Raw genomic sequence first — 57,671 nt, forward strand, 5'->3', positions numbered from 1 at the left:
AACACAAAAAAAGTGGGATAAAAGCAGATTAATCATCTACTTTTGTCCCACCCTCGTTTTTTTGTCGGAATCAACTAGTTTTTTTCTCTAGAAGGTATGTCATATCATTGGCCTCGTCATAAAAATCATAGGGCATAAGCTCACGACAATTGATGATTAAATGATAGCCATATTGATCACGTAACACCAAACGTTCAGTGGTTAGTTCTAACAATTCAGCAGGAAAAAGATGATCATCAATTTTGACAGATAAATCCGCAGAAATGTCTAAAGAATGTTGAACTTTATGATGTTGATCAATAAACCACCAAGAACCTTGGTAATGTTGCTGCAAGGTCAATTGATTAGCACTTTTTTTATTTTTTCTTAAGAGCAACGAACTGGCGACGCCAGCGACGACCGACAGGCCCAGAAAGACAGACCAGTGTTTTTTAGCCATAAAATCCCCACCTTTTTGTAAGCGATAGATACCCTGTAAACGACTAGTGACTCAACAAGAATCATGCCTAGGACGTCTCTATTACCTTTGTTCCCTTATCATACTCCATCTATAATCGTTTGACTATCCATCTTAGGGCCTACTTAAGGAAAATTTAGTGTATAATTAAAGAGATGATCTGTTTTATTTTAACTGACTAAGAAAAAGTCACAAGACAATTCTAAGAGAAACGGAATCAAAAAGTGTAAGGAGGTGTCTGATGATAGTAGAATACCCTAAAGTTGAGGTAGCTAAACTAATTGAACGTAAAAATCGATTTATTGCTCACTGTTATTTGCCAGAAAAAGGGGAGGTCGTGGTTCATGTTAAAAATACTGGACGTTGTCGCGAACTTTTTTACCCAGGTGTCGAAGTTGCTTTGAGTTATCAGGCCTCTGCCACGAGAAAAACGGACTATGATTTGATTGCAGTAAAAAAAGGGGCAAAGTGGATTAACATTGATAGCCAAGTGCCAAATCTCTTGACCTATGAAGGCATTAGAAATGGTCAAATCAGTTTACCTGGCTTAACCGGTGAGATTGCGACCATCAGAAGAGAAGTGACTTTTAATCACTCCCGATTTGATGTATATTTAGAGACAGATCAAGATGAAAAAGTCATCGTAGAAGTTAAAGGCCTGACCTTGGAAAATCAGCAAATTGGGGCTTTTCCAGATGCTCCAACCGAGCGCGGCTTGAAACACGTTCGTGAGCTAATTGAATTAGGGCAAGCAGGCTATCGCGTTTATCTATTATTCATCGTTCAAATGGCAGACACTCAGGTTGCCACCATTCACAACGAAATGCAGCCGGCATTAGCCACAACCATTGCTGAGGGCCAAAGAACGGGCTTGGAAGTTCTGGCTTATACATGCCAAGTCACACCCAATACGATTGAAATTAAAGAACCCATTCCTTTTGATTTAACGGCGCCCTTTATTAACCCAAACGATGACAGTGCGGCGACATAACTGTCACTTGCGACTAAGAAATACAATCAACCATATGGAGGTAATAACATGCTTAAATTAGGAATTATCGGGACAAACTGGATCACCAATCAATTTGTAGATGCGGCGATCGCCTCAAAGGACTATGAATTAACCGCCATCTATTCAAGAAACGAAGCATCTGCTTTAACCTTTGGTGCCCCTTATGGCGTGACCAAGGTTAAGACAGAGTTAAGTGAATTTGTCAGCTTGCCTGAGCTTGACGTGATTTACATTGCGTCACCTAATAGCTTGCATTTCCAACAAGCCAAACTGGCTATCGAACAGGGCAAACACGTGATAGTTGAAAAACCAGCCGTGTCCACCTCCGCCGAGTTGGCAGAAGTTGTCGCTCTAGCTAAAGAAAAAAACTGTTTTTACTTTGAAGCGGCCCGCAATATTCATGAAGCCAGTTTCAAAAAAGTCACAGAGATATTGCCGCAAGCCCAAGATATTATTGGCGCGAATTTTAGTTTTATGAAATATTCTTCCCGTTATGATTTAGTATTAGCAGGGGAAGAACCCAATATCTTTTCAACGGCCTTTTCAGGTGGCGCTTTGATGGATTTAGGCGTTTATGTGGTCTATGCAGCCGTCGCCTGGTTTGGTAAACCAGAAAGTGTCCACTACTTTGCCCGTAAAGTACCGACAGGCGTTGACGGCATTGGCACAATGGTTTTACGCTACGAAAATTTTGATGTCAATTTAATGACCGGGAAAATCGGCAATAGCTTCTTACCATCAGAAATCTACAGCTTGGACGAAACCATTGTCTTAAATGCAGTCAACAGTATTGAATCAATTAAGGTTTATGACCGCCATCAAGGGGCCTTCAAAGAGGTGGAAGCAGCTCCAGAAGAAGTGCCAATGATCGCGGAAGCACGTGATTTTGCAGCCGTAATCAATCATCCTACAGATGAAAGCTGGCAACACGCCTACCAAGAATGGTTAGCGATCGCTCAGGATGTGCACCTCATCATGGAAGAACTGCGCAAACAGGCAGATATTGTTTTTCCAGCCGACAACTAAGGAAGGAAAACGACAAGGTGGTTGGACATGTTGGCCAACCACCTTTAGCCTGTTGAAGACCATTGATATTAGACTAGAATAAATACCCCTTTTTGTGCTAAGATGCATATGATAGACGTAAAAAAATTGGAGATTAAACGATATGGAATTTGTTACGAACTTGCCACAACCATGGCAAACTTATTGGAATGAACTTGGCTATGAGGCACCTTCTGTGATTCAAGCTAAATGCTACGATGCCTTAATGGCTAAACAAAACTTAGTAGGGGTTTCACCGACAGGCTCTGGTAAAACAGTGGCGTATCTTTTGCCCCTATTGCAAAGGGTTAGAGCTGGTGAAGGCAATCAGTTACTGATTTTATTACCTTCTCAAGAACTAGCCGTCCAAGTGGCAACTGTTGCAAAAAACTGGGCTGACTTAGTTGGCATCAAAGTCCAATCACTGATTGGTGGAGCAAATGTAAAACGCCAAGTGGACAAGTTAAAAGAAAAGCCAGAAGTATTGGTGGGAACCCCTGGGCGAGTTCATGAATTGATTAAAACCAAGAAAGTCAAAGCCCACTTGTTACAAACAATTGTCTTGGATGAAGTTGATCAGCTAATCGAAGTTAGTGAATTAAACGCCACAAAACATATTTTAAAAGCTGTTAGTAACGACAGTCAGTTAGTCTGTGTCTCGGCCACGGCTGTTGATATCCAAGAACGATTGGAAAGCAAGTGGTCAGATGCCATGGTTGTTGTCGATGTGACAGCAGAAGATCAGTCGGCAGGCCAAGTCACTCATAACTTTATCCGTGTGGCTCCTCGGAAACGATTGGAAATGTTGAAAAAATTAGCCTTTGTCAATGGGTTTAAAGCGATTGTCTTCTTTAACGAATTACAGGAAATGGGATCAGTAGCCGATAAGTTGGCTTATCAAGGCGTTCCCAATGTGACCTTGGCTTCGGATCAAAATAAAATGGAACGCAAACTAGCTTTAAGTGCCTTTGCAGAAGGGAAGGTCTCCTTACTGCTAACCACTGATATTGCTGCTCGAGGCTTGGATTTTATCGCCTTACCATTTGTGTTGCATTATGATGTGCCATATTCAGTGGAAAGTTACACACATCGTTCAGGACGGACTGGGCGTATGGGCAAAGATGGAACTGTTCTAGCCTTTGCTGGTGAATACGAATTAAAAGATTTGAAAAAAGTGTCTAAAGGTCATGACCTGACAGAACTGGCGGTCCACAGTGCCAAATTAGTGCCAGCCACAGCAGTGGATAAAAAAGCTGACAAACCTAAGAAGGTTGAGCAAATTGAACAGGCGACCGCAAAATCCGTCGATTTAGGTATAAAAAGACCAGAAGTCAAAAAAGGCAAAGAACCACGTAAACATAAGAAAAAAGATCAAAAAAATAAAGGGGCTCGCAGAAAAACCAAACAAGAGCCCAGCTAGAATGGCACAATGAGTCTGTACGAGAAATGTTGGAGGGAAACGATGTCTAATAGAAAAGAGCAAATCATTCATTTGTTAAACGATCGTCCAGAAGGACTGACTGCCATGGAAGTAGCAGAAACCATGGATTTGGATCGAACAAATGTCAGCCGCTATTTAAACGATTTAGCAAAAGAAGGCCGTGTTAAGCGGTCTGATGGCCGACCGGTTATCTTTACAATAGCTAGCGCCTCGATGACCGAAGAAGCCTCCTTTGATGTAACCTTTGATAATTTAGTCGGAGCCAATGAGTCCTTAAAGGTGGTGATCCAGCAAGCCAAGGCGGCGATGCTGTATCCTCCTCGGGGACTGCATTCGATTGTTTTTGGGCAGACCGGAACAGGTAAATCCCTATTCGCAGAGTGTATGTATCGTTTTGCGATTACCTCTGGCACTCTCCCTCAGGATGCCCCCTTTATTTCCTTTAACTGTGCCGATTACGCTCAAAACCCCCAGTTGCTCTTTGGGCACATTTTCGGAGTGAAAAAAGGAGCGTATACGGGCGCCGATGAGGATCAAGAAGGCTTGATGGCGAAAGCCGATGGGGGGATTCTCTTTTTAGATGAGATCCACCGTTTGCCACCAGAAGGGCAAGAAATGCTCTTTACCTTTATCGATAAAGGCATTTACCGTCCATTAGGGGAAAGCAGCAAAACCCACAAGGCATCGGTTCAAATTATTGGGGCGACCACTGAATCGTCAGAAGGCTTTTTAAGCACCTTTAATCGACGAATTCCCATGTCGATTACCTTGCCACCTTTAACAGAGCGCACCATCGATGAGCGTTATGAAATTGTGACACTTTTTATTAAGCAAGAAGCCAATCGCCTAAATCAGCGGATCATCGTTGAACGAGATGCGATTCTGGCCTTTATGCTCTATCATGCAGAAGGCAATATCGGTCAAGTCAAGCGAGATTTAAAACTCGTATGTGCCAAGGCATTTTTACACTACCGCACCTATCAGGAAGAGTATTTGACAATCAATCAAAAGGAACTGCCACTACAAGTTCAAAAGGGCCTCTTAAAGATTAAAGAGTTGCCAGATCGTGTGGACCGCTTTATTGACAAAAGTAGCCAGTACCTAACCTTTGATCCCGGCACCAGTGAAGTGGTTTGGTCGCTGGATCCAGCCCGAGACATGGAAGTATACAATGCCATTGAAGAAAAAGTGTCCAATTTGTCGCCGAAAGAATTAAAAAATACCACCCTTGAAGCGTTAATTGCCACCGACGTCAGCAAGTATTTTGAGGCCTATGTGGACGAGTTATCTCGCAATGACATTCATCGGGAATTGATTGCAGACGATGTTTGGTATTTAACTGACCGCTTGTACGACATTGCCGAAGAACGATTAGGACGCAAGTACAATGAAAAGGCCCGCTTCACCTTTGCTCTACACCTCCAAGGTACCTTGGAGCGGATCAGGGAAGAAAGAAGCATCATTCATCCTAATCTGAACGAAATTCGCATCAACTACAAAAAAGAATTCCAAGTGGCCATTGATTTATCAGCCATCATCGAAGAAGAATACAATATTGAAATCCCCTTTGATGAAATTGGGTTTATTACCATGTTCTTATCACTGGATATTAGTGAACCGATTACCCGTCACGAAAGCAAGGTGACGGTGGTGGTGCTGATGCACGGGAAGTCAACAGCGTCCAGCATGTTAGAAGCGGTTCAAGAATTGCTGGGAACCGATACAGGTCAGGCCTTTAATATGCCTTTAACCATGGAAGTTCAGCACATGTATGAACAACTAAAAAACTTTGTTTTGGCCAACCGCCACGAGATGGCAAGTGGCATGTTGCTGTTGACCGATATGGGCTCATTGAATACCTTTGGTAATATGATTTATGAGGAAACTGGCATACGGACTAAGGCGATTTCCATGGGCAGCACCATGACGGTCTTGGAAGCCGTACGGATGGCCAGTATTGGTCGGACCTTGGAAGACATTTATCAAAACATTCAAATGTCCTTTGAAAGTATTATTCGCAATCAATTCCGTCCGCAGCGTGTGCTTGAAAAAGCGGTGATCGTCACCTGCTTTACGGGTGAAGGAGTAGCGGCCAAATTATATGAACGGATTTTGCCCGTGATTAATACGAAGGAAATTGAAATTATTCAAATGCAGTTTCTGGAGAAAGAAGCCTTTAAGAAACACATTGACGAATTGATGGAGACCTATGAAATTAAAGCGATTGTGGGAACGGTAGACGTTGAATATCAAAACATCCCCTTTTTCTCAGCCTTCGACATCTTTAATAATGAAAAATTAAACGTCTTTAAACGAATTGCCGCTGATGAAGTTCCTTTGGAGCAAATGGTAACTTCACTGGAAGGAACCATAAAAAGTGTTGAGTCTGTGGCGGACCTATTAGCCCTCCTCCAAAAAATCGTCCATCAGATACAAGCTGATATGCAAATTATTGTGGAACCAGGCATAGATGCTGGGGTCTTGATTCATTTGGCTTTCCTAGTTGAAGCCTTAAAAACAGGGCAGGAAGCTCGCAAGTTTAGTGATTTAGATAACTTTAAAGCTAAAAATCGAATTGAGATTACAGCAGTGCGCTCTAATCTGATGCAACTGGAGAAGTTGTACAACATTACACTGCCTGAAAGTGAAATTGCTTACTTAGCGCAGATGATGATTGAAAATCGGATAGATAAGAACTTTATTGATACACACTAACTTTAGTGTGTATGTCAATCAAAGGCCGTGTACAGTTTTAAATAGTCTGACAATTGATGGGAAAAGAGCCTAATAGCAGTGAGTTTAACCGTGCCGAAAAGTTGGCACGGTTTTTGCTTATATAAACGTGTAATCAAAAAATAACCTATAGGTTTGTTTGATAACTCAATCACTGACTTTCCACTGGCTGATGCAATCAATCAGAGAAAAAATGAGACGAGGATCAGACACCTATAAGAAAATGGAGTGTATATAGAATGGCTAAAAAAACAATTATGTTAGTATGTTCAGCAGGGATGAGTACAAGTCTATTAGTAACAAAAATGCAAAAAGCAGCAGAAGCTCAAGGAATCGAGGCAGATATCTTTGCCGTATCAGCATCAGATGCTGATTCAAACTTAGCGGATAAAAGCGTTGATGTGTTATTATTAGGCCCACAAGTCCGCTTCATGAAAGGTCAATTCGAACAAAAATTAGCGCCAATGGGGATTCCATTAGACGTGATTGACATGAAAGACTATGGCATGATGAATGGCGAAAATGTCTTAAAAGTTGCATTAAACTTAATCGGATAAACACTAATAACAATCGTAGAATGAGGAGTATTTAAAACAATGGATGAAGCAAATTTAGAATCAATCATGGGATTAATCGTCAACGCAGGTAATGCTAAAAGTGATGCAATGGAAGCTATTCAAGCAGCTAAAGCAGGAAACTTTGAAGAAGCAGCCGACAAAATCAAAAGTGCTGAGGCTTCATTAGTAGAAGCTCATCACTCACAAACGGGTTTGTTGACGAAAGAAGCTCAAGGTGAACATATGACAGTCACACTCTTGACGGTTCACAGTCAAGATCACTTAATGACGGCTATTGCCTTTACAGATTTGGCAAAAGAAATCATTGAATTGCACCAAAAAATCGCTGATTAATCAGTAATCTTAAAATATACAAGAAAGACGGTGACCTTCATCGTCTTTCTTTAATTTGTCAAAGTGTTTATTAATTAAGGTCGTTTCACGAACAAGAAGTTGCATGAGTTAATTACCACCAAACAGTGGCAATAATCTTGTGCGTTATCAGTCTTAAGTGTGTAAGTGTCAAAAAGACCTGAATTAACCCTGTCAAGACAGGTGAAATGAACAGTGTGTAACATTATAACGTTATGTGTAAAATTGTGAGTAATTGGTCTGTACCATTACAAAAGCTGTTATATCAATGATTCAACAGCTTTAAAAAGTTGGCACGATAATTGCTTATATAAAAGGTGTAACCAAACAAACAAGGAAAATTTCACAGACTATGGTTAGATCTGTAAGGTTCAGCAGTCGTTCCATAGAAGTGAGGTATCCATAAGAAAGAGGAGAATAACAGATGGCTAAAAAAACAATCATGTTAGTATGTTCTGCAGGAATGAGCACCAGTCTTTTAGTAACAAAAATGGAAAAAGCAGCTGAGGCACAAGGAATCGAAGCAGACATCTTTGCTGTATCAGCATCAGACGCTGATTCAAACTTAGCAGATAAAAATGTGGACGTCTTATTATTAGGCCCACAAGTTCGCTTTATGAAAGGCCAGTTCGAACAAAAACTAGCGCCAATGGGCATTCCATTAGACGTCATTGACATGAAAGACTATGGCATGATGAACGGTGAGAACGTCTTAAAAGTTGCACTAAACTTAATCGGGTAATCACCCACGACACTTGTTAGATAGGAGTATTTACAGATGGATGAAGCAAACTTAGAATCAATCATGGGATTAATCGTTAACGCAGGCAATGCTAAAAGTGACGCAATGGAGGCTATTCAGGCAGCTAAAGCAGGTAACTTTGAAGAGGCAGCAGCCAAAATTAAAAGTGCCGAAGCGTCATTAGTAGAAGCGCATCACTCACAAACGGGTTTGTTAACAAAAGAAGCACAAGGTGAGCACATGACCGTCACACTTTTGACTGTCCACAGTCAAGATCACTTGATGACAGCGATCGCTTTTACTGATTTAGCGAAAGAAATCATTGAGTTGCATCAAAAAATCGCTGATTAAGCGGCAATGGTTGAGGTTGTTTAACCATGGGGGAGAGGCGTTGTTAGAAACCGCGCCTTTGGTATAACATAATGAAGCAAGTTTTTTGAACGGAGCTTGCCATTAGTTTGGCTTTAAGAGGGAGACTTCTTTAGCATATATTTCAATTTATAGGAGGAAATGGAATGAATGCACTAACAGCATGGCTGGAACGGTATATACTGCCGATTGCAGCAAAAATTGGGGGACAGAAACACTTAGTTGCCTTGCGTGATGCCTTTATTGGTACTATGCCAGCAACAATGGCCGGCTCGATTGCGGTAATGATCAACGCTATTATTAGAGATCTACCAAAAGAATTTATTGACGGGTATGACGGAACAACGATTCCAGTCATCAAAGAAATTATTAGTATCAACGGTTTCGTCTGGAACGGAACCATTGCCATCGCTGGTTTAATCTTCGCTTTCTCATGGGGATATAACTTAGCTAAAGCTTACAACGTGAACGTTTTAGCCGGTGGTATCGTTTCACTAGCAGCACTTATTCAAGGAATTTCATTTGGACCAAGCAACTCTGCTGATTTAGGCATGAAAATACCTGAAAAAATTGCAACTGCCATCACTGGTTCAGAAATAGGCGCAACTGTGACACCAGACGGTCAACTAAGCGTTGGCTTATGGGGGTGGTTAAACCTTAATCACTTAAACGGAAATGCCTTCTTTACTGCCATGATTATTGGCGCAGTATCTGTTATTATCTTTGCTAAATTAATGCAAAAAAATGTGACAATCAAATTACCAGATTCAGTACCACCAGCAGTATCTAGTGCCTTTGCAGCGATTATCCCTGCAACAGTGGCGCTTTATGTTGTGGCAATCTTTAACTTTGGTTTTGGTGAATTAACAGGTCAACTATTTATTGACTGGATTCAAGAAACCATTGCTAAACCATTAATGGGCTTCACACAAGGGTTAGGCGCTATTTTAGTCATTCAATTAGCGATTCAAATTTTCTGGTTCTTCGGAATCCATGGTACTAACGTTATGGCTCCTGTCCTTGAAGGGATCTTCGGACAAGGGCAATTAATCAATATTGATATCTATCAAAAAGGGTATCAAGGATTAGAAGGCCGTGCAGCGGTATTAGAAGCCATCAAAGACGGCAAAGCATTTATGTGGGTACGTGGTTCATTTGATATCTTCTCAATGTTTGGTGGATCAGGTGGTACCATTACGCTAATTCTGGCAATCCTGCTATTCTCTAAACGGGCAGATTACTTAACAATTGGTAAATTGTCATTAGGACCTGGGATCTTTAACATTAACGAACCAATCATGTTTGGTTTGCCAATCGTCTTAAATGCGATTATGTTTATTCCATTCATCTTGGCACCAATCGTTGCAACAACTATTGGTTACTTAGCAACATCATGGGGCTGGGTCGCACCAGTTACACAGTCAGTGACATGGGTAGTTCCTCCAGGTTTACTAGCATTCTTAGCAACAGGAGCTGACTGGAGAGCGCCAATCGTCTCATTAGTCTGTATGGCAGCAACATTCATTATCTGGGTACCATTCGTTATCGCATCTAACAAGATGGATCCATCTTTAGGTGAAAACGAAAACTAGAGTGGTTTCAGCATGATGTAACGAGATAAAGAAATATGGTATAATTTAGAGGAGTTGCCGACGCTTCCTAGAGGTGGAAGCAGCTCCTTTTTATCAATAATTAATAGGAAGAGGGAACGAACAATGATCGAATTAAATGCACCAATTTCACAGGATAAAATGATAGAATTGTTAGATGGCGTGGAAAAAGATGGCGTCACGTTTACATACAAAGAAAAAAAAGGCATTAAACTTTATTTTGACGTCAATACTGAAGACGTTGACGGTGCGGCTCGCATTGCAAAAAACACGATTAAAGCAGAACCTTGGGGCTCAGTATTATACTTCCAAGCAAATGGCGTAAAATAGCAGACAACAGATTGGATGGATTAAGATGACTAAAGGTGGTTTGTTTTTATGTAGTATTGGCTTATTAATTATTCTGTATAGTGCCAATCAAAATACAGGACAATATAATGTGTTGAATATGGTAACAGGGATCGCCTTCTTGATTTCAGGCGGCATCGCCTATTCAACTGGCGCAAAAAAAGAAAAAGCTTTGAAAAATAAAAACGACAAGAAAAAGTAGCAGTGCTCTTTTTCTAGAGAGGTGAAGGAAATGCAGATTGTTAAAAAATTAGATGTGCCAGCAACGTTTTTATATGATAAAATCATCGACTCAGTGTTGTTCGACATCCGCAAGCAAACAGGAAAAAGCGTGACAAAAAAACAATTAAATAACTTTGAGTACGTGAAAGAATTCTCTAAAAACAGTAAGGCTAAAATCAAAATTGAGAAACATATTGAAAATCAATCTTATCATTTTAGAACTTCTACGACCCGCAATGATTATCTGGTCCAATATGATATTCAACCAATTGACGATCGAAGCTGTGAAGTGACCTATATGGAAGAGATGAAATCATTTGGTACAATGCAAAAATTAAACGACATGATTGTGGGAACCCTTTTAGGTTTCCTTAAGAAACGTCAATTTAAAAAGATGCTTGAGATGATTGAATCGTCTTACTAACCTTAAAATTGCCCCATTGAGGGCTTTTTTTGTGGGCAAAATTAGGAGTCTCTCAGTTAACTAGGTGTGAAAATTGATTTAGATGAAGAAAAAGCCATTTTGAAAACGAAACCTTAACTATTTCTTAATGTATCTTTTGTTAAAAAAGATTGTTTTATATTTCTTTAATGTAACAATTAGGTTACAGGGTTATAGAGAAATAATAATTGAGGAGTGAAAGTAATGAAAAAAATAGTTGTGTTAGGAATGTTCGTAGGCTTATTGTCACCGGTGGTAGCTAGGGCCGATGAGACGGAAGTGTCAACTAAAATGACAGAAAGTAGTTCAGCTGTCACCAGTAGTGAAAGTAGTTCCAGTCAACAAGGAACTACTGAATCAACCAGTACACTTATTTTAAGTGAGAAACTAGCTGAAGATAAAAAAGTTGAGGCCGCAAAGAAAGAGCCAGATGAAACTAAGGCAGAACCAACCTTAGTTGATTTAACTAAAATGGTTGTTGTATTTAAAAAAGGAGCACCTATAACGGAAGCTGAGTTTTATCAAGTAGCAAAAGAAGCTCCCGTGATGAAACAAGACGGGGTCAAGTCATTTACTTTTGTAGAAGGGCAAACCGTTTCGACTGCGACTATTGGAGAGTACCTAGATAGTGTGAAATTATTAGGCACAACGACTACTGGCGAAGTAAGAGTTTATGCTATGAGTTATATTGTTGAAAATAACATCGCCACCTTAACGCTTTCAAACATTAGCTATGATGAAAAATCAGGAGTTATTAACGGTAAAACGATACCAGGTGCTTATTTAACAATAACTGATGATTTAACAAAAGAAAGAATTAAGATGGATGGAACTGCTGATCAAAATGGCTATTTTGAGTTAAAAGGAACCTTTGAACCAGGTAGCATCTGGTACATTCAAGCAATTGATGCGAATGATCTCCATGGGAATTTTAGTGAGGTAGTGACCTTTGTTATTCCGACAAAGGAAAAGCCGACAGCCTCTTCTTCGTCTTCAGAAGAGAAAAAGAGTGCTACGCCTACAGGAAATTCTAAAAATAATTCCAAAAAATTGCCACAGACAGGGACAACCACTCACTCCTCATTGATCTTAATGGGTAGCGCATTGTTAGCATTAGTTGGATTCGGATTTATTAAAGTGAAAATGGCTAAGAACCATTAATTGAGATTAGAATGAATGATAAGATGAGTACGTGTGAAAGAGCGGCTCATCTTTTATTTGACATTATTAAAGTGAGACGTATAATAAAAGGGTAGCAAGATTATTTTGAGGTAAGCAAATCAATTATAAGACTGAGGTGTGCTTTTTGAGCATTGTGACAGTATCTATCTAGATTAATTTAATAGCCGATAAACCACTGTTTATTTGGCGTGTCTATAGATACTCATACATTCTCAAAATAATTCAAACACACTTGCCTAATGTAGTGATAGATGAATAAGAGTGATGAGCTGGGAGAAATTCTAGCTTTTTTGTGACCTTAGGATACATCTTTTGAGTTAAAGACAGGTACAATTAAATTAATTTAGGTAGTCCTTTCATCAAGAAATTAACGAAGGGATGGAATGGCTCGTAGTATTGATACTGCTAAGCCAAAAATAATGAAATTAATAAATATGATAAAAAAACAAACCAATTTAAAAGAATCAGCTGAGGTTATTAACCAGTTACTAGTTGAGGTATTTTTAACTAAAGGAATATCGACAAAAGAGCTTGCTAGTAAATTAAATCTGCCAATTCCCGTAGTCGCAGCTCTCTCAAAAGAGTGGATAAAGCTTGGCCTGATGATTAGTCAGGGGGGAAAGCAACTCTCAAGAAAAGGCCGCATCTATGTTGAGCAACAACTTGGCTGGTCAGGTGTTAATTTGAACTATTACATTAAATTAAGCCAGTTAAAAGTGGAGCGAGAACTACTTTGTCAAGAGTTGATAGCTGAATTATCAAGTGGTATTCAAAATCGACCAACAGTCACTGTCGAATACGATCAAGCCTTCGCTACCATCGAAACCAGTGTAGCAAGAGCCTGTTTATTGTTGGACAATCATCAACTTATAAATAAACAGATTTTATTTCTAGGTGATGACGATTTGACTTCTTTAGCAGTGGGGTTATTAATGAAAAAAATCAGCAAATCCACAACGCCACCAACCCCTATCATTGTTTATGACATGTCCCAAGAAATCATCCAGTGCCTGGAAGAGTCAGCAGTTAATTTGGACTTGAACATAATCTGCCATCAAATCGATTTTCGTGAAGGCCATCCAGATTTATTCTCAAATCAGTTCGATGTGGTATTTACGGATCCACCGTATACAATGTCTGGGCTTAAGCTGTTTTTGTCCAGAGCTATTGCAGGTAGTAAAGCGGATAACGGAAGAATTTATCTCTCCTTTGGGAAGAAAGAACCAGAGTTACAATTAGCCGTCCAACAATTAATTAGCAATCAAAATCTGATAATGAGTGATAGCAAAAAGAATTTTAATCAGTATCACGGCGCAGCTATTCTTGGGGGTAAAAGTGACTTATATACCCTTAAAACAACGCCTGCCACTTATCCAATAATTTCTGCTGAAAGTCCTTATGACCAATTGATTTACACTGGAGAATTGAAAGCCAAAGCATCGGTGTACCAATGTGACAGTTGTCTTGAACATTATCAGATGAAAGAGCAGCCAACAATTTTGACGATTGAAAAGTTGAAAAACAGTGGATGTTATAAGTGTGGAAATAATAAGTTTACAAGACTGACGCCTAAAATAGTTAATTTTCCAAAAAATAACCAAAGTTTAGGTAATCATTACTTACTGGAGTTAAACAATTGTCCTAGTAGCCTTTTATCGTCTGTTAGCGACGTTGAAGAGGTAATGTTGAAGATTGTCCAAGACTGCCATTTAACTGCCGTTAACCACTGTTTTCATCAGTTTCAACCCTATGGTGTCAGTGGGGTGGTGATTTTGGCTGAATCACACTTCACCATTCATACCTGGCCAGAACTCAATTATGCAGCGGTGGATTTGTTTGTTTGTCAGGAATTGGAATCTGAGACTGAGTTTGTGAAGATGTTAGGGCGAATGTTTGAGGCAAGCGAGTTGGAATATCAGAAGTTTGAAAGAGGTAATTTTTTTTGATAGCGGATTTCTATATGAGTTAATATGTTTTTTTAAATTAAAGTGGGAAAAATTTATTTAAGTTTAAATCTACTTAACAAGAAAATGCTAGATGGAAATTGAAAATTCTCGAAATATATCCTTATACTATATTTTAGTTATCTCAACTACACCAAGACATACAATTGGTGTGGTTGTTTAATTTGAATTAGAGTATTGCTTAGTGTCAGTTAATCGTAAATTTAGATAACCAAAGTATTGCTAAAAAAGGTAGCGAAGCTTAATATTGTTTAAGTATATCTAGACATTTACTCACTTTCATGAGAAAATAGTTCATGTTATGTTCCTGTAGCTCAGTCGGATAGAGCGATTGCCTCCTAAGCGATAGGCCGCTGGTTCGAATCCAGTCAGGAACATCAAGAGTCTGAGATAAACTCTTAAATAAGTTAAATACCGCCAAATCAGGGAAAAATATATCCCTGATTTGGCGGTATTACTATTTCTTTATTCTGATTACTAAGCCCAGTCACCATTTCTAAACAACGGAACACGAGTTCCATCAGCACGAATGCCATCAATGTCCATCTTATCAGAGCCGATCATAAAGTCCACATGAGTGGTACTTAAATTCAATCCGGCTTCTTCTAACTCCTCTTGAGACATCTCAGTCCCACCTTTTAAACTAAAAGCATAAGCAGATCCTAATGCCAAGTGATTTGAGGCATTTTCGTCAAACAAGGTGTTATAGAAAGTAATACCTGATTGAGAAATAGGAGAAGGATCTGGTACTAAAGCGACCTCACCTAAACTCTTGGCACCTTCATCGGTTTCCAATAATTTTTTCAACACATCTTCACCTTGCTCAGCAGTAAGGTCTACCACCTTGCCATCTTTAAAGGTAAAGTGCATGCCTGTAATCGTTGTACCAGCATAACTCAAAGGCTTAGTACTTGAGACTGTGCCATCGATACGACGTCTGTCGGGTGCGGTGAAGACCTCTTCAGTTGGCATGTTCGCCATAAACTTCTCACCGCGAGAATTATAGCTACCAGCACCTTCCCACAAGTGGTTGTGAGGTAGCCCGATGATTAAATCAGTTCCAGGGGCAGTGTAGTGCAAGGCGTCGAACTGTTCTGCGTTTAATTCCTCGGCTTTAGAATTTAACGTTTTATCATGTGCTTCCCAAGCAGCGACAGGATCTTCACTGTAAATACGAGTAGTCTTAAAGATTTCATCCCAAAGAGCGTCCAGTTGAGCTTCCGCTGAATCCAGCTCAGGAAATACTTTTGCTGCCCAGGCAGCACCAGCTGCCGCTACCACGGTCCAGCTCATTTTATTGGCTTGACTAGCCTGACGTAAATTAGACAAGGCTTTACCACTTGCAGATTGGAAAGCTGCTACGCGATTGGAATCAGTGCCAGCTAAGGCGTCAGGATCTTGAGAGACAACGCTGATGCGACTTGCTCTTTTTTCAACCCAAGAATCAGCTTCATCAATTTTATATTGAGGAATGGTTGACATTAGCTCGTCATCGGCATGTAAAAAGAATTCTTTTTGTACGACGTCATCTTTCCATTGGACGCTGACATTAGCAGCCCCCAGCTGATAAGCTTCCTTTACAATTAAACGAGCTAATTCAGCTTGTTCCACATCAATTTGAAGGACAACGGTGTGTCCCTTTTGTACATTGACACCTGTTGCTGCAATTAATTTGGCGTATTTTTGTAAATTTTCGTTGAAATTTGGTAATGTCATCTATCTTCCTCCTAAATTAAATTCTTTTATAGTGATGGCACAAGTAATGGTTAAAACCATGAGAAAAGCTGCTAAAAATCAGCTGAAAAAGCCTGTCTCATATGGAATTGGCCAACATACATATGATAACATAAAGGGCAAATAGGAACAATTTATCCAATGCACATCTTTCAGCTGTTACAGTTAAGGTTCTATTTCGATAAATTAACAGGCGGCGTTTTCAGTTCCTAAAAATAACAAGATATTATAACTGTCTTTTTTTATTGTACGATTCATGATACAATAAAAACAGATAAAGTGAACAGTGATTTTTGAGGGGATTGGCAGAAAATACACTTAGAAGAAATTGAGTGATGTGAGCGATAGTTAATGTAAAAGAGAGGCAGGAAGAAAAATGGCTAGAAGAAAAACGATTACCAAGGATCAGATCTTAACCGCGGCATATGACATTGTGGCAACAGAAGGCTTTTCACGATTCACGGCACGAAACATTGCCAGTAAAATGAAGTGCTCGACCCAACCGATATATTTGGAGTTCAAAAACATGGATGATTTGAAAGAAGAGCTGTTTGAGAAAATTGAAATTTATTTAAGAGACGTCGTGTTTGCTCGAGTTGTCACAGGTGACCCTTTACTAGATATGAACTTAAACTACGTCCGTTTTGCGACAGATGAGAAAGTTCTTTATCGTTCACTCTATTTGGAAGGACATTCTGGAGAAGACATGCTGAATCAATTCAGCCATGATTTGTTTATGGAGAACATTAACAAGGACCCTGAACTGAGCTTATTGGACGAGGAAATGAAAACTGCTATCTTTTCAGGTACATGGATTGTGGCGACAGGTATAGCTTCATTGAAATCAGGGGGCCTGATTAATCCGACGGATGATAATATCAAAGCGTTGCTTAATGATGTGATTACCAGTGTTATAAAAAATGAAAAAAATCAAATCTTAACAAAACCCGTTAAGGGAAAATAGCATAAAAACAACCCGTTATGGCATCCATAACGGGTTGTTTTTATGCTTTAGTTGCGATAATCTTTGCGAATTCTTCTAGTTTTACAATATCTTCTTCTTCAGCAGCCAGATCAACTTTGACGCAATCAGCACCTTTAGTGGCACCAGCTTTCACAAAAGCTGCCTCAAAATCATCGACAGATTTACAGAAAAACTCATAGAATGTATCCCCAGATCCAACTACGCCGAAAATCTTACCAGATAAGTCCAATTCCTGTAACTCTTCATAAAAATCAACAATATCGTCAGGTAATTCCCCATCATCGTAAGTGTAAGTTGCCACAATACAGATATCTGCTTCTAAGAAATCTGCTGCATCAACTTGCGTACACTCTTCTTGTTCAACTTCTAACTCTAAATTCTCTAACGCCTCAGCCACAATATCAGCGATTTCTTCAGTATTACCAGTTAAACTAGCATACACAATTTTAGCGAGAGCCATATCTATCACCCTTTCAATCAGTCTACTGCTAAATTATACCAGAATCGGCTATAAATGAAAGTATCTCTTACCTAAATGTCAAAATTTATTTTGTGAAATAATCGATTTCCATACCTTAGAGTGAAACAGAGATATTTGGCGGATTTGGCTCAATATGATAGAATGTAACTTGCTAACAACTTCTTTTTCAAGAAGTTGTCCATCAGGATTAATCGAAGCATATAGAAAGAGGAGAGCCCCTATGCTTATGACTTTAGTCATTAGCGATAGTGGACATCGGACCCTAATAGAAAGAGGAGAGCATTAAATGATTACACTTAAATCAGCAAGAGAAATAGAAATGATGGAGGAGTCAGGTGCTTTATTAGCCCGTGTCCATCATGCCTTAAGAGACTTTATCAAACCTGGTATCACCAGTTGGGATGTAGAAGAATTCGTTCATGACTTCATTAAAAAAAATGGTGGAGTTGCTGCCCAAATTGGGTTTGAAGGATATAAATATGCCACTTGCTGCAGTATCAATGATGAGATTTGCCATGGTTTCCCTCGTAAAGAAAAACTAAAAGATGGTGATTTAATCAAGGTGGACATGTGTATCGACTTAAATGGCGCCATGTCAGATTCCTGTTGGTCATACGTTGTAGGCCAATCAACACCGGAAATTGATAAATTGATGGACGTGACTAAAAAAGCCTTGTATATCGGCATTGAACAAGCCCAAGTTGGCAATCGCATTGGTGATATCGGTCATGCCATTCAAACTTATGTAGAAGGGGAGAACCTAAGTGTGGTCCGAGACTTTATCGGTCATGGCATTGGACCAACGATACATGAAGCGCCAGCGATTCCGCATTATGGTGAAGCAGGAAAAGGGCTGCGCTTAAAAGAAGGCATGGTAATCACCATTGAACCCATGGTTAACACTGGCACATGGCGCATGAAGATGGATGACAATAACTGGACGGCCCGTACTTTGGACGGAGGCTTAAGCTGTCAATATGAGCATACCTTAGCCATTACCAAAGAAGGACCAAAGATTTTAACCTCACAAGGGGATCAATAAACGCGATATGAAATAAAAGAGCTACTTTACACGTAAAGTAGCTCTTTGACTGGGGGAAAGCGATGGAGCCACTAGAGAAAATCAAAAATGACAAACTAAAAAAGTTTATACAGACTGTTATGGGACGAGTGTCTGGGGCTGAAATCGGTCCTTCTTCATCGACAATCGCCTACTACTTGTTGCTATCCATTTTTCCGCTGATCATTGCTGTAGGAAACATTCTGCCTTTTTTACAGATCAATCCGGAAACCGTCTTACCCTATATTGAAACCATGTTGCCGGCAAGTATTTATGAGATGTTGGAAGGTACCATTCGTTCGCTCTTAGAGAACTCCAATGGAGGCTTGTTGTCTATTTCTGCTGTAGCCACTCTCTGGGCCGCTAGCAAGAGTATTAACGCCTTACAGAACGCCTTGAATAAAGTCTATGGTGTAAAAAATCGGGTTAATGCCTTATTGACTCGCTTATTCAGTTTTGTGGCGATATTCCTCTTTTTAATGGCAGTGATGATTTTGGCTATCTTATTCACACTGGGACAATCAATTCTAGATTATATTTTACCGATTTTGAATTTGCCTAACAGCATTGCTGGAGTCTTTGGCACCTTGAAATGGCCAGTGACGATGATTTCGCTCTTTCTAGTCATGAGCATTATCTATTACTTTTTACCAAATGCTAAAGTTCGAATTCGCTCGATTTTACCTGGCGCAGCTTTTTCAACGATTGGTTGGATGGCCTTAACCCAATTTTTCGGACTGTATACTAAATATTTCTCCAAAGGTTTTTCCAGTTATGGCTTGATCGGTGGATTTATCGTCTTTATGTTGTGGCTTAATTTTGCTGCCACAGTCATCATTATTGGTGGCGTGATTAATGCGGTTATCGAAGAGTACTTTAATGGTGAAATCCAAATGAAACAACGCCGGATACCAAAGAGGTTAACCCAATTGATTCATCAAAAAGAGGATACACATTATCCAAAAAAATAGAATGAAATTAAGAAGCGGCTACTTTCCATCTGAATAGGAAGTAGCCGCTTTTTAAAGAATTATTCAAATGGATTTAATCATCGTCATTATTGGATGACCTTGTGATATCTTCGTTATTTTTCTTTTTTCCAAACCAACGGCCGAATAAGTTGAGCATAAATTGTTTTTTTGGACCAACTAAGCCGATTAATTCAACGAATAATTCGATACCGAATAGTAATAAAATTACTAACAATAATCCGCCAAGCGTACCAGCATAAGTAATTAAAATAGCTGTAAATGAAAAGAGCATAGCTAAACCATAAATTGTTAAAACGGCTCCACGATGGGTAAAGCCGAGGGATAATAAACGATGGTGAAGATGCATCTTATCGGCGGATGAAATTTTTTGTTTATTGATATACCGTCTAATAATAGCGAAAACAGTGTCAGTGATTGGTACACCGAGAATGACCAACGGAGTAATCAGAGAAACAATTGTGACATTTTTTAAATCTTGTAACGACATGATGGCGATCATAAACCCTAAGAATAAGGCTCCAGTATCACCTAAAAAAATTTTAGCAGGTTGAAAATTATATGGAAAGAAACCAGCGATACTAGCAATTAAAATAAAAATAGTCAGTGTTACATGGAAGTTAGAACTTGGAATAAAGAAATTCGCAATAATTCCCATAGTCGTTAAAGCGATAAGGGATACGCCAGAAGCCAAGCCATCCAGACCGTCAATTAAATTCACCGCATTGGTGAGAGCTAAAATCCAAAGCAGTGTTGCTGGAAAGCTAAGGACGCCTAGTTGAATGTTTCCAAAAAAAGGAAGTGTGAAAGATTCCATACTTATATCAGCAAAAAAATAAGCAATGCAAGCAGCTATTATGATTCCAATTAACTTTCCTTTTGGCGATAATTCTTTTGTATCATCAATTATCCCTGTAATGATAATGACAGATGCTGCAATAATAATCGGTATAATGTAATCATTTGGAATGAAATTATTAAAAATGAAGAGGGATGATATAACAAATGAGAGAAAAATAGCTAGGCCACCAATAGTGGGCATAACAGTTGTATTAATACGTCTAGCGTCAGGTTTGTCTGTAGCGCCAATTTTGAAGGCAAAGAGCCTAACAATTGGTGTGATTGCTAGCGATAAAAAGAATGTCACAAAGAGTTTGATAATAATACCTAATACAGGATTCATAAATTTAGCCCTACTTTCAATTGGGTCGATGTCATCATTATACAAATTGTTGAGCCAAAATACAATCAAATTGAGAGTCCTTTGAGAAAGGCACTGAATATTTAAGCGACTTGATTGTTTAAATTATTGTTAAAGGGTATGGTCTTTTGTTATAATATGTAGTAAAATAAATAAGATTTTTACATATAGAATTTGTGTAGATATAGATAGAAGCCAATCTGTGTTTCGTGAATGCGAAAGGAAGCAAATTAAGAATGAGCAAGAAAAAAACGAGATATAAAAAAGATAGAGAGAGCAAAAAAGATAAAGATGGCTTGGGTAGTCGAACGAGTCGTAATAAAAGAAGTATTTGGCCAAATGCATTTAAAATTTCATTAATCATTTTACTAGTTGGTGTGTTGGCAGCAGTTGCTTATGGTGCAAAATTGCTGACACAAGCAGAGGATCTGATGGAACAAACATATAAGCCTCGTAAAAGTGGAACAGATAGCAACGAAACCGTTGAGCCGAATAAAACTCCTTTTTCGATTTTAGTTATGGGAGTGGATGATAATGACGAACGGGCTTTAGGGTCTAATCGCACTGACACAATGATTGTAGTAACTATGAATCCTGAAAAAGGCAAAGTCAGCATGGTGAGTATTCCTAGGGATACCTTTACTTACATTGACTCTAAAGACTTTGTTGGATATACCAAAATTAATGCTGCTTATACTTATGACAAAGAGGATGGGGCGATCAATGCGGTAGAAACTTTACTGGATATTCCAATCGATTTTTATGTGACTGTTGATTTTCAAGCATTTGAGAAAATTGTAGATGCCCTTGGCGGAGTAAAAGTGGATGTGCCAGTTGCAATCAGTGAAGCCAATGCTCAATTAACTAAAATGGTGGAACTTGATCCTGGTGAGCAAACACTTACAGGAGAAGAAGCTTTAGCTTTTGCAAGAACAAGAAAAATAGATAATGACATTAAACGTGGCGAAAGACAGCAAATGGTAGTTCAGGCAGTTTTGAAAAAGGCGATGGCTGTCGGTTCCATTGGCAAGTATTCTGATGTCATGAATTCGCTGACTAATCACCTTTGGACTGATATGAACAGAGACACCATGATGAAAGTTGCTCAATCTGGTTTAACCAATGATTTTTCTTTCGAATCTTTTACTTTTTCTTGGATGAGCTTTACCTATTCCTATACAGGAGAAAGTATGGTAGGACTTCACGAAGATAGTTTGGAATACATAAAACATAAACTACTAGTATCACTTGGGAAAGAAGATGAAGATTACCGTGATGAAAAAGGCTTTGTATTTGAAAGTGACGGAGTGGTAAGTGATGAAACCTATCCACCATATGGCGACGGCGCAATCGATGATTAGCTGAGCGAGCTTAAAAAAAATAGTGTTTTAAAGATTGGCATAAAAGTGAGGGGAGCTTATTCTTAGATAGGTGCCCGTCACTTTTTTGAACGTTGTATATTTTTTAAGATTTACTAAAAAAATTGAATTAAGTGTGGGTTAACGGTATAGTGAAGTAGTATATTAAAACTAGGAGATTAAAGATGAATAGGTTAGAGAGCGGCTTGTTGACAATATTATTTTTTGAATTATTTGCTGGTGGTGGGGGAAGACAAATTGAATTTGGGCCCATTTCAATCAGACAATTATTATTTGTTTTGTTATTAGTTAGTTATAGTTATCGTTTAATCAGCAATAGAGAAACGAGAGTAGAATTAAAAGAATTGCTAATTAATAAAAATCTAGTGGCTATCTTTAGTATAAGTTTATTGATTTGGATTGGGGTTAGTGCGTGTATTGGGTTGATTAATGGTCATCAACTGGGGGAAATTATCAAAGATTCACTAAGAGTTTCTTATATCATTTTGATTTTTCCCTTTTGGACTTATATCCGCAAGGAACGTTTTTCAATTGAAAAAGTGATAAGTGTCTTAAAAATAGCCACAGTAGTGGTCTCTATTGGAACCATTATTATAGGCTTGTGTGGCAAGTATTTTTTTGTAAATGATTTTAAAGCTTTTTATCAATTTATCAATGAGCTTTTGCCGGCAGATTTGTTTTTCAGACCAAGCAGAGGCGTTTTTTATAAATCTCATTTTATCGTTTTATTTGGATTAATCTTGTCTTCTAATAATTTCATCTCAAATCGAGTTAAGAAAATCGATATAGCGATTTTAGTCCTGGCGTCAGTTTCTATTATTTATTCTGAAACTCGTGGACTTTACATCGGATATTTACTAGCTTTATTGGCAATTTTAGTCATCAATGGATTCATCTATTACTTTGCTAAAGCAAAAGGTAAGAAAGTGAGCCGTAAGAACAAAAAGTTGATTGTACCGGTTATTTTTTATCTATGTGCCTTTACAATTGTTCCAACACTTTACACCTCATCAACTCAATCAAGGTTTAATGATAGCGTGGATCAAAGCAATATCTTTGAATCAAGTAAAAAAGGGCTTAAAAAACCAACTGGGGGTTCCAAGCAAGTTAATGATGTTAGCGTCAATATGAGAGTCTATCTATTTGAAGAGTCTGCTAAAATCATTAAAAAGAGCAGTGCTAATGCTATTATAGGGAATGGCTACGGGTCAGTTATTGGAAGTCGGACAGATGGTATCGAGATGACTTTCTTAGACATACTAGTCGAACAAGGGTTAATAGGTGTTCTTTTATGGTTAGGCTTTAGCATGTTACCAGCTTTTTATTACCTTGCATATATATTCCGACACAGTGAGTTAGATAGCACATCAGTTGCATTATTAGCCTGTGTTTTAACAATGATAGCTATTACCAACATAAATCCTTTTTTAAATAGTCCTATTGGATTAGGATTCCTTTTACCAGTGATTATTAGCGCTAAACGTTTAGAAATTGAGAAAGAAAGGGTTGCATTATATCAAAACAATAGCCATTAGTATCGTAACCTATAACAGTCAAGATGTCTTCGAAACTTTAGATAATATTGTTGAGGTATTAATTCCTCAAGGTAATATAGAGGTTTATTTATTCGATAATCATTCTTCAGAAGAGTATCGAGTTAAATTGAAAGCATACCAGTCCCTCATTAAGATTCATTTTTATCATGAGAATATGGGATTTGGTTACGGACATAATTACAATTTAAGCCTTAGTCAGGAAGATTATTTTATCGTCTATAACCCAGACATTTTAATTTCCGCCACCAACTTAGTTGTGATGTATGAATTTATGGAACAAAATTTGGAAATCGCTATGAGCGTACCAAAAGTCTTAAATGTTGATGGTTCCACACAACATCTGATTAGACGAAAATTAGATGTCTTCGATTATCTTTTAAGATTTATTCCAATAGATGGGGTTAGGAAGTTATTTGATAAAAGGTTGGCGACATATGAGTGTCGTGATTTGACAGAGGATAGACAACCAATATTATTTGGTTCTGGTTGCTTTATGTTTTTTAGGACTTCAAAGCTAAGAAAAATTAAAGGTTTTGACGAACAATTTTTTATGTATTTTGAAGATAATGATATTTGTCAAAGACTAAGAGCTGAAAATGAAACAATTTATTACTTGCCAGATGCTCAAGTTACTCATTTTTACGCAAAGGGTGCTCATAAAAGCAAACGGTTGTTCAAAATATTTTTAAAATCGATGATTCAATATTTTAATAAATGGGGCTGGACTTTTTTTTAGGAGAGTAAATCATGAAAAATCAAATTACCGCTATAGTAGTGGTCTATCAGAAGAAATTGAATGCTGTTCCCTCTTTGGTTATATTAGAAGAGGCTTTGAACCAGGGAATACTCAGTGAATTGATTATTTATGATAATAGTTATGATGAACAGAAGTCGCATATGATTAGCCCGTTGATTCATTATGTCCATAATAGACAGAATGTTGGCTTAGCTATGGCTTATAATTATGCACTAGCAAGAGCTAATCAAAAAGATGCTAATTTATTGTTACTACTTGATCAGGATACGGAAGTTCCGATGTCTTATTTGTCAAGCTTAACTCAAGTTGACGTCACTTATCATTTGGCTGCTTGCTTGCCTTTGATATATTCGGGGGGGAATCAAATTTCTCCAGTTTATGTGGACAATTATATTGGTAAAGAAAGCAAAAATGTTCCAGTAGGCTTAACAACAACACCTTTGATGGCGATTAACTCTGGAGCGGCAATCTCGGTCAGCGCTTTGAAGGAAATAGGTGGATTTAATGAAGAATTTCCATTGGACTATTTGGATCACTGGTTATTTTGGCGATTAAGCCAGCTCAATAAAGAGTTTTTAGTAATGGATGAGACCTTAGCTCATGATTTATCGGTTCTGGATTATAGTCAAGTTTCTACGCAACGTTACGAAAGTATTATTCGAAGTGAAACTTTGTATTTTACTAAATACAATATCGATAATTTAGTACCTCACCGTCGTCATTTGAAGAAAAGATTAGCTAAACAGTTTTTAACAGTAAAAAATAGAGAGATTTACAAACGAACTTTAGTCGAGATTAAGCGATTAAAGAAAGGAGAATAGTTTAAAGATGATAACTGTCTGTATGGCCACCTATAATGGCGAAAAGTTTATTGAAAAACAATTAAGCTCAATTTTATCACAATTAGAAGTGACAGATGAAGTTATCATAGTTGATGACTGTTCAAGCGATCAGACTGTTTCGTTGATTAAAAAAATGAATATCGCCTCACCGATTAAGGTAACAATTGATGTTAATCAGCAAAATCAAGGCCCTATTGGTAGTTTTCAGAAAGCTATCTCCAAAGCTAAAGGTGATTATATATTCTTGTCTGATCAAGATGATCAATGGCTACCAAACAAAGTCGAGATGGTCATGAAAGCTTTTAAAGAAACTAAAGCGGATCTGGTCGTCCATGATTCTCTGGTAGTAGATGGTAAGGGAAATCGGCTGAACGACTCTTGGAATGAATATAACGCTAATCAATTTTCAGAAACGATAATAAAAAATATCAAAAAAAATGGATATACGGGTTGTATGATGGCTTTTACCTCAACTTTAGCTCGCAAAGCACTGCCATTTCCAGAAAAAATAGAGATGCATGATCAGTGGCTTGCTTTAGTTGCGATAGTTACTCATAGTAAGATAGTATTAATCAAAGAACCACTGATGAACTACGTTAGACATGGTGGCAATGTGACGGGAATGAAGCAAAGAAAAATAACTACGATGATTTTAGGTCGGCTGAGAATGCTGAAATACATCATGACATATAGAAAAAGGAGTCGTTAAGCGTGAAAGGAATTATTTTAGCAGGGGGCAGCGGTACTCGTTTATACCCATTAACAAAAGCAACTTCAAAACAATTGATGCCAATTTATGATAAGCCGATGATTTATTACCCAATGTCAACTCTGATGTTAGCTGGTATTAAGGAGGTTTTAATCATTTCAACACCAGAAGATACACCGAGGTTTGAGCATCTTTTCGGTGATGGTCAAGATATTGGCATGAGAATTGAGTATAAGGTCCAACCTAAACCAGACGGCTTAGCTCAAGCTTTTCTCATAGGGGAAGACTTTATTGGAGATGATTCGGTTTGCTTGATTTTAGGAGATAACATTTATTATGGTGGTGGTTTATCCAAAATATTGCAAAGAGCAGCTAATCGCAGTGAAGGAGCAACTGTTTTCGGTTATCATGTTAATGATCCTGAACGTTTTGGTGTGGTGGAATTTGATGATGATATGCGCGCCGTTTCTATTGAAGAAAAACCTGAGGTACCTAAAAGTAATTATGCGGTGACAGGTCTTTATTTCTATGATAACCGAGTTATCGAAATTGCTCGAAATATCAAACCTTCTCATAGAGGAGAACTTGAAATTACCGATGTTAATAAAGCTTATTTAGAGCAAGGTCAATTAAATGTCGAATTATTGGGGCGTGGCTTTGCCTGGCTAGACACAGGCACTCATGAATCACTGTTAGAAGCATCGACCTTTATCGAAACAATTGAAAAACGACAAAATCTTAAAGTGGCCTGTTTGGAAGAAATTGCGTTTCGCATGAATTATATTAATAAGGAACAATTAATAAAATTGGCTCAACCATTGAAGAAAAATGAATATGGCCAATATTTATTGCGTTTGGCAGAGCAAAATTAGAAGTGAAAGAGGCATTGAAATGAATATAATTGAAACTAGTTTATTAGATGTAAAAATTATTGAAACAGACGTGTTCGGTGATCATCGTGGCTTTTTTACTGAAGTCTATACAAAAGATAAATTTATGACAGCCGGGATTACTCATGAATTTATTCAGGACAACCACTCACTATCTGTTGAACCTGGAATTATTCGTGGCATGCACTACCAATTGAATCCGAAAGCTCAAACAAAAATTGTTAGAGCCACAACCGGAGCGATTTATGATGTTTTAGTTGATATGAGAAAAGGTTCACCAACTTATGGTAAGTGGGAGGGATTTATCTTAAGTGAATATAACCATCGCCAATTGTTAGTGCCGGCTGGTTTTGCCCACGGTTTTTGTACAATTACAGGAAATGTTAATGTGGAATACAAAGTAGATCAACTTTATTCTCCAGAACATGATAGAGGAATCGCCTTTGATGATCCTGATCTAGCAATTAATTGGCCTGTAACGAGTCCTATTCTATCAGAAAAAGATACTAAGCATCCCCGCTTGAAAGAAGCGGAAAATAATTTCGTTTGGGAGGGAAAATAAATGAATTTACTTGTAACGGGTGGTGCTGGATTTATTGGCAGTAATTATGTCCATTATGTCTTGAAAAACCATCCTGACTATAACGTAGTTAATTTAGATTTATTAACATATGCAGGGAATATCCATAATTTAGACGATATTAGTAATAATCCCAACCATCTATTTGTGGAAGGGAATATTACCAATCGTGAATTAGTCCGACTCCTGATTAAAGAACACAATATTTCAGCAATTGTTAACTTTGCAGCAGAATCTCACGTTGATCGCAGTATCCTAAACCCTGAAATTTTTGTTGAAACCAATGTACAAGGGACGTTGAATTTACTTAATGTAGCTAAAGAATTGGAAGTAACAAAGTATTTACAAGTTTCTACAGATGAGGTATATGGTTCACTGGGTGCCGAAGGATATTTTACAGAAGAGACCCCATTGGCACCCAATAGCCCCTATTCAGCAAGTAAGGCGAGTGCCGATTTACTTGTTAGATCGTATTACGAAACCTATGGAATGGACGTTAATATCACACGTTGTTCCAATAATTACGGTCCATATCACTTCCCTGAAAAATTAATCCCTTTAATGATTACCAATGGGATGGATGGAAACAATTTGCCGATTTATGGTACAGGGGAAAACATTCGTGACTGGTTACATGTTCAAGATCACTGTCAAGCTATTGACCTAGTCTTGCACAAGGGAATTAAAGGTGAAGTGTATAACGTAGGTGGCCACAATGAACGAACGAATAATCAAATTGTTGATATTATTATTGAAAAATTACAATTATCTCCAGAACTTAAAACATATGTGGAAGATCGGTTAGGCCATGATTTACGTTATGCTATTGACCCGACGAAACTAGAAACAGAGCTGGGGTGGAAGCCAAACTATACCTTTGAAACAGGGATAATCGAAACTATTGATTGGTACTTAGCCAATGAGTCATGGTGGAGACCTTTAAAAGAACGAGCAAAACTTGGTTAGAGCAATCACTTGTTTATGTTTTGAGATAAGAGGAAAGTAAATGAAATCAATTAGAAATAGTAAATTTGTTGTGAACTTTTTTTCTCTAGCCAGCGTTCAGCTGTTAAATTACGTATTGCCATTGATCACAATGCCTTATCTGGTTTTGGTTTTAGGCATCGAAAATTATGGTTTAGTGGGCTTTGCTCAAGCTGTCATGCAATATTTTATTTTAGTTACGGACTATGGATTTAATATTACAGCAACTCAACAAATTTCAGTAAATCGTGATAAACCTGGAAGAATCGAAAAAATTTATTCCACAGTGCTGATTTGTAAACTTATTTTATTAGCCCTTTGTTTGGTTATATTATTAGGAATGATAGTGCTGATACCAAAACTTAGAGAAAATCCGGGACTATACTTATTAATGTTTGGCATTGTAGTCGGAAATGTTTTTTTACCGATTTGGTTTTTTCAAGGTATTGAAGAGATGAAAAATATTGGCCTGTTAAACTTTGTTTCAAAATTAATTTTTACGATAGGCTTATTCATATTTGTTAAAAATCAACAAGATATCCAGAAAGTTGCTTTACTTAATTCGTTTGGCTACATTGTAGTGGGAATGGTCGCCGTATTGATTGTTCGCTTTAAATATCAAATTAAGTTTCAGCGTATTGCCTTTAATGAAATTATTGAGCAGTTCAAGTCTTCGTGGCATCTCTTTATTTCAAATATTGCCACGAGTGTCTATACAACCACTAATATTTTTGTATTAGGTATTTTAGTCGGGGATCGGGCCACAGGTTATTTTAATCTGGCTAATACTTTGATAAGAGCATGCGCCAGTATTGCGACACCGATTACTCAGACCTTTTATCCTAGAGTGGCTAGCCTTGCGACGACATCAAAAGAGGAGTCACTAAAAATTATTCGAAAGATTTGGATGGTAGTCACGGCGTTATTTTCTGTTGGGTGCTTAATTTTATTATTTGGAACAGGACCAATTCTAACCTTGTTTTTTGGAAATAAGTTTGATCATTCGCTGCTCTTAATCCAAATTATGTCTTTTTTACCACTTATGGTTGCCTGGGGCAATGTTTATGGTATATTAACAATGACCACATTTGGTTATCAAAAACAGTTATCTAAGATATACTTGATTGCAGGCTGTATTAGCTTAGTTTCAATTATTGTGTTAACCTCACTTTTTCAAGCAGTTGGAACAGCAATTAACGCTATGATAATAGAAACATTAGTGACCGTACTGTTGATAGCATTCGTGAATAAAAAAGGAATCAGTATCAGTAAGGGAACTATAAAAACATTGGAGTGACAGATGAATGACAATTTTAATAACGGGGAAAAATGGTCAACTAGGAACGGAATTAGGCCAATTTTTAGAGCAAAAAGAAATTGACTATCTTGGTACTGATAGCAAAGAGTTAGATATTTGCAATCAAAAGCAAGTAATCGATTATTTTAATCAAGTACGTCCTACAATCGTCTTTCACTGTGCAGCATATACTGCGGTAGATGCTGCCGAAGACGAAAGTAAGGAGTTGAATGCGAAAGTCAATGTTGAAGGAACACGTCATGTGGCCGAAGCAGCAGAAAGTGTTGGAGCTATATTAGTTTATATCAGCACAGATTATGTATTTGATGGGGGCAAGTCTGAAGGAGAGTATTACCCAGAAGATGAAACCAACCCGATCAACCAATATGGTATGGCTAAATTAGCTGGTGAACAGATTGTAGCGGGAACTTGTACAAAGTATTATATTATTAGAACTTCCTGGGTTTATGGCAAGTACGGTAATAATTTTGTATTTACGATGCAAAAATTAGCGAAAAATCGGGATGTCTTAACGGTGGTCAGTGATCAAATAGGCAGACCAACATGGACTCGAACTTTAGCCGAATTCATGTTGCATCTAGTAGTAGAAAAAGCCGAGTACGGGACATACCAATTATCAAATGATGAGTCATGTAGTTGGTATGAGTTTGCTCAGGAGATATTAAAGAATCAGTCAGTTAAGATAAATCCGATTAGCTCGGATAACTATCCACAAAAAGCTAATAGACCCAAACGATCTATTATGAATTTAGACAAAGCGAAAGCGACAGGCTTTGTTATTCCGACATGGAAAGAAGCCTTGGAGGTTTTTTTGAATGAATCAGATTAAAAAACTGCAAACGACGGATATAATAGGAATGCTATTTTTAGTAGGTCTATACTTGCCGGCAACAGTTGGCCATTGGATGAGGAATGAAATGATTTATGTCAGTTTTTTAATTCTTGTCCTACTCATTTTACTAATTAAGCAATCAGCTATCTCAACCTTTAATAAAATCAGCTTTTTTGTTATAAATGGTCTGCTAATGGGGTACACACTATTAGGTAATTATCCTATGAATCCATATGGAATGTTGATTTACTATGCATTAATGTTTGTAGCCTTGATGTTAATCTTTTCTTTGGATTTTAGTGGGATTACTTTTGAATTTAGCTCTCTTAATCGTATTTTAAAAGTTGCAAGTATCATTACTATTATTATGGGGCTTTCGATTATTATTAATTTTGAGCCTGTTGTTAATCTAATTAAAGGTGGATACGATTATTTTTATGGCGGTTTAGTTGGAACGATGATCAATGAAGGTAAACCAGTTAACACTTTTGGCACACATTCCATTGCTGGTTTTTATCTGTTTATCTTTTTTCTAATGAATATTTTAGCGTTTATTAAAGTACGTCATTATGACAATCTACTATATGCACTGGTACTACTCTATTTTTTAGTTGAAGTAAAATCCACTACATCTTATGTTTATCTAGTCTTAGGAATAGGTGTTATATTACTAATGGTTTTTATGTATGATAAAAAGTATTTTTTTATTTTGCTAGGCGGTGTAACTATTGCTTTTTTAGTGTTTGGATTGAAATCCGATATTGTTACGACGCTCAAGCAGAATTTATTTGCCAAGCAAAGTTCTAATGGTGTAGGAATCCGTTATGGTAAAAATGGGACGATTACCGTTCAAATTGCTAGAATACTAGAAAAACCATATAAAGGACTTGGATATATTTCAATTTGGGGAACCTATTATATAGACTGTGGAATTACCCATTTTGCTCAACGTGTAACAGTATTGGGTATGATTTTGATTTATTCTAATTTTTTTGTTTTTATAAAGCGACATCTAGGTAAATTATTTGGAGCATCACTCTTTTTACTATTTATGTCATTTGAAGTTGGTTTTTCTAATTTACTCTATTTTAGAACCCTTTTCATGTTACCCTTTATTATATCTTTTTTTAAATCAATAGATCTAAATAATTATTTCGTTAGGAGTAAAAAATGAACAATTTGCCGGACTTAAAAGACGTCGTAATCTATGTCAAAGATAATAAGAAGAATTTTATTAGTGCGGCGGTAATTGCCTTAGCTCTTTTTGGAATGTTCTTTGCCATTTCAGTAAACTTTGGTCATTCAACCCTTGATCCTAAAGAGGATTACAAGTACCAGTTTGAGTTTATTGTAGAAAATAAGGAAGGGAATATTAGTAATAACCCTCAGACTATAAAGTATGTCCTAGATCACTACATTCTTAATCAAAATCTTAAGACTGATCAATTGGACTCACATGCGTTGATTGAAAATTATGATATTACTTACAATAATCAGGTAGGTGTTATGACTTTAAAAACTACAGGGGAGCGTAAAGTAAATCAATTGTTTTATGATATTTTTAAGAATTCTAAATCTGAATATTTTGCTGATCGATCAATTTACTTACTTTCAACCCACCCAGAGAAATATGATCCGGAGGCGGAGTTACTTCTCGTTGAGCAGGGGATATCACTTAAAATTATTTTACTTTACATCGTAGGGACAATAGTGACAACGATTCTCGTAGGTTTTCTGTTATCTTGGATGAAAGATTCTAAATCTCAATTAATTAGAAATCGATTTTCTTTATTTACTGATGTACCTGTGATGAATCTAGAAAAACTTTATCTCCAAAATAATGATCAGCGACAAGAGTTATTGAGAACGGCTGTTAAAGGGATGAATGAGGGTAGAAAATTAGTCATTGCAATGGATCCCGAAGTACTTACAACGCTTGGAACTAGCGATAATTTTGACATCATCAATAACTTACTAAGTGAAGATAATTTGAATTCTAATTACCAAGAAGTTATTTTAATTTGCCGCAAAAATAATACTACAAAAGTATGGTATAATACTCAACTAGAGTTATTAAAAAATCTTAACGTCACTGTGAAGTGTATCTATTTTTAGAAGTAAGGATGAGGAGAAGTTATGTTTGTTTATTTTGGTATCTTTTTTCTAATAGTACTCATGTCAATAGCGGAGATTTTTACAAAAAGTAACAAGTTTTTCTATGCAGCGGGAGTAATAATGATATTATTCTCAGGTCTACGCTTTGAAATGGGGTATGATTACAATTCATATAGAGTTTTTTTTGAGAAAATAACCAGCTTTTCAGATATATTTAATGGAGGAATTGATGCTGAGCCAGGTTACCTATTTTTCAATTTCTTATTTTCAGTGTTTGGTTTGACTTTTTATCATTTTCTCTTTTTCTTTTCTGTAATATCCGTTAGTCTATTAATGATATTTTTAAATAAGAGTATCCCTTATCCAACTATGGGGTTAGTGTATTACTACGCCAGGTTTTTCATTGTTAGAGATATGGGGCAAATCAGGTCGTCGATTGCGTGTATTATTTGTTTGTTTGCGATACCTTTCATTAAAGGAAAGAGATGGGTTCCGTTTTTAATTATTGTTGGGATTGCTTCATTATTCCATATTGTGTCTTTAGCGATGATTTTGGTGTATCTGTTCTATCATATGTTTTCAGAAATAACCGTAAAAAGTGGGCTTGTTTGGATGGCTGTTTGCCAACTAGGCAGTGTGATTTTATCTATACCCAGTCTTTACATTTGGCTTATTCCAGGAAGATATGCAACATATTTTACTTCAACAGCCTACACATCAGGTAGCGGTCTGTTGAATCCAATTTTATGGATGCAAATGGCAATATTTATTGGTGCCTCATACACTTTTTTATCAAAAAAAAATATCAATTATACTAATCAAGAAGTCGTACTAAAAGAATATTTTTTATCGAGCCTGATATTAATTCTTTTTGGAAGTCTAGGTACAGTTGGAGGAAGAATAAGTACTGTATTTGCTACAACTGAGATTCTTGTGGTTCCATTAATGTTTCAACATTTGTTGAAAAATAAGTACATTTCATTAATTGCATTTTATCTATTTTCATTAGTAGTACTTATCTTGATATTTGTTGTTTCCGGGGCTTATAATGGATATGTACCCTATGATACAGTTTTTTAATTAAGAAATGGAGAGTTTTTAATGAATCAAAAAAAACAAGATTGGACGAAATTAAAGAAAATAGCAACGGGATTAGTGGATGTTTTTTTACTGAACCTCTCCATTGGATTATCCTATTTACTTAAATTTGGCAATCAAATTCCCGACTATAACTTTAATCCCTATCGAGAAATTGCGTTATATTTATCCTTAATCTTTATTATTATTAACATTCTTTTTGGGGTGTACGTCTATTACAATAAAACAATAGGTGATACGATTGTTATTACATTAATCATTCAGTTTCTCTTTACGATTGTCTTAATGGCTTTGACATTCTTTGCTAGAGGCTTAGCTTTACCGCGTTCAGTGGTGCTGTATTCTTTTGTAATCAGTACTATTATTTTGTCTGTATGGCGGTGGTTATCCTATAAATTGTATCAAAGAGTTAGTGGGTCTAAATCTGTAATTGTTGTTGGTGATGAAAAGAGTGTCATAGACGCTTATAAAAATATTTCTGAAGCTAAGAATAAACGTCACAGAATTACGACAGCTATTACATCAGATTATTTAACTAATTTAAAAAAAGAGATTGATAAAGCCGATATAGTTTATGTTGCAAGCGATCTTGCTGGGGATGACAACCATGTGTTTGATTTAATTATAAGAGAAGAAAAAAAACTCTTTTTAAAAGCTGATTTCAAAAATTTACTTCTAATTAATCCAAATATCATGAATATTGATGATGAAAGTATGATAGAAGTATCAGACTTTAAAATTCCTGCTGAGGATGATCTGATTAAGCGAACCTTTGATATTGTTGTTTCCTTAATTCTGCTTATCCTTTCCCTACCGATTACGCTGATTACAGGATTACTTGTGAAGCTTACGTCACGAGGGCCAGTATTTTACAGTCAAATTAGAATTACTAAAGATCAAAAGGAATTTAAAATTTTAAAATTCCGAACAATGGAAAATTTGGCTGAAAAAAAATCAGGTCCTGTATTGGCTACCTCTAATGATAGTCGGGTAACAGGTATTGGGAAATATTTACGTGCATTAAGATTGGATGAGATTCCTCAATTACTAAATGTCCTCAAGGGAGATATGTCAATCGTTGGCCCTCGACCAGAGCGTCCATTCTTTGTAGATCAATTTAATAGTGAGAACGCTAGTTATTATTTACGTCATAAAGTAAGAGCGGGTATTACTGGTTATGCTCAAGTCTATGGAAAGTACGCAAGTGATTTTAATAATAAATTAAAGTTTGATTTGATATATATTAAAAATTATTCTTTAGTAATGGATGTTAAAATTATGTTCCAAACCATTAAAATATTATTTGATAAAGTGTCATCTAGTGGGGTTGAAGAGCAGTTTGAATCAATGACTTTGGATGATTTAAAAAAAGAGAAGATTCGAGTGTATAACTAAACGTATATAAGTGGATATGTGAGGGATAGAAATGAAACAACCTTTTTTTAGTATTATCGTGCCAGTGTACAACGCAGAATCAAGTATCGCAACTCTTATCTCTGAAATTAAGGAGATAAGTGGTGTAGATTTTGAGTGTATATTAATTAATGATGGATCTGTTGATAATACAGAAGCAATTATTTTAGAAAGTATCAAAACAGATCAAAGGTTCTCAACAAAAACCATACCAAATAATGGCCCAGGAAATGCTAGAAATGAAGGTTTGTCATTGGCAAACGGCGAATATTTTATATTTATTGATGCGGATGATAAGTTTTCTAGTACTTCCTTGGTAGATTATTGTCATCTTATTCAAGACAATAGGGATGTTGATTTAATCATTTCATCATTTGTTATTCATACCATGCAAAAGGGAAGTGTCATCAACAAAAAGGATTATATTATTGAAGATAAAAAGTATCAGAGTCACAATGAGTTTATTGAAGGCGTCTATGGTTTAATGAATCGACAGTTGTTATATGTTTGCTGGAACAAGTGTTATCGATTAGATATAGTCAGAGATTACGGAATATCGTTTAACTCTTATAACAGTTGTGAAGACCGCTTATTTAATATTGCCTATTACCATCATTGTTCCCGCGTGATAACTACAAGAAAGGTAACGTATCATTATTATTTTGACGGTGCTGAGGGGATTACAAATAAATACCATGATAATAAGTTTGAAACGTTCAAAGAGTTTTATTTAAAAACTAATGATTTAACTAGTAATTTGAACAAAGACGGGACAGCTTCTCTTTACTTAAAAGGTGTAACGTCAGTTGTTTTTTCTATTCATAGTGAAAAAAAATTATCTAATAAAGAAAAAAGAAAACTAATAAAAACTATTTCGAAAGATGCGACAGTTATTGAGGCAAAAAAAATTAGCCGCACAGAATCGACCACTAAAAAAGTTACAAAATTTATATTTAGGTGCCCATATCCTCTTTTATATGGCGCCACATATGTTGGAAGTCTTGTTGAGCGAAAACTTCCAGGCGTTATAGCGTTGTTAAAAAGAAAGTATTAGTTAGGGGCAATATAAGATGGCGATAAAAAGAATATTACATTTTCAAGGCCGAATGGGGAAGGGTGGAGCAGAAACCTTTATGATGAATGTCTATCGCGCTATAGACCGGCAGGAGTTTCAGTTTGATTTTGTGATTTATGATGACTATCAGGATGTTCGTGATTATCATCAAGAAATTGAGGCCTTAGGAGGAAGACTATTTGTGGTTACGAATCCTAAAAAAAACATCCTAAAATATATTAAGGAAGTAAATAGACTTTTAAAAATGGAAAACATTGATATCGTCCATAATCAAGTCTATTTTGGTGGTGGAATTAATTTAGGGTTAGCTAAGCGCCATGGCATTGAAAAAAGGATTGCTCATAGCCATGCAACTACTGATGGTAAAGGTGAAAATGTTGTTTTAAAAGGCCTTAGAAGTTTTTTTAAATATTTACTATTAAAAAATGGAACTGAATTTGTTGCTTGCAGTACAGAGGCTGGAAAAAGCCTCTTTGGGGATAGTCAGCCTTTTGAAGTCATCTACAATGGTATTGATTTAAAGTTATTTCAAAAAGCAAGCCGAGAAAAATCAGTTAATCGACGCAACCTAAATTTGAAAGAGGATGAATTTGTTCTAGGAACAATCGGTAGAATTGAAAAACAGAAAAATCATGAGTTGCTAATCAAAATTTTTTTTCAACTCTTAAAGATACAACCGAATTCGAGATTGGTGTTGATTGGAGATGGTTCATTAAGAGAAGAGGTTCTAGCCAAAGCTTCAGAACTTGCAATTAGTGATAAAATCCTTTATTTAGGAGAGCGGAATGATATTCCTGAGCTTCTGTCAGTTATGGATGTTTTTGTTTTAACATCCCTCTATGAAGGACTACCTACAGTGGCGGTTGAAGCGCAAGCAACGCAACTTAAACTGGTTTTAACAAATACAATCTCTCGTGAAACAAAGTTAACGGATAATGTTACCTTTTTACCATTAGAAACAAAGCCGGATGTATGGGCTACAACTATTCTTGAGTTACCACGAGACAATCAAGTAACAGAGCAATTATTAGCATATGATTATGTAATAACGGCCGATAAAATGGTGAAAATTTATAAAAGATAACCCATTGTTATTATGACAGCTATCAAGTATGATTTAGAGTTTTAGTTAGGAGGAACAAATGAGAGTAGCTTTTACAGCATGGACACCTTTGCATATTATTAACATCCTTAATGTTCAACAAAATTTCTATCAAGATGCTCTTTGTGATTTGTTTGTTTACAATGAGTTTCAAAACGCTGAAGTCATTTACCAAAGGATCAAAGAAGAGAATATTTTTGAGCATGTATACTTAGTTCAAAATGGTAATAATACCTCGAAGTTCAGAAAAATCTATGAGGTTTTGCTAAATAACTTCACTAATTACTTATCAGAACCAATAACAAACATTCATTATGACATCTTTTTTATTCAAGGAGATAATTATTTCTCTAAGCTACTATTTGCACAAGCTAAACACCAAAACTCGAATTTAGAGTTGAATTATCTTGAAGATGGGATGGGAATTTATATAAACCCTCAAGTACTAGATAAGGATAGTAGAGGTCATCGGTATTATAGTAAGTTAAATAGGAGTAGCATCTACTTGAATGAATTTAAACATTATTTTGTTTATGAACCAGAGCTAGTAGAATTGGAAGCGTCTTTTAAACGATTGCCAAAGCTGACTTTGAATAATCCTGTAACAGTTCTTATTAGCCGAATTTTTGATTTATCCGATAATGATAGGCAGTTGAAAGATTCAGTTGTTTTTATCGAGCAGCCATTCGAACATGAGCTACTGAATATTGATCAAGAATTGATTTTAAAATTTTTTGAAAAATATCAGAAATCGAGATCAATCAAAGTAAAACTCCATCCAAGAACTTTTGGAGAACGGTTTAATAAACAATATGAAATTCTTGAGACAAACTTGCCATGGGAGTTGTATTTAATAGAAACGGACGTGATCAACTGTTTGATAGTAACAGTAATTTCTACAGTAGCGTTTACGCCATTCTTGATTTTTGGTAATGATCAGAAAACAGTTTTTCTTTCCGATGTATTATTGTCACAAAGAAAAGAGTTGCAGTTAAATCACAAAACTTGTAAAACGCTAGAGAAATCCTCCAATTTAGTGCGACGCTTTAATCGATTGTCAAATGGTATTATTTCATTACCTGCTAATATTGAAGAACTTGGGAAAATCATCAGTAGGACTTAAATTAAGAGATAGAAGAGGTATGGCATGAAAGATATGTTAAAAAAATTCAATGGAAGTGCCCTAATAAAAAGCGGAATATGGTATACAGCAGCAAATTTTTTACTTAAAGGGGTAAATTTTTTCACAATTCCAATTTTTACAAAAATGATGTCGGTGGATCAGTATGGAACGGTAGATAACTTCACATCATGGGTATCAATTTTTACAGTAATTGTAGGTTTGAATCTAAGTGCAGCTGTAAATAATGCTACCTTTGAATATAAAGATGATATCAAACGTTTTCTATCATCAGTTGTTTTTCTAGGGACCCTATTCTTTTTCATGTTACTAGGTATCTCAAATCTAGCCTATTCGTATCTAGGTTTATTTTCCAATTTAAATAATTGGATGTTAAACTTTGTAATCATTCAAAGTTATTCCCAATTCATTATTTCTTTTCTATCAGCATACTATATCATTAATTCATATTATAAGCGGAATATCTTCTTACTATTTCTAAGTACAATGCTAAATATTGGTATATCTCTCTTATTTATGGTGACGGTTTATGAAAACAAACCTGCTGACGGGAGAATTATTGGTAGCACTCTTGGATTACTTGCACTAGCATTGGTCATATTGATTAAGTTATTAGTTGAAGGTAAACAACTGTACAATAAAGAATACTGGAAGTTTTCGCTGAAAATTGCATTACCAGTTATTCCTCATTCTTTAGGGAACATGCTGCTGTCGCGTTTTGATAGAATTATTATTAAAGAATTTTACGGAGCGTATTATGTGGGATTGTACGGGTACATTTATAATATAAGTTCGATCATTAATGTCTTATGGAGCTCAGCTAATAATGCCTGGGTACCTTGGTTTTTTAATAAAATGAGTGAAAAAAAATATACGGAAATTTTTAAAGTGTCTAAGTTATTTACTTATTTTTTTACTTTAATGACAATAGGAGTTATGACTGTTACTACCGATTTGGCCAGGATAATGGCTCCGGCTTCATATCTTGAAGCCATTCCGTTGTTGATTCCAATATCGATGTCTTACTATTTCATGTTCTTGTATGGTTTTCCAGTAAATGCTGAGTTTTATTTGAAAAAAACATCAATCATAGGCTTAGGTACTGTTTTAAGTGCAGGGATAAATATTGCTTTGAATTATTTGTTAATACCTCGTTATGGATACATGGCGGCAGGAGCGACTAATTTAGTCACATACATATTGCTTTATGTTTTCCATCAAATTATTGTTTTAAAAATCTTTAAAGAAAAGATATTCCCCTTAAAAACGTTTATTCAATATTCTTCTATTTTGGGAGTATTTGGGATTTGTTTATTCTTGACATTGGATAATTGGTTATTGAAATATGCTATTATGAGCATTTTTTGTTTAGGGCTGTTATTTAAGCTCTATAAAGAAGGTAAGGAATATTTAGCTTAAATAAATCAAATTTTGTATAAGCTTGTTAAAAAGTTCTTAGTTTTAGAGTTTCTGGAAAGGGGGGCTGATAGTGAAAAAAAAAATAGCGTATAGTACTTGGTTAATGATTCAAACAGGCTTATTTGTTTTATTATTCTGTGTAGTTAACATAGTGAAAAATGGATTTCCCCACAACCTTATATATATTTTTTTAGGAGCGTATCTTTTAATATCCTTCATTATTATGTGCCTTTGGTTATTGAATAGTCAAAAGAATGGTTAAGGTTAGTCAAAAAGTTCTTTCCAAAACGGCATGGAAAAGAACTTTTTGATTTATATAGCTCCATAATAAAGTAAAAAGTCTAGTTTATTATATTATTTTTGCTATAATATACCTATTGCATTAGAGAGAGAGGTTCGAAAAAAGTGAAAAAGTTAAAATATGGATTAAAAATAACGCTAGTTAGTATCTTACTTTTGAGTAATAGCCTACCCGGTTCAATAGCAGCTCTTGCAGAAGAAAATACTAAGAGTAGTAATATAGCAACAGATGGTAAGGTGGCTGAAAGTATGACAGAATCAGTTGAAGGCGAATTTAGTTCATCGAGCAGTATTGATTCTAGTAGTGAGAGATCTGAAAATGAGGAAGTAAATCGACTGTTAACAAATCCTTTTGCAGATAACCCTTATTTTCCTGAAGAACCGACGGAACAGGACATTAAAGATGCCTCTATTTTACCAGGTGAAATTCCGCTAGCTGAGTTGCAACAACAATTAAGAGGGTTTGCATCGAGCTATAGTTACTCAAACTACCTTAGTTCAAATAATAATCAGATAATAAAATACCCTCACGCCAATATTGTTACGAATTATAAACCGCAATTTCCTAAATTTGGTTATGCTGAAGGGGTTGGTAAACCTCGGGGAATAGTAATTCACGAAACAGCTAATCCCAATTCAACCATTTGGAATGAAATTAATTATATGACTAATAATTATAAAAATGCTTTTGTTCAAGCTTTTGCGGATGCCAATAATATTATTGAAATTCATCCAACCGATTATGCGGCTTGGGGGGCAGGACCTAATGCGAATCCTTATTTCGTTCATATTGAATTAGTAGAGCATAGTAACAAAACAGATTTTTATAAATCAGTTAATAATCAAGCATACTACGCAGCTCATATACTTAAACGGTACAATTTATTACCAGGAAGAGCCGCTGGTGGAAAAGGAAATCCTCAAGGGTCTGTTTGGGGGCATTTTGAAGTGTCCAGCCTCCTTGGGGGGACTAATCATTCCGATCCTGTAGGCTATTTTCAGAAGTATGGATACAGTTTCAATGAGTTTTATGAACTAGTTCAATACCACTACAATACATTAAATTATACGATTATCACCGAAGAAAAAGAGGTTAACTCACAAGGGTTAGTGATTCAATCAGAGGATATTTTTTCAAAGCCTCGAACAACAATTGAAGCAATAAAAACGAGCTCAACAGTCAATAGCCTTAATAAATATGTTTCTGTTACAAAAGAGGCAACAACAAGTGATGGTAAGAAGCATTACTATAGTAAAGAGTTAGGCGGATGGGTGTCTACTAGTAGTATTAATTTGTATGATGCTGTCGAATATTCTAAAACGGTTAACTATAAAGGATCTATTAAAGCAACTAGTGAAGCAGGTATTCACGGTATCTATGATGGCATTTATAATTCTGGACCAGGAATAAGTAATGTAGGAGTTAATACGCTTTATGAGAATCAGGATATTACTATTATAGGAGAAGCTAAAACAAATAGGGCTATCTGGTACCAATTTACAAATACCAATGGAGTTGTAGGTTGGATGGACAGTAAGGCTTTTGTAAAATACGACAATATTCTCTATGAAAAAACTGTTAACATTAGTGGTATGGTTAATACAGAGCAGATAGTTGGTAATCAAGCAATTTATGACGGTATTTACAATACGAAACCATTAATTAATATCGTTGGACAAGGGAAACAATTTGCTGAACAGTCAGTTACAGTAACTAAGGAAGCCAAGACAGATCAAGGTGTGTGGTATTATTTTGAATACAACGGACGTGAAGTAGGCTGGATTGAGAGTAAAGCAATAGTGCCAGTAGATAAAATTGAGTACGATAAGGCTGTGGATTATACCTTAAAGATTAAACCACTTGATCAAGCGAAAAATCATGGGATTTACCCTAAAATCTATAACACGGCCGTCAACAATATTGGTTTTAGTGCGGCACCTTATGCTAGTAAAGGCGTAAAAGTTGCCAGAGAGGCAAAGACGAGCCGAGCTACTTGGTATCAGTTTTTTGTTGATGGAAAACTGATTGGTTGGTTAGATAGTCGAGCCTTTGAGACCTATGATATAATTACTGACCAAAAAGATATGAACATGTTAGCAAAAATAGTTCCTTTGGCTCAGGCAAAAAACCATGGTGTCTATAACGAGATTTATAACACCAGCCCAAATGCTATAGGAACTACAGCGACAGCTTATGCTGCTAAGGGGATAACAATAGTAAAACAAGCAAGAACAACTCGTGCACTATGGTATCAGTTCGCTCTTGATGGAAAGATAATTGGCTGGATGGATAGTCGAGCGTTTGTCATGTACGATACCATTACAAATGAAAACACACAAAATCTCTGGGCGCAAGTCTTATCGAATGATCAAGTAAAAAACCATGGAGTATTTAAAGAAATTTACAATACAGGTCCAAATGCAATTGGACTCTCAGCAGGAACACCATATGCCAGTAAAGTAGTAAAAATAATCAAGGAAGCAAGAACAAAATCAGCTCTGTGGTATCAATTTACAGTGGAAGGTAAATTGATTGGTTGGATGGATAGTCGTGCTTTTAGTTTATATGATGTGATTACCGATCAAAAGACGCTCAATGTATGGGCTAAAATTTTACCAAATGAGAAGGTTAAAGGGCACGGAGTCTTTAGTGAAATCTATCGAACCAGTCCTACTGCAGTCGGACTGTCTTCAGGTACGCCCTATGCTGGAAAGGGTGTCAAAATAATTCAAGAGGCAAAAACCAGTCGCGCTCATTGGTATCAATTTTCACTTGATGGCAATATAATCGGTTGGATGGATAGTCGTGCTTTTACAGCATATGATAGTATAGTTTACAAAAAAGATGTGATGTACCAAAAGGAAATTAAGCAAGGAATAACACATGGCGTGTATAATGGTATTTATAATACTGATCCTAGTGTTGTGAACATTGGAACCAATATTCCCTATTTTAAGAAAAAAGTTGTCGTAATTGCTGAAGCCAAAACTGCTAGGGCTGTGTGGTATCAATTTGCTGTCGAGGGCAAAACGATTGGCTGGATGGACAGTCAGGCGTTTACCGATATCAACGATGTTAATTCAACGTTTGTGTACGAAAGTGCGATCTCAGCTCAAAAAGCTATAAAGGGTGGAGATTTATTTGCTTCAGTTATGATAGCTCAAGCAATTCTTGAATCTAATTATGGCAAAAGTGAGTTAGGTACGGCGCCAAATCATAATTTATTTGGTATTAAAGGAAAATATAACGGAGCATATGTCATGAAGGATACCCTCGAATTTGATGTACAGGCAAATAAATGGGTGACAGTCAAAGCTGAATTTAAGAAGTACCCTAGCAAACAAGAATCTTTTGAAGATAATGGTGATAAGCTACTAAACGGAGTTTCCTGGGATAAAAACTATTATCGTGGTACTTGGAAATCGGTTGCTAAAAACTACCAAAATGCAACGAAATTTTTAACTGGTAAATATGCAACTGACCCGACTTATCATGATAAATTAAACAGAATTATTACAGAGTGGAATCTCACACAGTATGATTAAGTCGTAAAAGAGGAGATAAATAACCTGCCCTTACTATTTACTTATAGTTGGAGCAGGTTATTTAAGCATTTGTTGAAAGAAACTTTCATTTTTATCTTGGGGATAAAATATGATATAATACAAGACGTTAATACAAAAAAAGTGTGGTGATACTTATTAGTGCTTTAGTTTCAATTATTATTCCGGTAAACAATGCTGAACAAACAATTCAGAGGGCAATCGCCTCATGCTTAAATCAAAGTTACGAGGAAATTGAAGTTATTATCATTGACAATCGGTCTACTGACCAAACAGCTCAAATTATAAAAAGTAATACAGACCCTCGGATAGTTTATGTTTACTCTGAAAAAAAAGGACGCTCATTAGCGCGAAATATGGGGTTGGACAGAGCAAAAGGTCATTATATCCAATTCTTAGACGCAGATGATGAGTTAAGTAAAACAAAGGTGGAAGTAGGCGTAACATACCTAGAGGAGAAATTGGAAATGCAAGCTCATGTATCAGGGGTTAACTACATAAAAGATACACAAGAAGTGGCAAAAATATGGCCCAAACTATACTATAGAGATGAATTGCTTGCTCACAACATTTTTCCAATACATGCGGTTTTGTTTCGTAAAAACAAGCATAAAAAAGTAACCTTTAATGTGGGAATAGAGTACTGTGAAGATTGGCTTTTTTGGGTCCAAGAGCTATATGGAAAAAGAATATATTTTGATGAGTCATATATAGGCGCGACGGTTCATATTCATGATACTAATACCATGGGACAACGAGAACGAATGAACGAATACCAGCTCTACGTGCAGCAGAAAATCAAAGAGGAATATCCAATAAAAAGCAAACGATTGTACATTAATGAAATAAAATTATTAGTTATTCATTATTTTACTCAAGAAAAAGAACAAGTTACTATAGATATTCTTGAGAAAAATAGTGCTAAGCAGTATCGTTTAATATCCGCTTTGTTATTATTGCCTTTAGTCAGGCAATTTGCAAGAAAAAAAGCACAGGCATTGGCTGATAAAAATTTATATTAGTGTGAAGGGATTGTTCAACTTATGAAGCAACAACGCGTTGCCATTATTGTCTTAAATTACAATAATGCTGAAGATACAATTGAATGTCTTAGCAGTATCAGTCGTTTGACATATGAAAACTTTCATACAATCGTTGTGGACAACCATTCGACAGATGATTCTATAAGAGTTCTTCAAAGGGAAGTCCCCTCTATTGACTTGATGCTGTCTATGGTTAATGGCGGTTATGCCTATGGTAATAATCTGGCAATTAAAAAGGCTCAAGAAGAAAAATATGATTATGTCTGTATTTTAAATAATGATGTCATTGTTGAGCCTGATTTTCTGAATCAGCTAGTAGCATACGGGGATGAACATCCTGAAGCAGGGGTCATCGGGCCTAGAATTTGTGAATACGAAGACGATCGGTTGATTGAGTCAGCAGGTTCGACTGTCAATATGAACTTAGGTAAGGTAACCAGACTGTTTCACAAAGAAAAGGAAGAAACTGTTAATGGAAAGATCATTCCTTGTGACTATATTGGTGGAGCCTGTATGCTAGTGCGTATGGAAGCAATCAATAAGGTTGGGGATATTCCTGAAGATTATTTTTTATTTTATGAAGAAAATGAATGGTGCTTAAAAATAAAGCAAGCTGGATTTGATGTGGTGTGTGTGGCAGATGCGAAAGTTATCCATAAAGGTTCGGCTTCTATCAATAAAGTTTCTGGCTTATCAGAGTACTTTATGTACCGAAATCTGGTGGTATTTATTAGAAGGAACGGGACAGCTCTGAATAAAATGATTTTTTATCCCTACATAGTATTATTCTCACTAAAGAGTGGGATAACTAAAAAAAATGGCTGGCGTTTTGGACATTACTTTTGGGACGGAATGGTTAACAAGAATAAGTATCAGGATTTGAAAGGATAGGTAGCAAGATGGATAAAATTTTAATAACAGGTGGTGCGGGGTTTATTGGCTCAAGCCTAGCCAATAAACTGTACCAAACAAATAAATTAGTGATTATTGACGATTTATCCATGGGCAATCAGGATAATTTGCCAGAAAGTGAGAATATTGAATTTATCGTAGGTTGCGTGACGGATCATAACTTAATGAAACGGGTCTTGTCAGAAAATCAATTTACTTATATTTATCATTTCGCGGCTATCGCCAGTGTAGCTGATTCAGTAGCGAGGCCACTAGAAACCCATCGAATAAACTTTGATAGCGTCTTTAACTTATTAGAACTGTCTAAGCAATACCAACAGGGGTTAAAACGACTAGTATTTGCGTCTTCAGCTGCTGTATACGGTGATGAACCAACGCTTCCTAAAAAAGAAGAGTCGGTTATTAAACCCTTAACACCTTACGCCATAGATAAGTTTGCCGCTGAAAAATATGTACTTGCATACAGTCAGTTGTATAATGTGCCCACAAGTGCAGTCCGATTTTTTAATGTGTACGGCCCTAAACAAAATCCGAATTCACCATACTCAGGAGTTATTTCGATCATCCTAGATCGTTTGAAACGCAAACAAGCTGGTGAAGAGATAAGCTTCACCATGTTTGGAAATGGTGAACAGTCACGCGATTTTGTCTATGTGGAAGATGTGATGAATGCCTTAGAGTTAGTTGCGAAGTCTGATAAATCATTGGGTGAGGTATACAATGTTGCCACAGGCACTGAGACAACCTTGAACGAACTGGTTCGCCTCTTGTCAGAATCCCTGGAAATTCAATTGCCAATCGACTATCAAGAAAGTCGCGAAGGGGATATCGAACATTCATTGGCAGATATAAGCAAGATTAAGGAGTTAGGCTTTAACCCAGAATATTCTGTTGGAGCAGGCTTAAACGATTGCATTAAAAAAGGCTTTAGTTAATGGTCGGATAACAATTACAACTATTCATTTAAACGAAGTGTCCAAACTTAGTTGATGAATAGTTTTTTTGGCTTGTTTTTAGCCATAATCGGAAGCGTAAGCGCGAAAAAGACGGAATATTTAAAATTATTCGTTAAATGAACAGTCGGTATGTTATAATGTTAAAGGATAATTGTTGTCATAAAAATGCTTACACCAACTGTTTTCTTGTTAAATTACTTGATAACCCTTGAATTTGAGTGAAGACTCTATATAATAGAAGAAGTGAAGAACCAAAAAAATGAGTTGAGCAGGTGAAAAGATTGGGTAAAATCAAAGTAATGACAGTTTTTGGTACTCGACCAGAGGCAATCAAGATGGCACCACTTATTAAAGAAATTGAAGCTCAAGCTGAGAAATTTGAAAGTGTTGTGGTCGTAACGGCCCAACATCGAGAAATGTTGGATCAAGTGTTAAAAACATTCAGAATCGAACCAGATTATGATCTAAATATAATGAAAGACAAACAAAGTCTGGCAGAAATTACAACGAATATCCTCCTTCAGTTGGAAAAGGTTATTGTGGAAAGCAAGCCAGATATTATTTTAGTACACGGTGATACGACGACTACATTTGCCGCAAGCCTTTCCGCTTTTTATCATCAAGTCAAAATTGGCCATGTAGAAGCGGGCTTACGTACATGGAATAAGTATTCACCTTATCCAGAAGAAATGAATCGTCAAATGACAGATGTCTTGAGTGATCTCTACTTTGCTCCCACGGAACAAAGCAGAGACAACCTGTTAAAAGAAAACATTAATCCGGCGAAAATTACTATTACGGGAAATACTGTCATAGACGCACTCAGTTATACAATTAAAGAAGGTTATATACACGGGTCCTTACCCGAAATTAATCCGAATCATAAGATGATTTTGTTGACCATGCACCGACGAGAAAATCAAGGCGAACCAATGCGCGAAGTCTTTCAAGCAGTCAAGCAAGTGGTGGATGAAAAAGGGGATATTGAGATTGTCTACCCTGTTCACTTAAACCCTGTTGTTCAAGATTTAGCTAACATCTATTTAGGTGGGCATAAACGGATTCATTTGATTAACCCGTTAGAAGTAGAGGATTTTCATAATTTAGCCAATCAAAGCTACTTTATCATGAGTGACTCGGGCGGAGTCCAAGAAGAAGCCCCATCATTAGGTAAACCTGTGCTTGTTCTGAGAGACACGACAGAACGGCCAGAAGGTGTTAAAGCAGGGACGTTGAAACTGATTGGTACAAAGTACGAGGACGTCTATACGGGCATGCTAGAGCTTTTAGAGGATGACAAAGAATATCAACGCATGGCAGATGCTAAGAACCCTTATGGTGATGGCCAAGCAAGTAAGTATATTCTAGAGGCTATTGAAAAATCATTCGCTGACTATAATAGCCAGTAACCTCAAATATTGAACCTAGAGTGGTTAGTTAATATGATATAATGATTGTTATATATAAAGTGTGAGAATAATATTTTTGGAGGATACAATGGAAGAAACAATAAGTTTACAAGAAATATTTGGTATTATAAAAAAACGATTTGCTTTGATCGTTACTTCAATGTTTATCGGTCTAGGCGTGTCAGCTGTCCTAACATTTATGGTAATGACACCGAAGTTTAGCTCATCGACACAGTTAATTGTCAAACTGCCTCGTGCGGCGGAAGGAACTAATAGTAATGTTAATGACGTTAACTTTAATTTGTATATGATTACGACTTACAAAGATTTCATTACAACATCTAATACCTTAGCAGAGTCAACACAGGAAATTGTGGCGCGAGATACTAATTTTAAGGGGACAGCAGGTGATATCCAAAGCATGCTGCAAGTCACCCAAGAACAAAACTCGCAAATGTTTTCGATTAAAGCGACCTATACAGATCCAAAGATTGCCCAAGCTGTCGCCAATACAGCCGCTCAAGTATTCCAAGAACAAGCCAAGGAAACTCTTGAAGTCGATAAAGTGTCAATTATTGCACCGGCACCATTGAATGTGACCCCAATTTCTCCAAATAATAAATTAAATCTATTGATCGGCTTAGTCTTAGGACTAATGGTTGGTGTGGGTTTTTCCTTTTTAGCTGAGTTGTTAGATAAAACGGTTAAAGATGATAAATTTGCTAGAGATATTTTGGGGTATTCAGTCCTAGGGACAGTTCCGGAGATGACAGCTAAAGAGTTAAGTGGACAAGTCGTCCAAAAACCGATAGAGACAGCAAACGTACGAACTAATACGACCACTGATAACGCTGCTTCACAAACCAGACGTCAACGAAACCGAGTTTAGAAAGAGGAGAATGGAATGTTTAAAAAGAAAGTCATCAAAGAAACCACTCAAGCAGTAAGTTTGATTACCTTAGCTGATCGAACCTCTCCTGTTTCTGAGCAGTACCGAACCATTAGAACCAATATCCAGTTTGCCATGGTAGACAAAGAATTAAAAACCTTGATCGTTACCTCTTCTGGACCGGGAGAAGGCAAATCAACAACCTCTGCTAATCTAGCAGTCGTTTTTGCTAATTCAGGCATTCGAACCTTGTTAGTGGATGCCGATTTAAGAAAACCAACAGTCGCCAAAAGTTTTGGCTTGCGTAACCATCATGGGTTAAGCAATTTGTTAAGTGAACGTGAGTCAAAAATACATAATGTTGTCCAATCCTCTGGAATTGAGAATCTAACCATTTTATCAAGTGGACCAAAACCGCCCAACCCATCTGAAATGTTAGGATCCATGCGGATGCACACAGTGATTAAAGAAATGCGTCAAGAGTTTGATTTGGTCATCTTTGATATGCCGCCTGTTGTAGCGGTGACAGATGCCCAGGTAGTGGCCTCACAAGTGGATGGTACCATTATGGTGGTTCGTGAAGGGGTATCGAATAAAAATGCTTTAATCAAAGCGAAAAGTTTATTGGAAATGGTTAATGCCAATATGTTGGGTGTTGTGTATAATGGCTCAACTCGAAATGTTGACCAGGGCTACTATTACTATGGTGCCTAAATAATAATCTGAGGAGTGAAGAGAATGATTGATTTACACTGTCATATATTACCAGGAATAGATGATGGAGCGAATAATTTGGAAGATTCCATTCATATGGCAAACGTCGCAGTCAGCAGTGGGATTACCCACATTCTTTGCACTCCTCACCATAACAATGGCACGTATCGTAACCCTAAATATGATGTGATTCAACATGTTGCTGCCTTGCAAAAAGAGTTGGATAATCGAGAGATACCTCTAACTTTATTTGAAGGACAGGAAGTTAGGATTACTGGTGAGTTACTTCAAGACATTGATCAGGATAATATCTTGTTTGCTGATATTGATGATCAATATTTATTAATTGAATTTCCCAGTAATGATGTTCCAGCATTTACTGAAAAACTTTTTTTTGAGCTGTTAAGTCACGAAATTACGCCAATCATAGTTCATCCTGAACGGAATTCTGTTTTTATTGATGACCCGAACAAGATTATTCCCTTTTTAGAAATGGGCGTCTTATCGCAAATGACGGCACCTAGTTATGTGGGAACTTTTGGTAAAAAAATTCAAAAAACGGCAAAAATCATGTTGGAACATAATTTGGTGCACATGGTAGCTTCGGATGCTCATAATATAGAGAGACGTTCTTTTTATATGAAAGAAGCCTATGAGCTAATGGAGAAAGAGTTTGGCTATGAGAAAGTAGAATCATTTAAACAAGTGGCAAAAGAGATTATTAATGGAGATACAGTGAAAGTGCCAGAACCCATTGGCGTAAAAAAGAATCGGTTTAGTCTTTTTAAATAAGGGAAAATGTTTGGTTGGAAGAAGGTTTTTTGAGTATGACTAGAAAAGTAAAAATTGTCACTTTGTTAGCAGTAGATTCACTATTAATCACATTAGCGAATCTATTTTCCTTTATATATATGAAGCCTTTTGTAGCTATTTCAAATGAGGTGTTAGTAAAAGCATTACTCATTCAGCTGCTTTTATATTTAGTATTAGGCAGAATATTTAAAGTTTTTACACGCATTAATCGATATACCAGTCTCAAGGAGTTAGTGGCAATCTTTTTTGCATTAATAATTTCCTACTTTATTGAAATGGCCTATTTTATTTTTAGCGGCGATGTCTATAGCCAGCGGTACATTTTTTTTACTTATTTATTAAGTATGTTTGTTATTAGTGCCAGTCGTGTTACTTGGCGTATTTTGATTGAATATCAAAATAATAAAATCAAGGACAAACGCAAACAAAAAAATACGATTATTGTTGGAGCCGGGGCTGGCGGGGGGATATTATTAAATACCTTAAATGCATCGATTACTAATAATCAAATGAATATTGTTGGTGTTGTTGATGATGCCCAAGATAAAGTTGGCACGCTATTTTATGGAAGCAAAGTCATCGGGACAACGAATGAATTGCCTTTATTAATTGAAGAATACAATGTTGAAAATGTGACAATTGCTATTCCGTCGCTTAAGTCAAAAGGATTTGAGCGGATTCTCGATATTTTAAAAGAAACTTCTGTTTCAATCAACTCCATGCCATCGATTGAACAAATAGTAAATGGTGATGTCAATGTCACTAAATTAAGAGAAGTTGACGTGGTTGATTTACTAGGTAGAGAAGAAGTTAAATTGGACATGGATTCTATTTCTAACCAACTGACCAATAGATCGATTTTAGTAACAGGTGCAGGAGGTTCGATAGGTTCTGAAATTTGTCGACAGGTCATTCGTTTTAATCCTCAAAAACTCATATTAGTAGGTCATGGAGAAAACTCTATATATTTAATCGAAAAAGAGTTGAGAGTGAAATACAAACATAAGAATACAGAAATAATTCCGATCATTGCAGATATTCAAGATAGAAATAGAATAGTTGATATTATTAGCGAACATCAACCGGATATAATTTACCATGCGGCTGCACACAAACATGTCCCTCTAATGGAATACAACCCAACTGAGGCAGTTAAAAATAACATTTATGGAACAAAAAATGTTGCGGAAGCGGCCAAAGAATACGGTGTGGCTTCTTTTGTTATGATTTCAACCGATAAAGCGAATAACCCGCCTAATGTTATGGGAGCGACTAAGCGCATTGCAGAGATGATTGTGACGAGTTTAAATGAACCAGGCAAAACTAAATTTTCCGCTGTTCGTTTTGGTAATGTACTAGGTAGCAGAGGAAGTGTGGTTCCGCTGTTTAAAGAACAGATTGAGTGCGGCGGACCTATTACAGTCACAGATTTACGAATGACTAGGTACTTTATGACAATTCCAGAAGCGAGCCGATTAGTTTTGCAGTCTGGCGCGTTAGCAAATGGTGGTGAAATATTTATTTTAGATATGGGCGAACCAGTAAAAATAAGTGATCTAGCTAAAAAAATGATTAAGTTAAGTGGTTATACGGAAGAAGAAATTAAAATTGTTGAATCTGGAATTAGACCTGGTGAAAAGTTATATGAGGAATTATTGGTAGATAAAGAAAAATCACCAAATCAAGTTCATGAGAAAATATTTGTTGGAAATATAAGCGGTTATGAGGCTTCCTATGTACTTGATTTTGTAGAACAATTACCCCATGATAGACAAAAATTGGCAAAGGACTTGGTAGCATTTGCTAATAACTCAAGTAAAAACAACTATTAATTTGGAGAGTGTAAAATGGAGAAAAAAATATTTTTATCATCGCCTCATATGAGTGAAGAAGGCTACGAACAACAATATATTAATGAAGCTTTTGAAACAAATTGGATTGCACCCTTAGGGGAAAATGTTGATAAATTTGAAGAAGAGCTAGCAGACTATGTAGGCAGTGAGAATGCAGCTGCGTTGTCTTCAGGGACTGCCGCACTGCATTTGGCTTTGAAAGCAGCAGAAGTTGGTGATGGGGATATTGTTTTTTGCCAAAGTTTGACTTTTTCAGCTTCTGCTAACCCAATTATTTATCAGAATGCCAAACCGGTTTTTATTGATAGCGATAAGGAAACGTGGAACATGGATCCGACTGCGCTAGAAAAAGCTTTTGAAAAATATACACCTAAAGCGGTTATTGTGGTACATTTGTATGGGTTATCAGCAAACATGGATGAAATCAAAAGAATTTGTGATAAACACAATACCATCCTCATTGAAGATGCAGCTGAAAGTTTAGGAAGCAAATACAAAGGCGTTAGTACAGGAACCATTGGTGACTATGGTATTTTTTCTTTTAATGGGAATAAAATCATTACAACTTCAGGTGGCGGTATGTTGGTTTCCAATAATGAAGAAAAAATTGCTAAATCAAGATTTTGGGCAACTCAAAGTCGAGATCAAGCACCACACTATCAACATTCTGAATTAGGCTTTAATTACAGACTAAGTAATGTTCTTGCGGGAATTGGAAGAGGGCAATTGAAAGTCTTAAATCAACGCGTACAAAAAAAACGTGAAATTTTTGATTTCTATAAACAAGAGTTATCTTCGATTGATGGGATTGTTTTTCCACCAGAAAATTCGTGGGATTACTCAAATCATTGGTTAAGTGTGGCTTTATTTTATGGAAAAGTAAAACCAAATGATGTTATGTCAAAATTACAAGAATTTAATATTGAAAGTCGCCCCTTATGGAAGCCGATGCATTTACAACCTTTTTTTGAGAAGTTTGATTTCATTGGAGCAGGAGTCTCAGAAGAATTATTTAAGTTCGGGGTGTGCCTACCAAGCGATACTAAAATGACGATGGATGAGTTAAAAAAAGTGGTCGAAATCATTAAAAGTTTAGACTAACGAAGGGGATGGGTGAAGGTAATGTATCGCCTTTTTATTAAAAGAACACTAGACATTATACTATCTCTTATCGCGTTAATAGTACTGTCACCTTTAATGTTAATTATTTTTCTATTAGTAAGAGTGAGATTAGGAGCACCAGTGATCTTTAAACAAGAAAGACCTGGAAAAAACGAAAAACTTTTTAATATGTACAAATTTAGAACAATGACAAATGCCAAAGACTCGTCTGGTGAATATCTACCTGATGATGTGCGATTAACCTCATTTGGTAAGTTTTTAAGATCAACTAGTTTAGATGAATTACCTGAACTATGGAATATCCTTAAGGGTGAGATGTCTATTGTAGGTCCAAGGCCGTTATTGGTAAAATATTTACCACTATATTCGGAAGAGCAAAGAAAAAGACATAGTGTTCGTCCAGGCCTAACAGGGTTAGCGCAAGTCAATGGAAGAAATGCCATAAGCTGGGAATCAAAATTTGATTTAGATATAAAATATGTTAGTCGAATCACTTTTTTAGGAGATGCACGTATACTTTTGTTGACTGTAAAAAAAGTGTTTGGCCGTGAAGATATTCAATCAAGTACAAGCTCAACTATGGAAGAATTTAAAGGGTAGCCTCAATAAGGTTTTTACTAAGGAGTAAGGTGTTAATGGATATTTTATTTTTGTCAATTGCTTATCCCAAAAAAGGAAATAGTAATTTGTATTCTGACTTGGCAATTGAACTAGTGAATGCTGGTCATCACGTGACAGTAGTTACAGTTGAAGAGCATCGAGATATTTCTGAAACTTCTTTAGGGGTTGAAGGGGAAATTGAAAGGCTAAGGGTTCGTGTAGGCAATCAATTTGGTGTGGGGTTAATTGAAAAAGGGCTGACCACTTTAAAAACAACGCCTTACTTAAAAAAAGCCATTCATTCATTTTTAGGAGAACGAACATTCGACCTAATATTATATTCAACACCTCCGGTTACTTTTGCTGGGGTGGTTAAGTTTTGCAAAAAAAAATTTAGAGCTAAGACTTATTTAATGTTAAAAGACATTTTTCCTCAAAATGCTGTTGATTTAGGTATGATTAAAAAGAATAGTATTATTTATAAATTTTTTAAAAGAAAAGAAAAACAATTATATGATTACTCAGATCAAATTGGTTGTATGTCCAAAGCAAACATTGAATTTGTGGAGAAACAATTTCCAGGACTCTATAGTGACCGATTAGAGCTTTTTTACAATAGTAAAAAAATCCTACCGTTTGTTAAATCGGAAAGGAATTTAACTAGATCAAAATATAACTTACCTCAAGATAAAATTATCTTTGTATTCGGCGGTAATTTAGGAAAACCCCAAGGCATCGATTTTCTAATTGAAGGAATTAATAAATCCAAATCAATTTTGGAGGCTCATTTCTTAATCATTGGAAATGGCTCAGAAGTTCAGCTGTTAGAAAGTTATTTGGAAAAAAGTGACTCAACTAATCTATCTTTTATGGGGAAACTTCCGAGCGATGAATATAATCAGATCATGAAAGCATGTGATGTTGGTTTAATCGTTTTGAGTTATAAGTTTACCATTCCAAATGTTCCATCAAGGATATTATCGTATATGCACGAGCAGATGCCGATATTTGCTGCTACAGATAGACATACTGATATTTCTCATTTGATTCTGGAAAATGCTCAATGTGGTTGGTGGTGTGAGTCTAAATCACCTAATGAGTTTTCAGAAAAGATTTCTCAAATTGTAAAGCAACATAAAGAATTCAGCAATCTTGGTAAAAACGGAAGAACTTACTTGGAAAGTGAATACGATGTAAAGTTATCAGTCAGTAACATAGAAAAATTTGTGTTAGGAGAATGAATATGTTTAAAGATAAAACATTATTAATCACAGGGGGAACAGGCTCTTTCGGTAATGCCGTTATGAAGCGATTTTTAGATACTGAAATAAAAGAAATTAGAATTTTTTCTCGTGATGAAAAAAAGCAAGATGATATGCGGAAAGAATATAAGAATGACAAATTGAAATTTTATATCGGTGATGTAAGGGATATTCAAAGTGTGAAAAATGCTATGCATAATGTTGATTATGTTTTCCATGCTGCTGCATTAAAACAAGTCCCCTCATGTGAGTTTTTTCCGTTAGAAGCAGTCAAAACTAATATCTTAGGAACTGAAAATGTATTAACAGCAGCTATAGAAGAAGGCGTGAAAAAAGTTATTTGCTTATCTACTGATAAAGCAGCATACCCAATCAATGCCATGGGAATTTCTAAGGCCATGATGGAGAAAGTATTCGTTGCTAAATCTAGAACTGTAAGTGATGATGAAACTTTGATTTGTGGTACTAGATATGGTAATGTAATGGCTTCACGTGGATCAGTTATCCCTTTGTTTATTGAGCAAATTAAGAATGGAGAACAGCTAACCATTACCGATCCAAATATGACTCGATTCCTAATGAGCCTTGAGGAAGCTGTAGAGTTAGTCATTTTTGCTTTTCATAATGCGATTGCAGGTGATATTATGGTTCAAAAGTCACCGGCTTCGACGATACGTGATTTAGCTCAAGCTCTGCAAGAATTATTCGGATATGAAAAAGAAATTAAGATTATAGGTACGCGACATGGTGAAAAGTTATACGAAACCCTACTGACAAAAGAAGAATATATCAAAGCCGAGAATTTAGAAGGCTTTTATCGTGTTCCGTCGGATAAACGTGATTTGAATTACGATAAGTTTTTTGAAGATGGTAGTGAAGAATTAACGGAACAAAATGAATATAATTCTCATAATACTCAATTGTTGAACATTGAAGAAATTAAAGAGAAGTTACTGAGTTTAGAGCTGGTTAGAAATGAGTTAGAAAGTTGGAATAGTTGATGAAGATATTAATTACTGGTTCCAATGGTTTTATTGGGCAAAATTTAATTGCAGAGTTGAAGAATAGAAATTATGAAGATTTACTGTTAGTTGACAAAGAAACTAGAGAAGAAGACTTAGAAAAATATTGTAGTCAAGCAGATTTTATTTATCATCTAGCAGGAGTAAATCGACCTGAAAATATTGTTGAATTTCAAGAAGGCAATGTCGATTTTACTGACAAAATGTTAGGTTATTTAAAGACGTATAAAAATGAAGCGCCAATTGTACTATCTTCATCTATTCAAGCTGAATTGGACAACCCTTATGGTGTTAGTAAAAAGATGGGGGAAGAGCTATTGTTTTCGTTTGGTGAGTCAAATGGCTCAAAAGTAATAGTTTATCGTTTTCCTAATGTCTTTGGTAAGTGGTGTCGACCTAATTACAACAGTGCTATTGCTACATTTTGCTACAATATTTCTCATGGCAAAGACATTCAAGTTAATGATTCAAATGTTATAATGAATTTGGTCTATATAGATGATGTTGTTAGTGAATTGATCAATGGATTAGATGGGAAAGAGTTTAGCAATGGAAAGTATTGTTCAGTCAATGTCGTTTATACGCAGAAACTTGGGTGGATTGCTGATACAATCAAATCTTTTTCTGAATCCAGAATTAATAAAGTAATCCCCAATATGGGTGACGACTTAACTAAAAAATTATATAGCACTTATTTAAGTTATCTTGATGAAAAAGATTTTTCTTATTTATTAAAAATGAATGTTGATGATCGAGGTTCTTTTACTGAGTTTATAAAGACGAAAGATGCGGGGCAAGTATCAATTAATATTTCAAAACCCGGGATTGTAAAAGGCCAACATTGGCATCACACCAAGAATGAAAAATTTTTAGTTGTCAGCGGTCAAGGCGTGATTAGATTTAGAAAAATTGGTAGTGATGAAGTTATTGAATATTTTGTTAGTGGGGAAAAACTAGAAGTTGTTGACGTACCTGTCGGTTATACACATAATATTGAAAATAATAGTGAAAAAGAAATGGTAACAGTGATGTGGGCAAATGAGCCATTTGATCCAGA

53 protein-coding genes and 1 tRNA gene (1 of these 54 running past the window's edge) are annotated in these 57,671 nt (G+C 36.3%); 50 read left to right on the forward strand and 4 right to left on the reverse strand.

The features are described from left to right. Positions 1-70 precede the first annotated feature (70 nt). A complete protein-coding gene (locus RWN13_RS16260; RefSeq protein ID WP_314065747.1) occupies positions 71-439 on the reverse strand; it encodes a DUF4828 domain-containing protein in 369 nt (122 codons plus the stop codon). A 259-nt stretch (positions 440-698) separates the two neighbouring features. Here RWN13_RS16260 and sfsA point away from each other — a divergent pair, with 259 nt between their 5' ends. The 15 genes from sfsA to RWN13_RS16335 all read left to right on the forward strand — a co-directional run bounded on the left by sfsA (position 699) and on the right by RWN13_RS16335 (position 14,872). Next, on the forward strand, positions 699-1,448 hold the full coding sequence (gene sfsA, locus RWN13_RS16265; protein ID WP_314065749.1) for a DNA/RNA nuclease SfsA: 750 nt from the start codon (positions 699-701) through the stop codon (positions 1,446-1,448). A gap of 48 nt (positions 1,449-1,496) precedes the next feature. Continuing rightward, positions 1,497-2,495: a Gfo/Idh/MocA family oxidoreductase gene (locus tag RWN13_RS16270; RefSeq protein WP_314065750.1), complete on the forward strand. Its 999-nt coding sequence runs from the start codon at positions 1,497-1,499 to the stop codon at positions 2,493-2,495. 142 nt (positions 2,496-2,637) lie between these two features. Next, the gene (locus RWN13_RS16275; protein WP_314065753.1) at positions 2,638-3,933 is read left to right on the forward strand and encodes a DEAD/DEAH box helicase; all 1,296 of its coding nucleotides are present in this window, start codon (positions 2,638-2,640) and stop codon (positions 3,931-3,933) included. A 42-nt stretch (positions 3,934-3,975) separates the two neighbouring features. Then, positions 3,976-6,669 carry a sigma 54-interacting transcriptional regulator gene (locus RWN13_RS16280; RefSeq protein WP_314065756.1) on the forward strand — a complete coding sequence of 898 codons (2,694 nt, stop codon included), beginning with the start codon at positions 3,976-3,978 and terminating at the stop codon, positions 6,667-6,669. A gap of 257 nt (positions 6,670-6,926) precedes the next feature. Continuing rightward, positions 6,927-7,244, forward strand: a complete 318-nt coding sequence (locus RWN13_RS16285; RefSeq protein ID WP_314065758.1) for a PTS sugar transporter subunit IIB — start codon at positions 6,927-6,929, stop codon at positions 7,242-7,244. A gap of 39 nt (positions 7,245-7,283) precedes the next feature. After that, entirely contained in the window at positions 7,284-7,598 is a 315-nt protein-coding gene (locus RWN13_RS16290; RefSeq protein WP_314065759.1) for a PTS lactose/cellobiose transporter subunit IIA, read from the forward strand. 442 nt (positions 7,599-8,040) lie between these two features. Continuing rightward, on the forward strand, positions 8,041-8,358 hold the full coding sequence (locus tag RWN13_RS16295) for a PTS sugar transporter subunit IIB (protein WP_314065761.1): 318 nt from the start codon (positions 8,041-8,043) through the stop codon (positions 8,356-8,358). 36 nt (positions 8,359-8,394) lie between these two features. Continuing rightward, entirely contained in the window at positions 8,395-8,709 is a 315-nt protein-coding gene (locus RWN13_RS16300) for a PTS lactose/cellobiose transporter subunit IIA (RefSeq protein ID WP_314065763.1), read from the forward strand. A 164-nt stretch (positions 8,710-8,873) separates the two neighbouring features. Next, positions 8,874-10,319 carry a PTS sugar transporter subunit IIC gene (locus RWN13_RS16305; RefSeq protein ID WP_314065765.1) on the forward strand — a complete coding sequence of 482 codons (1,446 nt, stop codon included), beginning with the start codon at positions 8,874-8,876 and terminating at the stop codon, positions 10,317-10,319. A 123-nt stretch (positions 10,320-10,442) separates the two neighbouring features. Then, entirely contained in the window at positions 10,443-10,667 is a 225-nt protein-coding gene (locus tag RWN13_RS16310) for a hypothetical protein (RefSeq protein ID WP_314065767.1), read from the forward strand. A 25-nt stretch (positions 10,668-10,692) separates the two neighbouring features. Beyond that, positions 10,693-10,887, forward strand: coding sequence for a DUF3188 domain-containing protein (locus RWN13_RS16315; RefSeq protein WP_314065769.1), 195 nt, complete (start codon positions 10,693-10,695; stop codon positions 10,885-10,887). 30 nt (positions 10,888-10,917) lie between these two features. Next, positions 10,918-11,331 carry a DUF3284 domain-containing protein gene (locus RWN13_RS16320; RefSeq protein ID WP_314065771.1) on the forward strand — a complete coding sequence of 138 codons (414 nt, stop codon included), beginning with the start codon at positions 10,918-10,920 and terminating at the stop codon, positions 11,329-11,331. Between the two features lie 222 nt (positions 11,332-11,553). After that, on the forward strand, positions 11,554-12,510 hold the full coding sequence (locus RWN13_RS16325; RefSeq protein ID WP_314065773.1) for an LPXTG cell wall anchor domain-containing protein: 957 nt from the start codon (positions 11,554-11,556) through the stop codon (positions 12,508-12,510). A gap of 404 nt (positions 12,511-12,914) precedes the next feature. Next, entirely contained in the window at positions 12,915-14,477 is a 1,563-nt protein-coding gene (gene speD, locus RWN13_RS16330; RefSeq protein ID WP_314065775.1) for an adenosylmethionine decarboxylase, read from the forward strand. Between the two features lie 321 nt (positions 14,478-14,798). Next, a tRNA-Arg gene (locus tag RWN13_RS16335) sits at positions 14,799-14,872 on the forward strand. A 100-nt stretch (positions 14,873-14,972) separates the two neighbouring features. Here the strand turns inward: RWN13_RS16335 and RWN13_RS16340 are convergent. Then, positions 14,973-16,211, reverse strand: coding sequence for an aminopeptidase (locus RWN13_RS16340; protein WP_314065777.1), 1,239 nt, complete (start codon positions 16,209-16,211; stop codon positions 14,973-14,975). A 394-nt stretch (positions 16,212-16,605) separates the two neighbouring features. On the opposite strand from RWN13_RS16340, the gene RWN13_RS16345 reads away from it, so the two are divergent. Next, complete coding sequence (locus tag RWN13_RS16345) at positions 16,606-17,193, forward strand: TetR/AcrR family transcriptional regulator (protein WP_314065779.1); 588 nt, start codon at positions 16,606-16,608, stop codon at positions 17,191-17,193. Positions 17,194-17,233: 40 nt separating this feature from the next. Here RWN13_RS16345 and RWN13_RS16350 read toward each other — a convergent pair whose 3' ends face one another. Then, a complete protein-coding gene (locus RWN13_RS16350; protein WP_314065781.1) occupies positions 17,234-17,674 on the reverse strand; it encodes a flavodoxin in 441 nt (146 codons plus the stop codon). 307 nt (positions 17,675-17,981) lie between these two features. On the opposite strand from RWN13_RS16350, the gene map reads away from it, so the two are divergent. Together map and RWN13_RS16360 are read left to right on the forward strand one after the other, a co-directional pair. Then, complete coding sequence (gene map, locus RWN13_RS16355; RefSeq protein WP_314065783.1) at positions 17,982-18,737, forward strand: type I methionyl aminopeptidase; 756 nt, start codon at positions 17,982-17,984, stop codon at positions 18,735-18,737. A 62-nt stretch (positions 18,738-18,799) separates the two neighbouring features. After that, positions 18,800-19,726, forward strand: a complete 927-nt coding sequence (locus tag RWN13_RS16360) for a YihY/virulence factor BrkB family protein (protein WP_314065785.1) — start codon at positions 18,800-18,802, stop codon at positions 19,724-19,726. 73 nt (positions 19,727-19,799) lie between these two features. Here RWN13_RS16360 and RWN13_RS16365 read toward each other — a convergent pair whose 3' ends face one another. Beyond that, complete coding sequence (locus tag RWN13_RS16365) at positions 19,800-20,927, reverse strand: MraY family glycosyltransferase (protein ID WP_314065788.1); 1,128 nt, start codon at positions 20,925-20,927, stop codon at positions 19,800-19,802. 254 nt (positions 20,928-21,181) lie between these two features. Between RWN13_RS16365 and RWN13_RS16370 the strand changes: the two genes are divergently transcribed. The 32 genes from RWN13_RS16370 to RWN13_RS16525 all read left to right on the forward strand — a co-directional run. After that, complete coding sequence (locus RWN13_RS16370) at positions 21,182-22,306, forward strand: LCP family protein (protein ID WP_314065789.1); 1,125 nt, start codon at positions 21,182-21,184, stop codon at positions 22,304-22,306. Between the two features lie 182 nt (positions 22,307-22,488). Further along, on the forward strand, positions 22,489-23,859 hold the full coding sequence (locus tag RWN13_RS16375) for an O-antigen ligase family protein (RefSeq protein ID WP_314065792.1): 1,371 nt from the start codon (positions 22,489-22,491) through the stop codon (positions 23,857-23,859). Continuing rightward, positions 23,840-24,616, forward strand: a complete 777-nt coding sequence (locus RWN13_RS16380) for a glycosyltransferase (protein ID WP_399553691.1) — start codon at positions 23,840-23,842, stop codon at positions 24,614-24,616. Before RWN13_RS16375 ends, RWN13_RS16380 begins: the two co-directional genes overlap by 20 nt. Before the next feature lie 11 nt (positions 24,617-24,627). Further along, complete coding sequence (locus RWN13_RS16385) at positions 24,628-25,458, forward strand: glycosyltransferase (RefSeq protein ID WP_314065797.1); 831 nt, start codon at positions 24,628-24,630, stop codon at positions 25,456-25,458. Between the two features lie 7 nt (positions 25,459-25,465). Continuing rightward, positions 25,466-26,188 (forward strand): glycosyltransferase family 2 protein, encoded by a 723-nt coding sequence (locus RWN13_RS16390; RefSeq protein WP_314065801.1) that lies wholly within the window; start codon positions 25,466-25,468, stop codon positions 26,186-26,188. A 2-nt stretch (positions 26,189-26,190) separates the two neighbouring features. Further along, the gene (rfbA, locus tag RWN13_RS16395; RefSeq protein WP_314065803.1) at positions 26,191-27,060 is read left to right on the forward strand and encodes a glucose-1-phosphate thymidylyltransferase RfbA; all 870 of its coding nucleotides are present in this window, start codon (positions 26,191-26,193) and stop codon (positions 27,058-27,060) included. Positions 27,061-27,079: 19 nt separating this feature from the next. Then, entirely contained in the window at positions 27,080-27,640 is a 561-nt protein-coding gene (gene rfbC, locus RWN13_RS16400) for a dTDP-4-dehydrorhamnose 3,5-epimerase (protein ID WP_399553690.1), read from the forward strand. Beyond that, positions 27,641-28,624, forward strand: coding sequence for a dTDP-glucose 4,6-dehydratase (gene rfbB / locus RWN13_RS16405; RefSeq protein WP_314065806.1), 984 nt, complete (start codon positions 27,641-27,643; stop codon positions 28,622-28,624). A gap of 40 nt (positions 28,625-28,664) precedes the next feature. Next, complete coding sequence (locus RWN13_RS16410; protein ID WP_314065808.1) at positions 28,665-29,939, forward strand: flippase; 1,275 nt, start codon at positions 28,665-28,667, stop codon at positions 29,937-29,939. Between the two features lie 7 nt (positions 29,940-29,946). After that, the gene (gene rfbD / locus RWN13_RS16415; protein ID WP_314065810.1) at positions 29,947-30,789 is read left to right on the forward strand and encodes a dTDP-4-dehydrorhamnose reductase; all 843 of its coding nucleotides are present in this window, start codon (positions 29,947-29,949) and stop codon (positions 30,787-30,789) included. Continuing rightward, complete coding sequence (locus tag RWN13_RS16420) at positions 30,776-31,966, forward strand: hypothetical protein (protein ID WP_314065812.1); 1,191 nt, start codon at positions 30,776-30,778, stop codon at positions 31,964-31,966. The genes rfbD and RWN13_RS16420 overlap by 14 nt, the downstream gene beginning before the upstream one ends. Beyond that, the gene (locus RWN13_RS16425; protein ID WP_314065813.1) at positions 31,963-32,907 is read left to right on the forward strand and encodes a hypothetical protein; all 945 of its coding nucleotides are present in this window, start codon (positions 31,963-31,965) and stop codon (positions 32,905-32,907) included. The genes RWN13_RS16420 and RWN13_RS16425 overlap by 4 nt, the downstream gene beginning before the upstream one ends. 21 nt (positions 32,908-32,928) lie before the next feature. Beyond that, positions 32,929-33,987: an EpsG family protein gene (locus RWN13_RS16430; protein ID WP_314065815.1), complete on the forward strand. Its 1,059-nt coding sequence runs from the start codon at positions 32,929-32,931 to the stop codon at positions 33,985-33,987. A 21-nt stretch (positions 33,988-34,008) separates the two neighbouring features. Then, positions 34,009-35,400, forward strand: coding sequence for a sugar transferase (locus RWN13_RS16435; protein ID WP_314065819.1), 1,392 nt, complete (start codon positions 34,009-34,011; stop codon positions 35,398-35,400). Positions 35,401-35,431: 31 nt separating this feature from the next. Beyond that, the gene (locus RWN13_RS16440) at positions 35,432-36,472 is read left to right on the forward strand and encodes a glycosyltransferase family 2 protein (protein WP_314065823.1); all 1,041 of its coding nucleotides are present in this window, start codon (positions 35,432-35,434) and stop codon (positions 36,470-36,472) included. A gap of 16 nt (positions 36,473-36,488) precedes the next feature. Beyond that, positions 36,489-37,577, forward strand: a complete 1,089-nt coding sequence (locus RWN13_RS16445; protein WP_314065825.1) for a glycosyltransferase family 1 protein — start codon at positions 36,489-36,491, stop codon at positions 37,575-37,577. Positions 37,578-37,635: 58 nt separating this feature from the next. Beyond that, positions 37,636-38,718 (forward strand): polysialyltransferase family glycosyltransferase, encoded by a 1,083-nt coding sequence (locus tag RWN13_RS16450; protein WP_314065826.1) that lies wholly within the window; start codon positions 37,636-37,638, stop codon positions 38,716-38,718. Positions 38,719-38,742: 24 nt separating this feature from the next. Next, positions 38,743-40,155 carry an oligosaccharide flippase family protein gene (locus RWN13_RS16455; protein WP_314065828.1) on the forward strand — a complete coding sequence of 471 codons (1,413 nt, stop codon included), beginning with the start codon at positions 38,743-38,745 and terminating at the stop codon, positions 40,153-40,155. Positions 40,156-40,560: 405 nt separating this feature from the next. Then, a complete protein-coding gene (locus RWN13_RS16460) occupies positions 40,561-44,001 on the forward strand; it encodes a GW domain-containing glycosaminoglycan-binding protein (RefSeq protein ID WP_314065830.1) in 3,441 nt (1,146 codons plus the stop codon). A 146-nt stretch (positions 44,002-44,147) separates the two neighbouring features. After that, positions 44,148-45,041 (forward strand): glycosyltransferase, encoded by an 894-nt coding sequence (locus RWN13_RS16465; protein WP_314065832.1) that lies wholly within the window; start codon positions 44,148-44,150, stop codon positions 45,039-45,041. Positions 45,042-45,062: 21 nt separating this feature from the next. Further along, a complete protein-coding gene (locus RWN13_RS16470) occupies positions 45,063-45,953 on the forward strand; it encodes a glycosyltransferase family 2 protein (RefSeq protein ID WP_314065834.1) in 891 nt (296 codons plus the stop codon). An 8-nt stretch (positions 45,954-45,961) separates the two neighbouring features. After that, positions 45,962-46,909, forward strand: a complete 948-nt coding sequence (locus RWN13_RS16475) for an NAD-dependent epimerase/dehydratase family protein (protein ID WP_314065836.1) — start codon at positions 45,962-45,964, stop codon at positions 46,907-46,909. Between the two features lie 302 nt (positions 46,910-47,211). Beyond that, a complete protein-coding gene (gene wecB, locus RWN13_RS16480) occupies positions 47,212-48,339 on the forward strand; it encodes a non-hydrolyzing UDP-N-acetylglucosamine 2-epimerase (protein WP_314065838.1) in 1,128 nt (375 codons plus the stop codon). 88 nt (positions 48,340-48,427) lie between these two features. Continuing rightward, entirely contained in the window at positions 48,428-49,228 is an 801-nt protein-coding gene (locus tag RWN13_RS16485; RefSeq protein WP_314065840.1) for a Wzz/FepE/Etk N-terminal domain-containing protein, read from the forward strand. Positions 49,229-49,243: 15 nt separating this feature from the next. Then, positions 49,244-49,942, forward strand: a complete 699-nt coding sequence (locus tag RWN13_RS16490) for a CpsD/CapB family tyrosine-protein kinase (RefSeq protein ID WP_314065842.1) — start codon at positions 49,244-49,246, stop codon at positions 49,940-49,942. A 24-nt stretch (positions 49,943-49,966) separates the two neighbouring features. Next, on the forward strand, positions 49,967-50,734 hold the full coding sequence (locus RWN13_RS16495) for a CpsB/CapC family capsule biosynthesis tyrosine phosphatase (RefSeq protein ID WP_314065845.1): 768 nt from the start codon (positions 49,967-49,969) through the stop codon (positions 50,732-50,734). 35 nt (positions 50,735-50,769) lie between these two features. Further along, entirely contained in the window at positions 50,770-52,587 is a 1,818-nt protein-coding gene (locus tag RWN13_RS16500) for a nucleoside-diphosphate sugar epimerase/dehydratase (RefSeq protein ID WP_314065847.1), read from the forward strand. A 15-nt stretch (positions 52,588-52,602) separates the two neighbouring features. Beyond that, positions 52,603-53,709: an aminotransferase class I/II-fold pyridoxal phosphate-dependent enzyme gene (locus RWN13_RS16505; protein WP_314065850.1), complete on the forward strand. Its 1,107-nt coding sequence runs from the start codon at positions 52,603-52,605 to the stop codon at positions 53,707-53,709. A gap of 21 nt (positions 53,710-53,730) precedes the next feature. After that, positions 53,731-54,330, forward strand: a complete 600-nt coding sequence (locus RWN13_RS16510; protein ID WP_314065912.1) for a sugar transferase — start codon at positions 53,731-53,733, stop codon at positions 54,328-54,330. 35 nt (positions 54,331-54,365) lie between these two features. Beyond that, on the forward strand, positions 54,366-55,571 hold the full coding sequence (locus RWN13_RS16515) for a glycosyltransferase family 4 protein (RefSeq protein WP_314065853.1): 1,206 nt from the start codon (positions 54,366-54,368) through the stop codon (positions 55,569-55,571). Between the two features lie 2 nt (positions 55,572-55,573). Continuing rightward, entirely contained in the window at positions 55,574-56,593 is a 1,020-nt protein-coding gene (locus RWN13_RS16520; RefSeq protein ID WP_314065856.1) for a nucleoside-diphosphate sugar epimerase/dehydratase, read from the forward strand. Beyond that, positions 56,593-57,671, forward strand: the 5' portion of a protein-coding gene (locus RWN13_RS16525; RefSeq protein ID WP_314065859.1) for a capsular polysaccharide biosynthesis protein CapF. Its footprint extends 31 nt past the window's final position; the window shows 1,079 of its 1,110 coding nt (coding positions 1-1,079); the start codon lies at positions 56,593-56,595; its stop codon lies beyond the right edge, outside the window. Before RWN13_RS16520 ends, RWN13_RS16525 begins: the two co-directional genes overlap by 1 nt.

It is taken from the genome of uncultured Vagococcus sp., from assembly GCF_963518325.1.
GTDB lineage: Bacteria > Bacillota > Bacilli > Lactobacillales > Vagococcaceae > Vagococcus_D.

What these genes read in the sequence shown, in the direction of transcription:
- RWN13_RS16260 (WP_314065747.1), bottom strand. Translation starts at nt 439, where the DNA reads ATGGCTAAAAAACACTGGTCTGTCTTTCTGGGCCTGTCGGTCGTCGCT.
- sfsA (WP_314065749.1), top strand. Translation starts at nt 699, where the DNA reads ATGATAGTAGAATACCCTAAAGTTGAGGTAGCTAAACTAATTGAACGT.
- RWN13_RS16270 (WP_314065750.1), top strand. Translation starts at nt 1,497, where the DNA reads ATGCTTAAATTAGGAATTATCGGGACAAACTGGATCACCAATCAATTT.
- RWN13_RS16275 (WP_314065753.1), top strand. Translation starts at nt 2,638, where the DNA reads ATGGAATTTGTTACGAACTTGCCACAACCATGGCAAACTTATTGGAAT.
- RWN13_RS16280 (WP_314065756.1), top strand. Translation starts at nt 3,976, where the DNA reads ATGTCTAATAGAAAAGAGCAAATCATTCATTTGTTAAACGATCGTCCA.
- RWN13_RS16285 (WP_314065758.1), top strand. Translation starts at nt 6,927, where the DNA reads ATGGCTAAAAAAACAATTATGTTAGTATGTTCAGCAGGGATGAGTACA.
- RWN13_RS16290 (WP_314065759.1), top strand. Translation starts at nt 7,284, where the DNA reads ATGGATGAAGCAAATTTAGAATCAATCATGGGATTAATCGTCAACGCA.
- RWN13_RS16295 (WP_314065761.1), top strand. Translation starts at nt 8,041, where the DNA reads ATGGCTAAAAAAACAATCATGTTAGTATGTTCTGCAGGAATGAGCACC.
- RWN13_RS16300 (WP_314065763.1), top strand. Translation starts at nt 8,395, where the DNA reads ATGGATGAAGCAAACTTAGAATCAATCATGGGATTAATCGTTAACGCA.
- RWN13_RS16305 (WP_314065765.1), top strand. Translation starts at nt 8,874, where the DNA reads ATGAATGCACTAACAGCATGGCTGGAACGGTATATACTGCCGATTGCA.
- RWN13_RS16310 (WP_314065767.1), top strand. Translation starts at nt 10,443, where the DNA reads ATGATCGAATTAAATGCACCAATTTCACAGGATAAAATGATAGAATTG.
- RWN13_RS16315 (WP_314065769.1), top strand. Translation starts at nt 10,693, where the DNA reads ATGACTAAAGGTGGTTTGTTTTTATGTAGTATTGGCTTATTAATTATT.
- RWN13_RS16320 (WP_314065771.1), top strand. Translation starts at nt 10,918, where the DNA reads ATGCAGATTGTTAAAAAATTAGATGTGCCAGCAACGTTTTTATATGAT.
- RWN13_RS16325 (WP_314065773.1), top strand. Translation starts at nt 11,554, where the DNA reads ATGAAAAAAATAGTTGTGTTAGGAATGTTCGTAGGCTTATTGTCACCG.
- speD (WP_314065775.1), top strand. Translation starts at nt 12,915, where the DNA reads ATGGCTCGTAGTATTGATACTGCTAAGCCAAAAATAATGAAATTAATA.
- RWN13_RS16340 (WP_314065777.1), bottom strand. Translation starts at nt 16,211, where the DNA reads ATGACATTACCAAATTTCAACGAAAATTTACAAAAATACGCCAAATTA.
- RWN13_RS16345 (WP_314065779.1), top strand. Translation starts at nt 16,606, where the DNA reads ATGGCTAGAAGAAAAACGATTACCAAGGATCAGATCTTAACCGCGGCA.
- RWN13_RS16350 (WP_314065781.1), bottom strand. Translation starts at nt 17,674, where the DNA reads ATGGCTCTCGCTAAAATTGTGTATGCTAGTTTAACTGGTAATACTGAA.
- map (WP_314065783.1), top strand. Translation starts at nt 17,982, where the DNA reads ATGATTACACTTAAATCAGCAAGAGAAATAGAAATGATGGAGGAGTCA.
- RWN13_RS16360 (WP_314065785.1), top strand. Translation starts at nt 18,800, where the DNA reads ATGGAGCCACTAGAGAAAATCAAAAATGACAAACTAAAAAAGTTTATA.
- RWN13_RS16365 (WP_314065788.1), bottom strand. Translation starts at nt 20,927, where the DNA reads ATGAATCCTGTATTAGGTATTATTATCAAACTCTTTGTGACATTCTTT.
- RWN13_RS16370 (WP_314065789.1), top strand. Translation starts at nt 21,182, where the DNA reads ATGAGCAAGAAAAAAACGAGATATAAAAAAGATAGAGAGAGCAAAAAA.
- RWN13_RS16375 (WP_314065792.1), top strand. Translation starts at nt 22,489, where the DNA reads ATGAATAGGTTAGAGAGCGGCTTGTTGACAATATTATTTTTTGAATTA.
- RWN13_RS16385 (WP_314065797.1), top strand. Translation starts at nt 24,628, where the DNA reads ATGAAAAATCAAATTACCGCTATAGTAGTGGTCTATCAGAAGAAATTG.
- RWN13_RS16390 (WP_314065801.1), top strand. Translation starts at nt 25,466, where the DNA reads ATGATAACTGTCTGTATGGCCACCTATAATGGCGAAAAGTTTATTGAA.
- rfbC (WP_399553690.1), top strand. Translation starts at nt 27,080, where the DNA reads ATGAATATAATTGAAACTAGTTTATTAGATGTAAAAATTATTGAAACA.
- rfbB (WP_314065806.1), top strand. Translation starts at nt 27,641, where the DNA reads ATGAATTTACTTGTAACGGGTGGTGCTGGATTTATTGGCAGTAATTAT.
- RWN13_RS16410 (WP_314065808.1), top strand. Translation starts at nt 28,665, where the DNA reads ATGAAATCAATTAGAAATAGTAAATTTGTTGTGAACTTTTTTTCTCTA.
- rfbD (WP_314065810.1), top strand. Translation starts at nt 29,947, where the DNA reads ATGACAATTTTAATAACGGGGAAAAATGGTCAACTAGGAACGGAATTA.
- RWN13_RS16420 (WP_314065812.1), top strand. Translation starts at nt 30,776, where the DNA reads ATGAATCAGATTAAAAAACTGCAAACGACGGATATAATAGGAATGCTA.
- RWN13_RS16425 (WP_314065813.1), top strand. Translation starts at nt 31,963, where the DNA reads ATGAACAATTTGCCGGACTTAAAAGACGTCGTAATCTATGTCAAAGAT.
- RWN13_RS16430 (WP_314065815.1), top strand. Translation starts at nt 32,929, where the DNA reads ATGTTTGTTTATTTTGGTATCTTTTTTCTAATAGTACTCATGTCAATA.
- RWN13_RS16435 (WP_314065819.1), top strand. Translation starts at nt 34,009, where the DNA reads ATGAATCAAAAAAAACAAGATTGGACGAAATTAAAGAAAATAGCAACG.
- RWN13_RS16440 (WP_314065823.1), top strand. Translation starts at nt 35,432, where the DNA reads ATGAAACAACCTTTTTTTAGTATTATCGTGCCAGTGTACAACGCAGAA.
- RWN13_RS16445 (WP_314065825.1), top strand. Translation starts at nt 36,489, where the DNA reads ATGGCGATAAAAAGAATATTACATTTTCAAGGCCGAATGGGGAAGGGT.
- RWN13_RS16450 (WP_314065826.1), top strand. Translation starts at nt 37,636, where the DNA reads ATGAGAGTAGCTTTTACAGCATGGACACCTTTGCATATTATTAACATC.
- RWN13_RS16455 (WP_314065828.1), top strand. Translation starts at nt 38,743, where the DNA reads ATGAAAGATATGTTAAAAAAATTCAATGGAAGTGCCCTAATAAAAAGC.
- RWN13_RS16470 (WP_314065834.1), top strand. Translation starts at nt 45,063, where the DNA reads ATGAAGCAACAACGCGTTGCCATTATTGTCTTAAATTACAATAATGCT.
- RWN13_RS16475 (WP_314065836.1), top strand. Translation starts at nt 45,962, where the DNA reads ATGGATAAAATTTTAATAACAGGTGGTGCGGGGTTTATTGGCTCAAGC.
- RWN13_RS16485 (WP_314065840.1), top strand. Translation starts at nt 48,428, where the DNA reads ATGGAAGAAACAATAAGTTTACAAGAAATATTTGGTATTATAAAAAAA.
- RWN13_RS16490 (WP_314065842.1), top strand. Translation starts at nt 49,244, where the DNA reads ATGTTTAAAAAGAAAGTCATCAAAGAAACCACTCAAGCAGTAAGTTTG.
- RWN13_RS16495 (WP_314065845.1), top strand. Translation starts at nt 49,967, where the DNA reads ATGATTGATTTACACTGTCATATATTACCAGGAATAGATGATGGAGCG.
- RWN13_RS16500 (WP_314065847.1), top strand. Translation starts at nt 50,770, where the DNA reads ATGACTAGAAAAGTAAAAATTGTCACTTTGTTAGCAGTAGATTCACTA.
- RWN13_RS16505 (WP_314065850.1), top strand. Translation starts at nt 52,603, where the DNA reads ATGGAGAAAAAAATATTTTTATCATCGCCTCATATGAGTGAAGAAGGC.
- RWN13_RS16510 (WP_314065912.1), top strand. Translation starts at nt 53,731, where the DNA reads ATGTATCGCCTTTTTATTAAAAGAACACTAGACATTATACTATCTCTT.
- RWN13_RS16515 (WP_314065853.1), top strand. Translation starts at nt 54,366, where the DNA reads ATGGATATTTTATTTTTGTCAATTGCTTATCCCAAAAAAGGAAATAGT.
- RWN13_RS16520 (WP_314065856.1), top strand. Translation starts at nt 55,574, where the DNA reads ATGTTTAAAGATAAAACATTATTAATCACAGGGGGAACAGGCTCTTTC.